This window comes from Streptomyces sp. NPDC058674, from assembly GCF_042716505.1.
Lineage (GTDB): Bacteria > Actinomycetota > Actinomycetes > Streptomycetales > Streptomycetaceae > Streptomyces.
Genome location: NZ_JBHXSC010000013.1, coordinates 1 through 57,047, shown reverse-complemented (window position 1 = coordinate 57,047; position 57,047 = coordinate 1). Strand labels below are relative to the sequence as shown.

Annotated in this window: 47 protein-coding genes and 1 pseudogene (1 of these 48 running past the window's edge); 25 read left to right on the top strand and 23 right to left on the bottom strand. The window is 73.2% G+C overall.

What is annotated here, in order from left to right; translation table 11 throughout:
* From ACFWU6_RS09855 to ACFWU6_RS09825, 7 genes are all read left to right on the top strand, one after another.
* Positions 1–282 carry the 3' end of a carbohydrate ABC transporter permease gene (locus ACFWU6_RS09855; protein WP_383980193.1) on the top strand. It extends 540 nt beyond the left edge of the window, so 282 of the gene's 822 nt are visible here — the last part of the coding sequence; the start codon falls outside the window, past its left edge; its stop codon occupies positions 280–282.
* A complete protein-coding gene (locus tag ACFWU6_RS09850; RefSeq protein ID WP_383980052.1) occupies positions 279–1,154 on the top strand; it encodes a carbohydrate ABC transporter permease in 876 nt (291 codons plus the stop codon). Before ACFWU6_RS09855 ends, ACFWU6_RS09850 begins: the two co-directional genes overlap by 4 nt.
* A 79-nt stretch (positions 1,155–1,233) precedes the next feature.
* Positions 1,234–4,257: an alpha-mannosidase gene (locus ACFWU6_RS09845; protein ID WP_383980049.1), complete on the top strand. Its 3,024-nt coding sequence runs from the start codon at positions 1,234–1,236 to the stop codon at positions 4,255–4,257.
* Between the two features lie 166 nt (positions 4,258–4,423).
* Positions 4,424–6,448, top strand: a complete 2,025-nt coding sequence (locus tag ACFWU6_RS09840; RefSeq protein WP_383804224.1) for an FAD-dependent oxidoreductase — start codon at positions 4,424–4,426, stop codon at positions 6,446–6,448.
* Between the two features lie 116 nt (positions 6,449–6,564).
* Positions 6,565–6,978 carry a PaaI family thioesterase gene (locus tag ACFWU6_RS09835; protein WP_383980044.1) on the top strand — a complete coding sequence of 138 codons (414 nt, stop codon included), beginning with the start codon at positions 6,565–6,567 and terminating at the stop codon, positions 6,976–6,978.
* Between the two features lie 174 nt (positions 6,979–7,152).
* On the top strand, positions 7,153–7,605 hold the full coding sequence (locus ACFWU6_RS09830; protein ID WP_383804221.1) for an SRPBCC family protein: 453 nt from the start codon (positions 7,153–7,155) through the stop codon (positions 7,603–7,605).
* An 83-nt stretch (positions 7,606–7,688) separates the two neighbouring features.
* Entirely contained in the window at positions 7,689–8,195 is a 507-nt protein-coding gene (locus ACFWU6_RS09825; RefSeq protein WP_383804219.1) for a hypothetical protein, read from the top strand.
* Positions 8,196–8,260: 65 nt separating this feature from the next.
* Here ACFWU6_RS09825 and ACFWU6_RS09820 read toward each other — a convergent pair whose 3' ends face one another.
* The 7 genes from ACFWU6_RS09820 to ACFWU6_RS09790 form a co-directional block, all read right to left on the bottom strand.
* A complete protein-coding gene (locus ACFWU6_RS09820; protein WP_383980040.1) occupies positions 8,261–8,725 on the bottom strand; it encodes a hypothetical protein in 465 nt (154 codons plus the stop codon).
* A 159-nt stretch (positions 8,726–8,884) separates the two neighbouring features.
* Positions 8,885–9,712: a helix-turn-helix domain-containing protein gene (locus ACFWU6_RS09815; protein WP_383980036.1), complete on the bottom strand. Its 828-nt coding sequence runs from the start codon at positions 9,710–9,712 to the stop codon at positions 8,885–8,887.
* Between the two features lie 126 nt (positions 9,713–9,838).
* Positions 9,839–11,449, bottom strand: coding sequence for an alpha/beta fold hydrolase (locus tag ACFWU6_RS09810; protein ID WP_383804213.1), 1,611 nt, complete (start codon positions 11,447–11,449; stop codon positions 9,839–9,841).
* A 258-nt stretch (positions 11,450–11,707) separates the two neighbouring features.
* Positions 11,708–11,953, bottom strand: coding sequence for a hypothetical protein (locus ACFWU6_RS09805; RefSeq protein WP_383804211.1), 246 nt, complete (start codon positions 11,951–11,953; stop codon positions 11,708–11,710).
* Positions 11,954–12,370: 417 nt separating this feature from the next.
* Positions 12,371–13,513, bottom strand: a complete 1,143-nt coding sequence (locus tag ACFWU6_RS09800) for an SCO0930 family lipoprotein (RefSeq protein ID WP_383980031.1) — start codon at positions 13,511–13,513, stop codon at positions 12,371–12,373.
* A 97-nt stretch (positions 13,514–13,610) separates the two neighbouring features.
* Positions 13,611–15,059 (bottom strand): NADH-ubiquinone oxidoreductase-F iron-sulfur binding region domain-containing protein, encoded by a 1,449-nt coding sequence (locus tag ACFWU6_RS09795; RefSeq protein WP_383804207.1) that lies wholly within the window; start codon positions 15,057–15,059, stop codon positions 13,611–13,613.
* Entirely contained in the window at positions 15,056–16,024 is a 969-nt protein-coding gene (locus ACFWU6_RS09790; protein ID WP_383804205.1) for a hypothetical protein, read from the bottom strand. Before ACFWU6_RS09790 ends, ACFWU6_RS09795 begins: the two co-directional genes overlap by 4 nt.
* 454 nt (positions 16,025–16,478) lie before the next feature.
* Between ACFWU6_RS09790 and ACFWU6_RS09785 the strand changes: the two genes are divergently transcribed.
* Positions 16,479–17,846, top strand: coding sequence for a helix-turn-helix domain-containing protein (locus ACFWU6_RS09785; RefSeq protein ID WP_383980028.1), 1,368 nt, complete (start codon positions 16,479–16,481; stop codon positions 17,844–17,846).
* Between the two features lie 210 nt (positions 17,847–18,056).
* Here the strand turns inward: ACFWU6_RS09785 and ACFWU6_RS09780 are convergent, their stop codons facing one another.
* The 3 genes from ACFWU6_RS09780 to ACFWU6_RS09770 all read right to left on the bottom strand — a co-directional run bounded on the left by ACFWU6_RS09780 (position 18,057) and on the right by ACFWU6_RS09770 (position 21,185).
* Complete coding sequence (locus ACFWU6_RS09780; protein WP_383980024.1) at positions 18,057–18,881, bottom strand: RNA polymerase sigma factor; 825 nt, start codon at positions 18,879–18,881, stop codon at positions 18,057–18,059.
* Positions 18,882–19,067: 186 nt separating this feature from the next.
* A complete protein-coding gene (locus tag ACFWU6_RS09775) occupies positions 19,068–20,426 on the bottom strand; it encodes a DUF1996 domain-containing protein (protein ID WP_383804199.1) in 1,359 nt (452 codons plus the stop codon).
* A gap of 9 nt (positions 20,427–20,435) precedes the next feature.
* Positions 20,436–21,185, bottom strand: coding sequence for a DUF4142 domain-containing protein (locus ACFWU6_RS09770; RefSeq protein WP_383980020.1), 750 nt, complete (start codon positions 21,183–21,185; stop codon positions 20,436–20,438).
* A 481-nt stretch (positions 21,186–21,666) separates the two neighbouring features.
* Here ACFWU6_RS09770 and ACFWU6_RS09765 point away from each other — a divergent pair, with 481 nt between their 5' ends.
* Positions 21,667–22,935, top strand: coding sequence for a hypothetical protein (locus ACFWU6_RS09765; protein WP_383980184.1), 1,269 nt, complete (start codon positions 21,667–21,669; stop codon positions 22,933–22,935).
* Between the two features lie 183 nt (positions 22,936–23,118).
* Here ACFWU6_RS09765 and ACFWU6_RS09760 read toward each other — a convergent pair whose 3' ends face one another.
* Positions 23,119–24,216: a MerR family transcriptional regulator gene (locus ACFWU6_RS09760; RefSeq protein ID WP_383980017.1), complete on the bottom strand. Its 1,098-nt coding sequence runs from the start codon at positions 24,214–24,216 to the stop codon at positions 23,119–23,121.
* A 231-nt stretch (positions 24,217–24,447) separates the two neighbouring features.
* Between ACFWU6_RS09760 and panD the strand changes: the two genes are divergently transcribed.
* Both panD and ACFWU6_RS09750 read left to right on the top strand, forming a co-directional pair.
* Entirely contained in the window at positions 24,448–24,867 is a 420-nt protein-coding gene (gene panD / locus ACFWU6_RS09755; RefSeq protein ID WP_383804193.1) for an aspartate 1-decarboxylase, read from the top strand.
* A 15-nt stretch (positions 24,868–24,882) separates the two neighbouring features.
* Positions 24,883–25,644 carry an aspartate/glutamate racemase family protein gene (locus ACFWU6_RS09750; protein WP_383980013.1) on the top strand — a complete coding sequence of 254 codons (762 nt, stop codon included), beginning with the start codon at positions 24,883–24,885 and terminating at the stop codon, positions 25,642–25,644.
* A 523-nt stretch (positions 25,645–26,167) separates the two neighbouring features.
* Here ACFWU6_RS09750 and gndA read toward each other — a convergent pair.
* Positions 26,168–27,613, bottom strand: coding sequence for an NADP-dependent phosphogluconate dehydrogenase (gndA, locus tag ACFWU6_RS09745; RefSeq protein WP_383980005.1), 1,446 nt, complete (start codon positions 27,611–27,613; stop codon positions 26,168–26,170).
* A 185-nt stretch (positions 27,614–27,798) separates the two neighbouring features.
* On the opposite strand from gndA, the gene ACFWU6_RS09740 reads away from it, so the two are divergent.
* On the top strand, positions 27,799–29,178 hold the full coding sequence (locus ACFWU6_RS09740; RefSeq protein WP_383980001.1) for a transglycosylase family protein: 1,380 nt from the start codon (positions 27,799–27,801) through the stop codon (positions 29,176–29,178).
* Between the two features lie 132 nt (positions 29,179–29,310).
* On the opposite strand, the pseudogene ACFWU6_RS09735 reads toward ACFWU6_RS09740, so the two are convergent.
* A pseudogene (locus ACFWU6_RS09735) lies at positions 29,311–30,018 on the bottom strand (DMT family transporter); the annotation flags it as partial.
* Positions 30,019–30,277: 259 nt separating this feature from the next.
* On the opposite strand from ACFWU6_RS09735, the gene ACFWU6_RS09730 reads away from it, so the two are divergent.
* From ACFWU6_RS09730 to ACFWU6_RS09720, 3 genes are all read left to right on the top strand, one after another.
* Entirely contained in the window at positions 30,278–31,741 is a 1,464-nt protein-coding gene (locus tag ACFWU6_RS09730) for an SDR family NAD(P)-dependent oxidoreductase (RefSeq protein WP_383979997.1), read from the top strand.
* Positions 31,742–32,368: 627 nt separating this feature from the next.
* Positions 32,369–32,542: a hypothetical protein gene (locus ACFWU6_RS09725; protein ID WP_383804251.1), complete on the top strand. Its 174-nt coding sequence runs from the start codon at positions 32,369–32,371 to the stop codon at positions 32,540–32,542.
* A gap of 240 nt (positions 32,543–32,782) precedes the next feature.
* Positions 32,783–33,766, top strand: coding sequence for an NAD-dependent epimerase/dehydratase family protein (locus tag ACFWU6_RS09720; protein WP_383979995.1), 984 nt, complete (start codon positions 32,783–32,785; stop codon positions 33,764–33,766).
* Here the strand turns inward: ACFWU6_RS09720 and ACFWU6_RS09715 are convergent.
* The 3 genes from ACFWU6_RS09715 to ACFWU6_RS09705 are packed head-to-tail and all read right to left on the bottom strand — an operon-like array spanning position 33,752 to position 36,095.
* Positions 33,752–35,191: a lipase maturation factor family protein gene (locus ACFWU6_RS09715; protein WP_383979993.1), complete on the bottom strand. Its 1,440-nt coding sequence runs from the start codon at positions 35,189–35,191 to the stop codon at positions 33,752–33,754. The two genes, ACFWU6_RS09720 and ACFWU6_RS09715, sit on opposite strands and share 15 nt — an antisense overlap.
* 20 nt (positions 35,192–35,211) lie before the next feature.
* Complete coding sequence (locus ACFWU6_RS09710) at positions 35,212–35,745, bottom strand: DUF1990 family protein (RefSeq protein WP_383979991.1); 534 nt, start codon at positions 35,743–35,745, stop codon at positions 35,212–35,214.
* A complete protein-coding gene (locus tag ACFWU6_RS09705) occupies positions 35,742–36,095 on the bottom strand; it encodes a YndJ family transporter (RefSeq protein ID WP_383804177.1) in 354 nt (117 codons plus the stop codon). The genes ACFWU6_RS09710 and ACFWU6_RS09705 overlap by 4 nt, the downstream gene beginning before the upstream one ends.
* A 218-nt stretch (positions 36,096–36,313) precedes the next feature.
* Here ACFWU6_RS09705 and ACFWU6_RS09700 point away from each other — a divergent pair, with 218 nt between their 5' ends.
* The 4 genes from ACFWU6_RS09700 (at position 36,314) to ACFWU6_RS09685 (ending at position 41,114) form a co-directional block, all read left to right on the top strand.
* The gene (locus ACFWU6_RS09700; protein ID WP_383979989.1) at positions 36,314–37,642 is read left to right on the top strand and encodes a DUF6777 domain-containing protein; all 1,329 of its coding nucleotides are present in this window, start codon (positions 36,314–36,316) and stop codon (positions 37,640–37,642) included.
* Between the two features lie 7 nt (positions 37,643–37,649).
* Positions 37,650–39,713 carry a SpoIIE family protein phosphatase gene (locus tag ACFWU6_RS09695; RefSeq protein ID WP_383804173.1) on the top strand — a complete coding sequence of 688 codons (2,064 nt, stop codon included), beginning with the start codon at positions 37,650–37,652 and terminating at the stop codon, positions 39,711–39,713.
* A gap of 105 nt (positions 39,714–39,818) precedes the next feature.
* Positions 39,819–40,679, top strand: coding sequence for an Fpg/Nei family DNA glycosylase (locus ACFWU6_RS09690; protein ID WP_383804171.1), 861 nt, complete (start codon positions 39,819–39,821; stop codon positions 40,677–40,679).
* A 33-nt stretch (positions 40,680–40,712) separates the two neighbouring features.
* Positions 40,713–41,114 carry a hypothetical protein gene (locus ACFWU6_RS09685; RefSeq protein WP_383804170.1) on the top strand — a complete coding sequence of 134 codons (402 nt, stop codon included), beginning with the start codon at positions 40,713–40,715 and terminating at the stop codon, positions 41,112–41,114.
* 51 nt (positions 41,115–41,165) lie between these two features.
* Here ACFWU6_RS09685 and ACFWU6_RS09680 read toward each other — a convergent pair whose 3' ends face one another.
* Positions 41,166–41,630, bottom strand: a complete 465-nt coding sequence (locus tag ACFWU6_RS09680; protein WP_383804245.1) for a hypothetical protein — start codon at positions 41,628–41,630, stop codon at positions 41,166–41,168.
* Between the two features lie 233 nt (positions 41,631–41,863).
* Positions 41,864–42,403: a sigma-70 family RNA polymerase sigma factor gene (locus tag ACFWU6_RS09675; protein WP_383804168.1), complete on the bottom strand. Its 540-nt coding sequence runs from the start codon at positions 42,401–42,403 to the stop codon at positions 41,864–41,866.
* Between the two features lie 414 nt (positions 42,404–42,817).
* On the opposite strand from ACFWU6_RS09675, the gene ACFWU6_RS09670 reads away from it, so the two are divergent.
* The 3 genes from ACFWU6_RS09670 to ACFWU6_RS09660 all read left to right on the top strand — a co-directional run bounded on the left by ACFWU6_RS09670 (position 42,818) and on the right by ACFWU6_RS09660 (position 48,499).
* Positions 42,818–44,026 carry a CapA family protein gene (locus tag ACFWU6_RS09670; protein WP_383804166.1) on the top strand — a complete coding sequence of 403 codons (1,209 nt, stop codon included), beginning with the start codon at positions 42,818–42,820 and terminating at the stop codon, positions 44,024–44,026.
* Between the two features lie 133 nt (positions 44,027–44,159).
* Positions 44,160–47,462, top strand: a complete 3,303-nt coding sequence (lysX, locus tag ACFWU6_RS09665) for a bifunctional lysylphosphatidylglycerol synthetase/lysine--tRNA ligase LysX (RefSeq protein WP_383979987.1) — start codon at positions 44,160–44,162, stop codon at positions 47,460–47,462.
* 134 nt (positions 47,463–47,596) lie between these two features.
* Complete coding sequence (locus ACFWU6_RS09660; protein ID WP_383979985.1) at positions 47,597–48,499, top strand: polysaccharide deacetylase family protein; 903 nt, start codon at positions 47,597–47,599, stop codon at positions 48,497–48,499.
* 39 nt (positions 48,500–48,538) lie between these two features.
* Here the strand turns inward: ACFWU6_RS09660 and ACFWU6_RS09655 are convergent, their stop codons facing one another.
* Positions 48,539–49,201 (bottom strand): class F sortase, encoded by a 663-nt coding sequence (locus ACFWU6_RS09655; protein ID WP_383979979.1) that lies wholly within the window; start codon positions 49,199–49,201, stop codon positions 48,539–48,541.
* Between the two features lie 365 nt (positions 49,202–49,566).
* Between ACFWU6_RS09655 and ACFWU6_RS09650 the strand changes: the two genes are divergently transcribed.
* On the top strand, positions 49,567–50,067 hold the full coding sequence (locus ACFWU6_RS09650; protein WP_383807401.1) for a hypothetical protein: 501 nt from the start codon (positions 49,567–49,569) through the stop codon (positions 50,065–50,067).
* A 42-nt stretch (positions 50,068–50,109) separates the two neighbouring features.
* Here ACFWU6_RS09650 and ACFWU6_RS09645 read toward each other — a convergent pair whose 3' ends face one another.
* The 3 genes from ACFWU6_RS09645 to ACFWU6_RS09635 all read right to left on the bottom strand — a co-directional run bounded on the left by ACFWU6_RS09645 (position 50,110) and on the right by ACFWU6_RS09635 (position 51,957).
* A complete protein-coding gene (locus ACFWU6_RS09645) occupies positions 50,110–50,751 on the bottom strand; it encodes a hypothetical protein (protein ID WP_383979974.1) in 642 nt (213 codons plus the stop codon).
* A gap of 243 nt (positions 50,752–50,994) precedes the next feature.
* Positions 50,995–51,765 carry a hypothetical protein gene (locus tag ACFWU6_RS09640; RefSeq protein ID WP_383807407.1) on the bottom strand — a complete coding sequence of 257 codons (771 nt, stop codon included), beginning with the start codon at positions 51,763–51,765 and terminating at the stop codon, positions 50,995–50,997.
* Between the two features lie 36 nt (positions 51,766–51,801).
* Entirely contained in the window at positions 51,802–51,957 is a 156-nt protein-coding gene (locus ACFWU6_RS09635; protein ID WP_383807410.1) for a hypothetical protein, read from the bottom strand.
* Between the two features lie 915 nt (positions 51,958–52,872).
* On the opposite strand from ACFWU6_RS09635, the gene ACFWU6_RS09630 reads away from it, so the two are divergent.
* A complete protein-coding gene (locus tag ACFWU6_RS09630) occupies positions 52,873–53,703 on the top strand; it encodes an SAM-dependent methyltransferase (RefSeq protein WP_383980180.1) in 831 nt (276 codons plus the stop codon).
* Positions 53,700–55,946, top strand: a complete 2,247-nt coding sequence (locus ACFWU6_RS09625) for a putative bifunctional diguanylate cyclase/phosphodiesterase (protein ID WP_383807413.1) — start codon at positions 53,700–53,702, stop codon at positions 55,944–55,946. Before ACFWU6_RS09630 ends, ACFWU6_RS09625 begins: the two co-directional genes overlap by 4 nt.
* A gap of 195 nt (positions 55,947–56,141) precedes the next feature.
* Here ACFWU6_RS09625 and ACFWU6_RS09620 read toward each other — a convergent pair whose 3' ends face one another.
* Entirely contained in the window at positions 56,142–57,020 is an 879-nt protein-coding gene (locus ACFWU6_RS09620) for a LysR family transcriptional regulator (protein ID WP_383979968.1), read from the bottom strand.
* Positions 57,021–57,047: the final 27 nt, after the last annotated feature.

Below are 57,047 nucleotides of genomic sequence, written 5' to 3'. Positions count from 1 at the left end.
TTCTTCAGCATCACCGTCCCCCAGGTGAAACCGATGATGCTGCTGGTCGGCACCCTCTCGGCCGTCTCCGCGCTCCGCGTCTTCACCGAGATCTACATCCTCGGCGGCGAGAGCGGCGGCCCCGGAGGCGGCTCCCGCACCCTGCCCTTCCTGATCCGGCAGGTCGGCCTCGGCTTCTCCGGAGAGACCGGCTACGCCTCCGCCCTCTCCATCCTGCTGTTCCTGCTGACCCTGGTCTTCAGCCTGCTGGGCCGCCGCCTGGCGAAGGGGGACGAGGGATGAGCACGCCGCCCGCCACCGGAAGCCGCGCCCCCCGGCGCACCGGCGCCGACCGCAGGCGCTGGTGGATCGCACGCGCCGGCCGCTACGCCACGCTGCTGCTGATGCTCGCGGTGATGCTGGGGCCCATCGTCTGGCAGTTCCTCACCTCGATCCGCGGCCGCGGAGAGAACGTGTACGACGGGGTGCTCCCCGCGCAGCCCACCCTCGACAACTACGTCCGCGTCGCCGAGTCGTTCCCGCTGCTGCGGTACGTGGGCAATACCCTCACCGTGGCGGTCCTCGCCATCACCTCGAACATGCTCTTCGCGGCGATGGGCGGCTACGCACTCTCCCGGGCCGCCTGGAAGGGCCGCACGGCCGTCTTCACCCTGCTGGTGGCGACCCTGATGTTCCCGTTCGAGTCGGTGATGATCTCGATGTTCCTCACCGTCCGCGAGATGGGCCTGATCGACACCCTCGTCGGCGTGTGGCTCCCCGGCGCGGTCTCCGTCCTCAACATCATGATCATGCGGGCGGCCTTCCTCGCCGTGCCCAGGGAGGTGGAGGAGGCCGCCGTCCTGGACGGCGCCAACGAGTGGGCCCGCTTCACCCGGGTCTTCCTGCCGTCCGCCAAGGGCGCCCTGGCGGTCGTCTGCATCACCAGCTTCATGGGGGCCTGGGACGACTTCCTCTGGCCCCTGCTCGTCCTCACCGACAGCGAGAACCACACCCTGCAGCTGGGCCTCAAGACCCTGGCCGGTGCCACGACGGTGAACGACCAGCGGCTCGTCGCCGCGGGCGCGATGGCCGCGCTGATCCCGATGGTGCTGCTCTTCTTCGCCCTCCAGCGCTTCTTCTTCAGAGGCGTGGGCGAGGGAGCGGTGAAGACCTGAACCCGGCCCGCCCGACGCGCCGGCCTCACCGTCTGCCCGTACCCACCGTACGAGAACTCCCCCTCCTGGAGCAGCCGTCATGCACGACGACCGCAGCATCACCGAACACCGCCTCCGCCGGGTCCTGGGCGAACGCATCAAGCCCGCCGTGCGCACGCATCCGGTCCCGCTGACCGTCGAGCGCTGGGAGGTCCCCGGCGAGCCCGTCCCCGTCGCCGAGGGCCTCGCCGCCGCGTACGAGCCCTGCGGGCCCGGTGCGACGTGGGGTCCGGCCTGGGGGACCACCTGGTTCAAGGTCACCGGGGCCGTTCCGGCCGACTGGGCCGGCCGCACCGTGGAGGCCGTCCTCGACCTCGGCTTCGACCGGATGATGCCCGGCTTCCAGTGCGAGGGCCTGGTCCACCGGGCCGACGGGAGCGAGGTCAAGGCGCTCAACCCCCACAACGACTGGGTGCGCGTGGCCGACCGGGCCGAGGGCGGCGAGCGGATCGAGTGGTACGTCGAGGCCGCCTCCAACCCCGTCCTCGTCGACCACGCCGTCACCTACGAAGGCGACCGGCAGACCGCGGCGGACGAGCCCCTCTACCGCCTCGCCCGAATGGAACTGACCGTCTTCAACACCGCGGTGTGGGAGCTGGTCCAGGACCTGGAGGTGCTCCACGACCTGATGATGCAACTCGGCACGGGCGACGCGCGCCGGTACGAGATCCTGCGCGCCGTCGACGCGGCACTGGACGCGGTGGACCTCGGGGACGTGCCCGGCACGGCGCCCGCCGCCCGCGCGTGCCTCGCCGGGGTGCTGGCCGCGCCCGCCCACGCCTCCGCGCACCGGATCAGCGCCATCGGCCACGCCCACATCGACTCCGCCTGGCTGTGGCCGCTGCGCGAGACGGTCCGCAAGGTCGCCCGGACCGCGTCCAACATGGTCAACCTGATGGACGGGCACCCCGGCTTCGTCTTCGCGATGTCGCAGGCGCAGCAGCTCGACTGGATCAAGACGTACCGGCCCGAACTCTTCGAGCGCATCAAGAAGAAGATCGCGGACGGGCAGTTCGTGCCGGTCGGAGGGATGTGGGTCGAGTCCGACACCAACATGGTGGGCGGCGAGGCCATGGCCCGGCAGTTCCTCTACGGCAAGAAGTTCTTCCTCGACGAGTTCGGGATCGAGACGCGCAACGTCTGGCTCCCCGACTCCTTCGGCTACACCGCCGCGATGCCGCAGATCGTCAAGCTCTCCGGCTCCACGTGGTTCCTGACCCAGAAGATCTCCTGGTCGCAGGTCAACGAGTTCCCCCACCACACCTTCTGGTGGGAGGGCATCGACGGCACCCGCATCTTCACGCACTTCCCGCCCGTCGACACCTACAACGGCGACCTCGGCGGCGCCCAACTGGCCCACGCGGCCCGCAACTACCGCGAGAAGGGGCGCGGTTCGCGCTCGCTGGCCCCCTTCGGCTGGGGTGACGGCGGTGGCGGGCCCACCCGGGAGCATCTGGCCCGCGCCGCGCGCCAGCGGGACCTGGAGGGCTCCCCGCGGGTCGAGATCGAGCCCCCCGACGCCTTCTTCGAGAAGGCCCGCGCCGAGTACCAGGACGCCCCCGTCTGGGCAGGTGAGCTCTACCTGGAGCTGCACCGGGGCACCTACACCTCCCAGGCCAAGACCAAACAGGGCAACCGCCGCAGCGAGTCCCTGCTGCGCGAGGCCGAGCTGTGGGCGGCCACCGCCGCGGTGCGGGTGCCGGAGTACGGATACCCCTACGAGCGGCTGGAGCGGATCTGGAAGACGGTGCTGCTGCACCAGTTCCACGACATCCTCCCGGGCTCCTCCATCGCCTGGGTGCACCGCGAGGCGCGCGAGACGTACGCGAGGCTGGGCGAGGAGCTGCGGGCGATCACGCTGGCCGCGCAGGGCGCGCTGGCGGGGGAGGGGGAGGAGGAACTCGTCTTCAACTGTGCCCCGCACACCCGCAGCGGGGTCCCGGCGGGCGGCGCGGCCCCGCCGGCCGCGCCGGAGGGGTCCGTCACCGTGGAGGAGCGGCGGGGCGGCGGGCACGTCCTGGCCAACGGCCGGCTGCTGGTCGGGATCGACGGACGGGGACTGATCGTCTCGGCCTACGACCTGGAGGCCGGCCGCGAGTCCGTGGCTCCGGGCGCAGCGGCCAACCTCCTCCAGGTCCACCCCGACTTCCCGAACATGTGGGACGCCTGGGACATCGACGCGTTCTACCGCCACCAGGTCACCGACCTCGTGGACCTGGACGCCCTGGAGATCGCCGAGAGCGGCCCCGCGTCGGCCACCGTCCGCGTCACCCGCACCTTCGGCTCCTCCTCGGTGGTCCAGTCGGCGACGCTGCGGGCCGGCGCCAAGACGGTGGACATCGTCACGGACGTGGAGTGGCACGAGACGGAGAAGCTGCTGAAGGCGGCCTTCCCGCTGGACGTGAAGGCGGAGCGGTCGGCCTCCGAGACGCAGTTCGGGCACGTCTACCGGGCCACGCACACCAACACCTCGTGGGAGGCGGCGAAGTTCGAGATCTGCGCGCACCGCTGGATCCACGTGGAGGAGCCCGGCTGGGGTGCGGCGCTGCTCAACGACTCCACCTACGGGCACGACGTGACCCGCGACGTACGGCCCGACGGCGGCCAGACCACCACCGTACGGCTGTCCCTGCTGAGGGCCCCGCGCTACCCGGACCCGGAGACCGACCACGGCTCCCACACCGTGCGCTACTCGCTCGCGCCGGGAGCGGACATCGCCGACGCGGTCCGCGAGGGCCGCGCGCTGAACCTGCCCGAACGCACCCTGAGGGGTGCGGGCCCGGTCGCCCCGCTGGTGGCGGTGGACGACGACGCGGTCGTCGTGGAGTCGGTCAAGCTCGCCGAGGACCGCGGCGGCGATGTCGTCGTACGCCTCTACGAATCCCGGGGCGGCCGCGCCAGGGCCACCCTCGCCGCGGGCTTCCCGCTCGCGGCGGCGGTCGAGAGCGACCTCCTGGAGCGGCCCCTGGAGGGGACGGCGGTCGGCGCGCCCGACCCGGCGGGCTCGGTCCCGCTGACGCTGCGCCCGTTCCAGATCGTCACGGTCCGCCTGCGCAGGGCGTGACGCCGGGGGACGGGGCCGTGAACTGCGCCACAGGGGCCGGGGCCCCTTGCCCGCCGTTGCGGGACCGGACGGCGCGGAACGTCCGCATTCGGTTATGCACCTAGTTGCAAAACCGCCCGGGCCTCGCTAGAACAGGTGCATCACCCCCGCGCGAGGAGGCGCCCCCATGAGTTCCCAGAGCCGGTACCCGCACCTGCTGAGCCCCCTGGACCTCGGTTTCACGACCCTGCCGAACCGCGTGATCATGGGCTCGATGCACACCGGCCTCGAAGAGCACGAGCGCGGCTTCGAGCGCCTCGCCGCCTTCTACGCCGAGCGCGCCCGCGGCGGCGCCGGCCTGATCGTCACCGGCGGCATCGCCCCCAACGACGCGGGTCGGCCCTTCGAGGGCGGCGCCCGCCTCACCACCGAGGACGAGGCGGCCGAGCACCGGGTGATCACCGAGGCGGTGCACGCCGAGGGTGGGAAGATCGCGATGCAGATCCTCCACTTCGGCCGCTACGCCTACCACAAGGACCTCGTCGCCCCCTCCGCGCTCCAGGCCCCCATCAGCCCCTTCGTACCGAACGAGCTCAGCGACATCGAGGTCGAGCGCACCGTCGAGGACTTCGTGCGCGCCGCCCGCCTCGCCAAGCTGGCCGGCTACGACGGCGTCGAGATCATGGGCTCCGAGGGCTATCTGGTCAACGAGTTCATCGCCGCGGCCACCAACCGCCGCACCGACCGCTGGGGCGGCGCGTACGAGAACCGCATGCGCTTCCCGCTGGAGATCGTCCGGCGCACCCGCGCCGCCGTCGGCGAGGACTTCATCCTGATCTACCGGCTCTCCATGCTGGACCTGATCCCCGGCGGATCCACCCTCGACGAGGTCGTGCGCCTCGCCAAGGAGGTCGAGGCGGCCGGCGCCACCATCATCAACACCGGCATCGGCTGGCACGAGGCCCGCATCCCCACCATCGCCACCTCCGTACCGCGCGGCGCCTACACCTGGGTCACCAAGCGTCTGATGGGCGCGGTGAGCGTCCCCCTCGTCACCAGCAACCGGATCAACACCCCGGAAATCGCCGAGGAGCTGCTCGCCGACGGGCGCGCCGACCTGGTGTCCCTGGCCCGCCCGTTCCTCGCCGACGCCGACTTCGTCGCCAAGGCCGCGGCCGGCCGCTCCGAGACCATCAACACCTGCATCGGCTGCAACCAGGCCTGCCTCGACCACACCTTCAGCGGCAAGATCACCAGCTGCCTGGTCAACCCGCGCGCCTGCCACGAGACCGAGCTCGTCCTCGCCCCCACCCGGCTGCGCAAGCGCGTCGCCGTCGTGGGCGCCGGCCCGGCCGGGCTGGCCTGCGCCGTCTCCGCCGCCGGCCGCGGCCACGCCGTCACCCTCTTCGAGGCCTCCGGCCACATCGGCGGCCAGCTCGACATCGCCCGCCGCATCCCCGGCAAGGAGGAGTTCGAGGAGACCATCCGCTACTACGGCACCCAGCTCGTGGAGAGCGGGGTGGAGGTCCGTCTGAACACCCGCGCCGACGTGCAGAGCCTCCAGGGGTACGACGAGGTGGTCGTCGCCACCGGAGTCACCCCGCGCACCCCCGACATCGAGGGCGTGGACCACCCCAGTGTGGTGAGCTACCTCGACGTGCTGCGCGACGGCGCCCCCGTCGGGGAGCGCGTCGCGGTCCTCGGCGCCGGAGGGATCGGCTTCGACGTCGCCGAGTTCCTCACCGACAGCGGCGAAGGCGCCTCCCAGGACCCCGCCGTCTACTTCCGCCACTGGGGCGTGGACACCTCGTACGCCGGACCCGGCGGCCTGACCGCCCCCGAGCGGCCCGCTCCGCCGCGCCGGGTCCACCTGCTCCAGCGCAAGACCACCAAGGTCGGCGCCGGCCTGGGCACCACCACCGGCTGGATCCACCGCGCCGAGCTGAAGCACCGCGGCGTCGTCTCCGTCGCCGGCGCGGCCTACGACCGCATCGACGACGAGGGCCTGCACATCACGGTGGGGGAGGAGCAGCGCCTCGTCCCCGCGGACACCGTGGTCCTGTGCACCGGACAGGAGCCGCGCCGCGACCTGTGGGAGGCGCTGCGCGCGGCGGGCGTCGAGGCGCACCTGATCGGCGGCGCCGACGTGGCAGCCGAGCTCGACGCCAAGCGGGCCATCCGGCAGGGGACGGAGCTGGCCGCCACCCTCTGACCGGGAGCCCGCTCCCGAAGACCCCCGGGGGATCCGCCGGAAGAGATCCTCCCGAAGGAGATCCTCTCTGCTCCGGGGTGTTGTGGCGGCCCGGCCCGGGCCGCCACAATCTCCGGGTGACGCTGACACCGGCAGACGCAGAGAAGATCCTGGCCGACAACTTCGCCCCCTGGGTGCTGGCCCTCGGCCTGACCGTGGAGGAGGCTGGCGACCGGCACGCCGTACTGCGGCTGCCCTGGTCCGACACCCTGGCCCGGGACGGCGGCGGCCTCTCGGGGCAGGCCCTGATGGCGGCCGCCGACACCGCCACCGTCATCGCGGTCTCCGCCGCGCGCGGGGAGTACGGGCCGATGACCACCGTCCAGCAGTCGACCAGTTTCCAGCGGCCGGTGGTCGGCGCGGACGTGCTGATCCGCGTACGGGTCACCAAGCTCGGCCGGCGCATGGCCTTCGCCGACGTCACCATGACCCCCGAAGGCGCCGAGGAGCCCGCGGCGACCGCGTCCACCGTCTACGCCCTGCTCGGCTGAGCCCGGCCCGGAAGCGGGCAGGGCACCCGGCCCGCGCCCGGAGGCGACGCAGGCCGGCCGGGCAGGTCCTCCGCCCGCGCGTGCTGCCGCGCGCCGGACCGGGGCTCTGGGATCGTGGACACGCCGCGGAGCGCACCGCGGATCGCAGGTCGCAGGTCGCACCGAGGAGCGGACATGTCAGGACAGTTCGAGGCGAGTGTCGAGATCGACCGGCCCGCCGAGGCGGTGTTCGCCTACCTCGCCGACGGTCGCCACGATCCCGAGTTCAGCCCGCGGGTCCAGGAGATCACCAAGACCCCCGAGGGCCCGACGGCCGTCGGAACGGTCTTCCGGAGCACCGTCAAGGACGCCGGGATGAAGACCGGCCGCGAGTTCCGCATCGTCGGGTACGAACCGCCGGGCCTGATCCGCTGGACGGAGCAGAGCCGGAACATGATCACGGCCGAGGGCGGCTACGACGTCGAGGCCCTGCCCGGCGGCCGCACCCGGGTCCGGATCTTCAACACCCTGCACGGGCACGGCCTCGGCAAGCTGCTGCTTCCCCTGGCCCTGAGCGCGGCCCGCAAGGACGCCCCCGACTTCGGCCGCCGCATCAAGGCGGCCGCGGAGGCCTCCCTCACCCCGTAGGCCTGTCGGGGACGCCGGGCTGCTCCCGTGCCCGGCGCGGGACCGGGTAGGGTCGGCTGATTCGATGATCACGGGGGAACCGCATGCTCAACTCGTCTCTGCGCCGTGCTGTGTTCACGGCCGTCACCCTGGCCGCGCTCGGTGTCTCGTGCACCGCGGCGCCGAAGGCCGCCGAGCCGGCCGGCGGACCGAACGCCGCCGCGAGCGGGCCCGGCGCGTCCGCGAGCGCGTCCGCGTCGCCTCCTCCGTCGTCCGCGTCGGCCCCCGACGGCACCGCGCCCCAGCCCGAGAAGGTCCGCGACGCCTTCGCCGGTCTCCAGGCGACCCTGGACGACTCGTGCACGCCGGGCAACTGCGCCTACTTCCTGGGCCGGGTCCACGACGAACTCCACCGCCTGGACCGGGCGATGAAGGCGGACCCGAAGGGCCCCGGCCACTTCCCGGAGCCCATCGCCCTGATCGGGAAGCTCGACGCGAAGCTCGGCGGCGACCGGTCCTTCGAGAACCTGAAGAAGCACCAGACCACGCTGATCGGGACCCGCGACAAGATCAACACGTGGATGCAGGGCCACCCGGACGACTACCGCTGACGCAGCCGGCGCACCCCGACGCGCCCGGACGGCGGACCCGGCAGGGGCCCGCCGCCCGGAGGGGCTCAGATGTCGATCACCCGGTAGGCGATCGTGTAGACACCGCCGGAGCCCTCCAGCGAGCGGTACTGCACCTCGCCGTTCGCCTCGCTGCCGGTGACCAGGGTCGCGCCCAGCTTGTCGTCCGAGCTGGTCGAGTCGTAGTCCCACAGCGTCAGGGTGCGCGCCTGCTGCTTGCCGAGGACGAGCGCGTCGTTGCCGTTCGCGTCGCCCAGCGGACGCAGGTAACCAGTGCCCATGGTCTGGTACTTGGCGCTTCCGGGCCAGACCTTGACCTGGTTGCCGTTGGCGTCGGTGATCTTGATGTACGCCTCGTCGTGGTCGCCCTCGCTCTGCCGGTGGCAGGTGAGCTCCAGCAGCTCGATGCGGACGTGGTCGACCGGCTCGGCCTGGGCTGCCCCGGCGAAGCCGGTCAGGCTGCCGAGCGCGAGCAGGCCGGCGGCGGCGAAGCGGATCCCGTTGCGGCTCATGGCGTGTTCCCCCTGTGTCGTGTCGCCTCCGGCGACCCCGGTGCGCCGGTCCCCCCGGCACGTCCACCACTGTGCTCCGCCCGGCCGCCCCGGTTCCACGCGCGTTCCGCTGAGTGGAACGCGCGTAGAACCCGGCGCGGGGCGGGAGCGGCGTCCCGCTCAGCGCACCAGGTCCGGCGGGAGTCCGGTCAGGCGTCGGGGGCCGCGGGCGAGGCCCCGGGTGATGGCCGCGGCGGCCTGCCCGACGCCCTGGGCCAGGCGCTCCAGGTGGTGCCCCGCCGGCGCCGGACGCCCCGCCGGGACCAGGGCGGCGAGCGCCGCCACCACCGCTCCGTCGGGAGCGCGTACGGGAAGGGCCGCGCAGCACACCCCCGCCAGTACGTCCTCGCGGTCGAGCACCGGGCCGGGCCGCGAGGGGCCGCGCAGGGCGCGGCCGGCCGCCGTGTCCAGGTGGAAGCCGCTGCCGTTGCGGACCGGCAGCACGGGCTCGAGCGCGCCCGGTACCGAACTCACCGTCAGGGCGAGGTCCTCGTGGAGCACGGTGAGCACCACGCTGGCCCCCGTCGCCGCCCGCAGCCGGTGCAGCGGCAGGCGGGCCGCCGCCCGGAGTCCCGGATGGGGCTGCCAGGCCTGCCCGATCCGGTAGAGCTGCGCCCCCAACCGGTAGCGCGCGCCGTGGCGTTCGACCGCGCCCAGCGCGACCAGCTGGTCGAGCAGCCGGTGCACGGTGGCCTTGGGCACCCCGCAGGCGAGGGCGAGCTCGGTCACCCCCGCCTCGTCGCCCTGCCGGCGCAGGGCCTCCAGCAGGGCGAAGGCCCCTTCGAGCACGCCCCGGCCCCGGGCCGGCGCCGAAGGGCCGGTGGCCGGAGCGGAGTCGGGGTGGGCGTCGGCGTCGGCGTCGGCGCGAGAGCGGACGGGCGTGGCGGTGGCGGCGGTGTCGGAACCTGCCGGCTGGTGTGGTGCGTGCGAGCGCGCGGACACGGACACGAGTCCCCCCGGACTTCTCACCCGGCCGTGGGCCCCCGATGGCACGACCCGGGCACCGCCCATGATGACGCGGACGGTGCCCGGATCGAAGCCCTTCGCGGTGTGCCGCCGGTCAGGCGTACCGGATCAGAAGCGCCCCGGGCCGGCCGGGAACGGCTTCGGCAGCTGCCTGGACGGGCTCGGGGCGAGCCTGCGCTCCGCGTCGGCCGGCGGGTTCTGGCAGGTCACGTCCTGGGCGGGCAGCCGGCCCGTGGACAGGTACGCGTTGACGGTGGGGTTGACGCAGGAAGCGGGATCGACCATGTACACGCCGTGGCCCTCGCCCCCGGCCGCCAGGACCATTCGCGAGCCCTTCAGCGCGCGGTGCAGGCCCTGGCCGCTGGCCAGCGGAGTCTGGGAGTCCCACTCGTTCTGCACGGTCAGGACGTCGGCCCGCTTGTTCATCGGCGTGGCCGCCTCCGCCGGCCGGTTCCAGAAGGCACAGGGCTTGATCGTGGAGGCCATGTCCCCGTACAGCGGGTACCGGGCCTTGTCCTTCGCCGCGTCCCGCGCGTACTGCTCGGTGTAGCGCGGCCACGCGGCCGTGTCCCCGCACACGACGGACCAGAAGACCGCGGTGCCGTTGTCCGCGGCCGGCTCCGGGGTCGACTCCGGAGCCGGTCCCGGAGCGGCGGTCCGGCCGCCGGCGAGCAGCTTCCCGAGGTCCGGGGCCGTCCCGCCCACCGGCGCGGGCCCGCCCTCCGCCGATGCCTTGAGCTGCTGGACGACGGCCGACGCCTGCTCCGGGTAGAAGAACATCGCCCGGGCGGCCCGGATGTCGTCACCCGTCAGCTTCTGCCCCAGGTAGTCGATCGGCTCCCGGTCGGCGCGCGCCACCAGGTCCCAGAACGTCCGGGACACCGCCTGCGGGGTGGCGCCCAGCCCGTACCGGTCGGAGCGCTCCGCCGCCCACCGCGACCACCGCGCGTAGGCGGGTTCGGCCTCCGAGGCCCACACCTGGAACATGCCGCGCCACACCCGCTGCGGGTCCACACCGCTGTCCAGCACGAAGCGGTCGGTGCGCTGCGGGAACATCTGCGAGTACACCGCCCCGAGGTAGGTCCCGTACGAGTAGCCGACGTACGAGATCTTGCGCTCGCCCAGCACCGCGCGGATCGTGTCCATGTCGCGCGCCGTGTTGCGGGTGGTGATGTGCGGGAGCACGTCGCCCGACTTCTCCCGGCACTTGTCGGCGACGCTGCGCGCCCAGGCCACGTCCGCACCGTAGGTCTCGGGGCGGTACGGCCGGTCCAGGACCTGCTCGCCGTCGGTCAGTCCGCAGGTGATCGGGCTGCTCCGGCCCACGCCGCGCGGGTCGAAGCCGATGAGGTCGTACCGGTCCCGCACGTCTTCGGGCATCAGGTCGCGCGCCAGCAGCGGGTCGTAGAGACCGCTGCCGCCCGGGCCGCCGGGGTTGAACAGCATGACGCCGTGCCGCACGGCCTGGTTCGCGGTCTTCACGCGGGATATCGCGAGGTCGATCGTGCGCCCCTCGGGGCGCCGGTAGTCGAGCGGGACCTTCAGGGTGGCGCACTCGAGCGAGGCCGGCTGCTCCGCGTCGCAGCGGTGCCAGACGGGCTGCTGCTGGAGGTACCGGGCCTCCGGCGCAGCGGAGGCCTGCGTCGCGGCCATCATCGGCAGGGTCGTCGCGATGAGGCCGGCGGTTGCGAGCAGCGGTGCGAGGCGTTTACGGCGCACGAGTCGGGTCCCTTGCGTTCGGTGAGATCGCTTACGCGTACACCTTGTTGCACGGACGTGCGCGGGCGAATCATCCGCAAGGGCCGGTCCGTGTGCACCTCACGAAGGAGCCGAAATCCGGACAACTGTCCGACACGCCGCTCGTGTTGTCCGCGGCGGCCGCCGGGACGGCCGCCGTCGCGGGTCGGCCGGTGGTACACGAGGGGCCTGTGGGCGCGCTGTGAGGCACCTGTGAGGCGCCTGTGAGGACTTGGGGTCTCAGTGGTCGCTGTGGGTGGCGCCGGACTCCAGGGAGCCGCCCAGGCGTCCGCGCAGCACGCCGAGGGCGTCCGCCGACTGCGCGGTGACCACCCAGCGATCACCGACCAGGTACAGGCCGCCGTACGTCTGGGCCTCGGTCAGCCAGGAGCGCAGGCCCTGATCGGCGGCGAACGTGGCCATCCGGTAGGGGCCCCGGTCGGTCTCGCAGCCGCCTTGGCGCAGCTCCTCGGCATCGACGCTCACTTGGGGCGAGCATCCGATGGCGGATGCGATCTCCTCCAGGGAGGCGGGGCGGGCTCCGGGGGAGGGGGAGCCGGAGCCGGGACGGGCATCGGAGCGGGGACGGGCATCGGATGCGGCGCCGTCCGCCGTGGCGCTGTGGCCCGCGCCGTGGGCGGAGGCCCGGGCCGAGCCGGCTCCCGCTTCGCGGTGTGCGGCCGAGGCCCCGGCGCACCCGCCGCTCAGGAGGGCGGCGCACACGACGGCGAGGGCGGGGAGCGCACGCCGGGCCCGGTGGACCCGGCGGAGTCGGAACTCTGCTCGGCATCGGCGTCGGCGGTCGGTCCGGGACATGGGCACCTCACTGGCTGATCGGGGAAACGGCCGTGGTGCCCGGGCCGGGGAGGTGCCCGGGCACCACGTGATCGGGGCGGGCGGGTGTCAGCCCGTGACCTTCGCCTTCTTGCCCTTGTCGGTCACGGCGAACCAGAGGCCCTTGTTGTTGTGGCCGGTGATGTCGCCGGGCTTCTTGTCGCCGGTGAACAAATAGACCGGCCAGCAGTCGATCGTCAATTGCTCGCTTCCGTCGGGCCTCTTCACCGAACCGACCAGTTCATTGGCAATTCCGGCAATCTTCGCCTTGTCCACGGGCTCGGCCGGCTTCCAGGTGTCGAGGCAGGCGCCGAGGCAGCCGAATTTCATCGGCCAGGCGCTGTCCTTGTCGAATCGGTAGAGCGTGCGCCCCTGACCGTCCACGAGGATGTTGCCGAGTTCGCGATTGGGCTGGGCCGAGAGTTCGGCGCCCTTGTCGACCGCCTTCTCCTCCTCCTTCGCCTCCTCCGCCGGGGGCGCTTGCCCGCCCGCTCCGGCTTCCGCTCCCGCCCCGGCCGGCTTCCCGCCTGCGACGGCGGGCTTCCCGTCGGCTCCCAGCACGTGCCAGGTGCCGCCGACGCCCTCACCGAGGGTGTCCCCCGTCTTCGTGTCCTTGGCATAGCGGTACACGGGCCATCCGGCCAGCGTCAGCTGCCTGGTGCCGTCGCTCCGGGCGACCGACCCGAGCAGGCCCGCCTCTATGCCCGCGCCGGCCTTCGCGTCGTCCGCCGCGACCGCGGGCCAGACCTTGGCGCAGTCCCCGTCGCAGTTGGACTTGGGCGGCTTGGTCGCGTCCTTGTCGAAGCGGTAGAGCGTCCAGCCCTCGCTGTCGGTGACCGCGGAGCCCAGGCCCGCGACCTCGCGGACCTTGAGCTCCCCGGCCGGACCCGTCTTGGCGGCGCCGCCCGCTCCCGCCGGCTCGTTGCCGTACCCGGCGCCCGCCCCGGCGTCGGCGCCCGCACCCGCGCCCGCCTCCAGCTCGGCCCCGTATCCACCGTTCGAGTCGTAAGCCGAGCCGAGCTGTTTACTGCCGCTCACCGGCTGTACGGCATCCGACTTTCCGGAGGATGTGTCGGCGGCTCCGCATCCCGCGGTCAGCAGCAGTGCTGCGACCGCCGACCCGGCGATAATCCCACGACGCCTTGTGTTCACGATCTCTCCTTCAGTTCCGTTCCGCGTTTTCGTGTTCCGCGTTTTCGTTCCTGCACTCATTGATACGGGTCACGAGTCGGCTGGACTTCACATCAACCGGAATTTGTCAGATCGCGCCAAGAATGAACTCGCAAGGGCGGCGCAGCCGTTCACGGCCTCATTCCTGGATGCGCAGGGCGAGCGCGGGACAGCGCCGTACCGCCCGCAGCGCCTTCTGCCGCAGCTGTCCGGGCACCGGCATCGACGCCTGCGCCGGATAGCCGTCCGCGTCGAGCCGTACGACGTCGGGCAGGATGTCCACGCACAGCCCGTGCCCCTTGCACAGCGTCCAGTCCACGACGAGCCGCTCCGGGCTCTCGTCCTGGGGCAGCGGCAGCGCCCCCAGCACCCGCCGGCCGCATCCGCTGCCGAGGGCGTGGTCGCGGAACTCGTCGGGGAACGCGGAGAGCGCCGAGGCCACGAAGCGCGAGGTGCCGTCCGGATGACTGCACGCGCCGCGGCGCATGACCCCGGCCATCCGGGCCTCCAGCGTTTCGAGCGCCGCCCTGCCGCCTCCCCTGACGGCCTGCTCGAGCACGTCGGCCAGCGCGGGCAGCCCGCGTACGCAGGGTCCGCACTGGCCGGCCGTCTCCTTCGCCATCCAGCGGGTCACCCGGGCCACCTCGCCCGCCGGACAGGTGTCCTCGGGCAGGGGGAGCACCGCGCCCGCCCCCAGCCGCGCCCCCAGGGATTCGAGGGAATCCCGGGAGATCGCCGCGGTGCGGGCCGAGGCGGGGTCCAGCCACTTGCCGTGGTAGCCGCCGACGAGCACGCCCTGGCCGGGATCGGTGCCGCACAGTTCCAGTACGTACGCGAGCGAGGTCCCCGCCGGGACTTCGACGACCGTGGCTCCCGCGACGGTCAGCATGATGGTGCCCGGTTCCGCGGGCAGCCCGACCGTACGGAAGTCCAGCGCGCCCAGCCGGGCGGCGAGGGCCAGTTGGGCGAAGGTCTCGGTGTTCGACAGCAGGGTCGGCACGCCGTTCAGTCCCCGCTCACTGGTCCGCACCTTCTGTCCGGACGGGAGCGTCGGACCGCCGTTCAAGCCGTTGATCATGGCGGTCCCCTCGCCCGTGACGAAGCGTTCGGGGAGTCGCGCCACGCGTACCCGGCGGCCGGAGGGGCCGCGTTCCGCCACGGCCTCCCGTACCGACTGCTCCACGTCGTCCCGGGTGACCGCCACCACGACGTCCTCGGCGTTGAGTGCGGAGGCCGCGAGCAGGGCCCCGTCGATCACCAGGTGCGGGGCGTGCAGCAGCAGGGCCTTGTCCTTGAGGCAACTGGGCTCGCCCTCGCTGCCGTTGACGACGACCGCGGTCCGGCCGTCGCGGGCGCGGGCCGAGCGCATCACGGCGCGCAGCTTGCGGTGGAAGGGGAAGGCGGCCCCGCCGCGCCCCCGGAGGTCGATGTTGTCGGCGAGCTCCACGAGCTCGTCGGGGCGGTAGAGGGGGAGCGAACCGTGCGTGGTCAGGTGCGCGACCCGGTCGAGGCGCGCCACCTGGTCGAGGCCGGCCAGCAGCCGGGGGGCGCCCACGCAGCCGAGGCCGGGACGGGCAGAGGTGCTCACATCCACCGCTCTCGGATGGCGAGCCGCTCGCCGGACCGGTTGTCCGCCTCGCCGGTGGCCTGGTTCGGGATGTACGCGACGAGGTACGGCGGGTGCTCGGGCCGGGGCGGCGGAGCGGGCGCCGCCGCGGGGGCGGCGGGGGCCGCGGACCCGCGCTCCGGGTCGTTCCGCCCGGAGGTGCGGGTCCGGAGCCGGGCGGGGACGACGCCCAGGGGGAACGTGGGCAGGGGGCCGGCCCCGCGCATGCGGGTCCGGACGCGCAGGGCGATGAGCGTGGCGACGCCGATGAGGCACAGCGCGTAGCCCGCCGTCACCCATCCGCTCGCGGGGCGTCCCGCCTTGAGCCCGTGCACGAGGGACGCGCCCCAGGCCGGGTACGCGCCGAAGTGCAGGGCGCGCCACCACAGGGAACGCGCCTTGGTGGCGAACACGCTGCGCAGGGCGCCGGACACCGCCACGGACACGAAGAGGTAGCCGGCCAGTGTGCCGAGGCCGACGAGGACGGGCTGCTCCACATCGGTGAAGGGCAGCACCGCCGCGGAGGCGGAGGTCTGCTGCTCCGCGATCTTGACCCAGATGTGCAGGGCCAGGAAGCCCAGGCCCGACACGGCGAGGCCGCGGTGCACCCCCTGGGCCAGCAGCCGGTGGCCCGAACCGAGCAGTACGCGGTCGGTGGCCACCAGTCCCCACAGGACGGTGGAGGTCAGTGAGACGAGCGAGAGCACGCCCGCCCCGAAGTCGAGGAAGTCCCACAGTTGGGTCAGGGCGCCCGCACGGGCCGCGACGAGGAGGGCCGCCAGGGCCGCGCCGACGGCGCAGACCGCTCCGGGGCTGAACCTCCCGGAGGCGGGCAGCAGGGAGGGCCGGCGGACGGCCCGCCTTCCGGCGGCCGGTGCCGCAGCCGCGTGGCGGCTCTTGCGGCGCGCTCTGTGCGAGCGGGGCATATGAGGCTGGGACAGGGGCATCCAGAATCTCCTGTGCGCCTGGGTGCCGAGCACTCCACCGGCGCTCGGCACCCGGGGGTCTTGGTCGGTAGTGCCCGGCAGCGCTGTGAACTCCCGCGCCGGCCGAGGGAGCTTGGGGCCGGAGTGCAGAAGCATCGTGGAGCGTTCCGGTGCGTCCACAGGATTTATCGAAACGTGATAATTTCTCGCACCGCGTCTCCGGCGCATCGAACAACACCGGAAGATTCCCCTCCAGCGGAGGTTCTGACAGGCCGCCGCACCGCCCGCCATCTACGCGCATCCAACGGTAAAAAGAAGGCAAACTCGCGGGACCGTGGATGGCCGGACCCCTCCAGGAGGGAGTACGAGGGCCTCAACTCCCTTGTTAAACACCACTGTTGACAAGGAGTCAACCTCGGAAGGCTTGTTGACCTCCCCATGGACAGGCCTCACCCCGGCACGAACGAGGAAAACGATGTGCGAACTTCTGAACCGCATCTGGTCCCGCCCGAGAGGCGAGTGGACCCGCGTCCTGCGGAGGGAACTCCCCGCGCTGGCCGCCGAGATAGTGGAGGAGCTTCTGCATGGAATTCCGGGATTTTCCACCCTTATCGATGCCAACGACGCCATCGACGATGAAATGCTCAGACAGTGCGTGGAAGAGGCGCTGCTGACGGCCCTGGGCTACCGCGACGTGCAGCCCAGGTCCCCGCACCAGCCGCATCCCCAAATCCCGACCCAGGCAACGGACCGGACCCGGGCCGAGCCCCGGCAGCTCTCCAAGGTGCCCGCGCAGGCCCGCGGCCGGATGGCCGACCGGAAGGACCAGGAGGAGGACCGGCACGACGGCCGCCAGGCCGTCCTGGAACACTCACGGGAACACTCACGTGAGGGCGGCCGTGAACACACCCGCGAGGGCGGCCGTGAACACAGCCGTGAAGACACCCGCGAGGGCGGCCGTGAACACACCCGCGAGGACCGCGAACCCCTCCGTGAGGACGCCTCCGGCGGCGGCCACGCAGCCCGTCCGGAACCGCTCACTGCACACGACCGTGCGCGCCAGGAACTCTTCAGGGCCCTCACCGACGACAGGGAGGCTTCGGAGGGCTCCCTCGTCGAGCTCGCCGAGGCCGCCGGCTGGCCCCTGCCGACCACCGTACGAGCCGTCGCGCTCGCCACTGCGGGCGATACCCAGCAGCTCGCGGGGGTGCTCGACGACGCGCTCGTCGGTACGTTCGCCGGCCGCCCCTGCATGCTCGTCCCCGGCGCCGACACGGAGACCCGGGCCCCGCTGGAAGGTCCGCTGCGCGGCCGGCTCGCGGCGGTCGGCCACGTCGTGCCCGTCCGCGACACCGCCTCCTCGCTGCGCTGGGCGGTGCGCCTGCTCGCCCTGACCCCCAACCGCGGCGGCCCGGAGGTCCGCCCCGTCTTCGTGGACGACCACCTCTCGACGCTGCTGCTGCTCCAGGACGAACCGCTGGCCCACGCCCTGGCCGCCCGGTGGCTGCGCCCGCTGGCCGACCTGACCCCGCGCCAGAGCGAGCGGCTGGAGGTGACGCTGCTCGCCTGGCTGGAGGGCGGTGGAGCACCCGAGGCGGCCAAGGCGCTCAGCGTGCACCCGCAGACCGTGCGCTACCGCATGCGGCAGCTGGAGAAGCTCTTCGGTCCGGGCCTGCGCGATCCCCGCACCCGCTTCGAGCTGGAGATGGCCCTGCGCAGCCGGCGGCTGATGGCCCAGGTGCGCCGTCAGCACTCGCGGCTGGGACGGCGCGCGGCCCGCGTGGTCACGGCCGACTTCCCGCCCCTGGCCGTCGGGCGGATGGCCCGCGTCAACGGCCTCTGATCCCCCGCTCCGCACGCCGGGTCCCCGTACGGTCCGGACGCAGGCGGCAGGAAAGGCACGGCAGGACGGACGCGGCAGGACGGAAACGCGCCAGGGAAGGGAAGCACGAGGAAGGGTACGAAGGAGGGAAACGAAGGAAGGGGCCCCGGCCCGGACCCGCGAAGGCGGTTCCGGGCCGGGGCCCTTGCGGTGGCGGGAGCGGCTCGGCGGCTACCGGGCGTCGCAGAATGCGCCCGAGGCCGCCGCGCGCATGGTCGCGTTCAGGTCCAGCAGCTCCGCGTACGACCGCGCGCAGGACCGGCAGTGCGCCAAGTGGCGGGTGAGGTCACGGGGCCGGTGCGTACCGCCCCTGCGGACCGCCGCGCCGAGCATGCCGCTGTAGTGGCGGCACGGACCGCCGGCCGCGGCGTCCACGTGGGCGCGCAGATAGGCCTCCCGCAGCCCCTCGCGGGCGCGGAAGGCCAGGGAGGTCACCGCGCTCGGGGTGATCCCCAGCAGCTCGGCGACCTGGTGCGGCGGCGCCCCCTCCACGAGCGTGTGCCACAGGACGGCCCGCCAGCGTTCGGGCAGGGCGGCGAAGGAACGTGCGACGAGCCGGCGGTCCTCGCCCGCCACCCACTGCTGCTGCGGATCGCCGCCGACCGGGCCGGGCTGCCACCAGGTGTCGAAGTCCGGGGTCAGCAGGGTGCGCACGGCGCCGTCCTGCCACTGCATGGCCGTGTGGCGGACGACCGACATCAGGTACCCGCGCCACGGGCCCCGCGGCCCGGCGCCCGCCCGGACCGCCTGGAACGTGCGCAGGAAGGCCTCCGAGACCAGGTCCTCCGCGTCCTGCGGGGTGCGGCAGCACGTACGGGCGTACGCGAGGACGGCCTGCCGGTGGCGCCGGTAGAGGAGGGCGCAGACCGCCTGGTCCGCCCCGCCCGCGCCGTAACCGCGCCGCAGCAGGCGGGTCAGTTCCGCGTCGGAGGGCGGGAGCGCCCCGGCCCCGCTCGGGGACCGGGGGCCGTCCGTGGAGTCACGGGAGGCTGACATGCCACTCCTCGGGGGTCGGGAACCGGCCGGGCGCGGCACGCGGGGTGACGCGGGGCCGCGGGGGTGACGAGGGGGACGCGGTGTCGGCCCGAAGTCGGCTTCGGGCCGACACCTTCCCGGACCGGGCGCGGGGGTGGGAGAGGAGGAGCGCCCGGCCTGGGAGCAGGGGATGCCTGCCGAGCGGCGTCAGCGGCAGGTGCGCCCGCTGTTGATGCAGCCCACCGCCTTGGACATCAGGTTGTCCGTCATCACGTTGATGAAGTCGTTGTGGTCGGTCACCGGCTTGTGCAGCTGTTCGGGGAAGCTGTCGACGGCGAACCGGGCGCCGGGTGCGATGCCGTAGGTGATGCGCTGCACCAGCTGCGGAATGGCGCTGAACCCCTGCGGGCAGCGTCCGGCCTTGTCCGGGAAGGCCACGTGGGTGCGGTGGTTGGCGCTGTCGATGTTCCGTCCGTCCCAGCAGCTCTGGAAGGTGAAGGTGCGGACCACGTCGGAGCCCTTGGGGCAGATCGGGTACTTGTCCTTCAGCTGGCGGTTCTCGAAACCGGTGCAGCTCCAGGATGCGTTGGCGTTGGCGGTGCCGTTGGTCAGGGCCTTGGCGTCACCGGTGATGATGCGCAGGAACCGGGGCATGGCCTTGACCTGGCCGACCGGGCTCCCCTTGAAGCTGATCGTCACCTGCTTCGGCTGGAGGATCGTGCCGACGTTGCCGTCCTGGCCGCCGCCGGGGGCCTTGGCGTCCCGCTCGGTCTTGCCGTCGCGCAGCCGCAGCACGGGCCAGAAGTAGCTGGACTGGTCACCGTTGCTGCAGGTGGTGCCGGACGCGGCGAGACTGTCGTTGGTGGAGAAGGCGTCGGTGGTCTTGTTGCCCACGTAGTCGTGCATGTGGTGGGCGCCGTTGGAGACACCGGGGGCGACGATCACGTTGTCCGGGTTGAAGTGCTTGTTCTCGTTGCGTCCGCAGCTGGAGGAGAAGGAGCCCTTGGAGGCGCCGCTCAGGGCCTGGGGGTTGCGCACGTTCGGCCGTACCTTGTCGATGTTGACGAAGTCGCTCTTCGCCGGGCCGCCCTTCTGTCCGACGTTGCGGGCGGCGCTCGCGTCGACCGCGGCGTTCGCGTCCGCGCTCTCCTGCTTCATCTCGCAGCCGCTCAGGGCCTTGAGGTCCTCGGGCTTCTGGCCGGCGTCCCCGATCGCCTGGTTCACCTTGTCGATCGTCTTGCCGCGCTTGTCGCGCAGCTCCCCGAGGAGGGCGTCGCCCTTCGCCTGGCCCGCGGCGAGCCGCTGGTACGCGTCGGCCACCTGGGCGTCGAGCTCGGCGAGGTTCTCGCCCACCTGGGCCTTGGCCTGGTCGGGCACCGCGGTGAGCTTGTCGCCCACGTCAGGACAGTCGATGGTGGCCGTCGTCCGTCCCTGACGGTTGCCCTCCTGCCCCGCGGAGGCGTTGCCGGCGACGACGGCGACTCCGCCGCCGCCCAGCACCAGGGCGGAGACCACGGCGAGCAGTTTGTTCGACACCCTGGGGCGTTTGTGGCCCTTTTGACTCATGGGATCACTTCACTTCGTCGGTCGGACATCGGAGGAAACGGCGTGTGCGCCCAGGCGGTGGGCGACGGGCCGGGGGGAGGAGGGGGTGGACGGGGAGCCCAGCAGGGCGGCGGGCCGCGGGGCAGGGGGAGGCGGAGCGTCGGACAGCGAGTCGAAGTCGACGAGCCCGCTCTCCTCCAGCACCGTGATGTGGTCCAGGACGGTGGCGTTCGCGGACGTCGCGAGAGCGCGGACCATCGAGTTGCGGGTCTGGGACCGGATGCCCGCCAGGAGCGCGAAGACCTTGCCGTGGGCCCGGCGCAGCAGCTGCACGAACAGCCGCTCGTATGGTTCGCCCGGCTGGGCGCGGGTCAACTGGCCGAGCCAGTCCTGCTGTTGGGCCGACGGCTGGTTGGGGAGGTCGACTCCGAGCGCCGCACCGACCTGGATGACCTGCCGGTCCAGCTCGGTGTGGCCGTCGACGAGGTGATCGCCGGCGGTGCGTATGGAGGGCCGCGTACCGCGCTGCTGCGCCTGCCGTCCCGCGGGCAGCTCCCACAGGCCCGCCAGGCGCACCTTGCGTACGAAGTCGCGGTCCGCGGGGGTGAGCGGGCCGTACGCCGTGCTCATGATCCCGGCGCCGTCGTCGTCGCCGACCGGGCCCGCCGCGGCGGCCGTGGCCCGGCCGCCGAACTTGTCCACCGGGATCAGCAGCGCGATCAGCGTGAGGACCAGGGCGCTGATGACGACGCCGCTCCCGATCGTGTATCTCGTGGCCACCGAAAGACCGCTGGCGGATCGCCGCCGGAATGACAGCACAGTGCCTCCTTGCTCCGTGGGCCGGGAGGGGTGCGGGGGTTGGAGGTTCCGCACGGACCGTGCGGTGCACACCCGCATTCCCGGGGTGCCACGGGACGCTAGTGCCGTTTGTGGTGCCGCCGCTGTCGGACCATCACCATTGGATAAACATCCGGGCAACCACCCGGAAGGGTGGTACCTTGCCGCGTTCCCCCGCGCAGATGCACGGCGCCCGTGCTGACCGTCGCCGGTGGGCGAAGGCTGTCCGTACGTCAGTCGACACCCGGCGGGCGGTGCTTGCGGAACGTACGCCGGTAGACGTCCGGGGGCGCGCCGAGGACGCGGTGGAAGTGCCGGCGCAAGGTGGCCGTCTGCCGTCATCGGAGGGCCTCGGCCGCTGCCCGGCGGACGCCGCGCGCACCCGACCACCCACCACTGCATGAAGCCACTTCAGGAGCGGGCGATGGACAACGAGATCCAGCTGATCAGTGACGGTGACGGACTGGCGGTCATCGGGAATCCGACGGAGGTCGACCGCTTCCTCGTCTCGGAGGGACTGACGTCGAAGGACCTCGGACTGCAACGCTTCACGTCCGCCCTCGGCGCCGGGGCCGCAGTCGCGCAGGCGGGTTCGGAGGTCGCCGCCGACTCCGGGCGCTGGGTGAAGCTGACTCCGGAGTCGGTACGGCTGGTGAAGAAGTACGGGCTGAGGGAAAGCTCGAAGACGGGTCTCAGCACGGGTGTGGTGAAGGGGCAGAAGGGCCAGATCAGGGGATTCGTGGAGATCGCGAAGGCTCCCCGATCGCTTCTGGCGAACCCGGCGGTTCTCGCCAGTGCCGCGAAGCTCATGTCGCAGGTTGCGATGCAGCAGACCATGGACGAGATCACCGACTATCTCGCCACGATCGACGCGAAGGTCGACGACGTGTTGCGCGCCCAGAAGGACACGGTGCTGGCCCGCATGGTGGGAGTCGGCTTCGTCATCGACGAGACCATGACCATCCGAGAGAAGAGGGGCAGGGTCGACGAGGTCACGTGGTCGAGGGTGCAGGCCGCGCCGACGGCGATCGCGGAGACCCAGGTGTACGCATTGCGTCAACTGGACGCCATCGCGGAGAAGATGGAGCGCCAGACCAAGATCGGCGATCTCGCCGCGACGGCCAAGGAGGCCGAGTCCGCGGTCCGGGAGTGGCTCGCCGTTCTGGCTCGCTGCTTCCAACTGCAGGACGCGATGGCCGTGCTCGAACTCGACCGGGTGCTGGACGCGTCCCCTGAGGAGTTGGACGGGCACCGCCTCGGCCTGAAGGCCGCCCGGCAGGACCGGCTGGAACTCATCTCGCGGAGCACCGAGCGCCTGGTGGCCCGGATGAATGCCGTCGCCGGCACGGCCAACGCGAAGGTGCTGCTCCACCCGGCCAAGTCCCCGGCGGTGGTCCAGTCGGGCAACCATGTCGCGACCGGTGTCCATGACTTCCACGAGCGGCTCGGGATCGAGTCCGGGCGCCGGTCATCGGAGGCGAGACGGTGGGTGGAGGCGGCCACGGAGGTGCGGGACAAGGCGCTCGAGACAGGCGCGAAGGGCGTCGATGCCGCCAGGAACCTCGGAAGCGAGACCCTCGACCGGGCCAGCTCGGTCAAGGGCAGGCTCTCCAGCGGCATCGCCGAGCGAGCGCGCCGTCGGCGCGGGAACGACCGCGGGAACGAAGAGGAAGCGACGAGCAGGGCCGAGTGAGCGGCCGCAGCGAGCGGTGCCGCATGGACCTGGCTGTCGTCGTCGCGTCACCCACGGCGCGGCCCCTCCCGGGGCTCAGGTGCGCGGCCTTGTGCGGGTCTCATCCTGCCTCGACCGGGACCTCCTTCGCGGCCCTGGCTCAGCGCACCCGATCAGCGCCACGCAGTCGTCGAGACGACCGCGTCAGTGGTCCAGCCGGACCGGCATCAGGAGTGAGAAGGCGTCCTCGTCGTCGGGGCGGCGGATCGCGAGCGGTGCCGTGGGCGCGCCCAGCTCCAGGATCAGCTCGTCCCGGGCTCCGGCGGCGAGCGCGTGCAGCAGGAACTCGCGGTTGACGGCCACGTTGTCCCGGTCGTCGTCGGTGTCGTCACACACGAGCACGGACCCGTTCTCCGTCACCCGGAGCACGCTGAGGTCGCAGGGCTCACCGTCCTGCTCGCGCGTCTCGCTCCTACGGACCGGACCGGTCTCCAGCGCCTGACAAAAAGCCACCGTGTCGACGCGGGCCCGGCGGCCGACAGGGAGGTTGACGAGGCGACGGTAGTCGGGGAACTCGTGGCCCAGGCTCTGACCGGATGTCTGCCGGTCGCCGGCCTCCAGCGTGACGCGGTCGCCGTCCAGGGCGAGTTGGACCGGCTCACCGCTGGTCAACAGCGCCCGCATCGCGTCGACGAGCGGGAGGGGCACGACGACCTGCGTCCGAGCCCCGCCGTGCCCGGTCGCCTGGGCTCGCGCGACGGCCAACCGGTATCGGTCGGTGGCCACCAGGTGGAGTCCCTCCCCCTCGATGTCGAACAGGATTCCGCCGAGCATCGGCAACTCCCCGTCAGTACGGGCAGCGAAACGGACCGCGTCCAACGCGGCGGCCAACGTCGGCGCGGGGACGGTCAACCGGGCGGTGGCGGTGTGGAGCGAGGTCATGGGGTCTGTCTCCCTGTGGTCGAGTAGAGCTCGGAGTGTGGAGAACTCGCCACGGGCATCGGACAGCCCCAGCTCGAGACGGCGCAGGTGCGCCTGAAGCAGACCGCGCACCAAGTCGGTGTCCGCACTGGCCCAGCCGGCCAGCACGAGCCGGATGTCTGCCAGCGGCATGCCCGCCCGGCGCAGCCGGGCCAGCAAGAGGGCCTCTTCCCTCTGTACGGGCTCGTACCAGCGGTAGCCGCTGACCGGGTCCACCCAGGCGGGGACCAGCACACCGGCACGGTCGTAGAACCGCAGCGCGCTCACGCTCAGTCCGCTGTCTCGGGCCATCTCCCCGATGCTGCGCATCTCGTTCTCCACACCCGGAACTCTGAGCCCTCGACAAGGTCGAGGGTCAACCTCTGCCACGGCCCGCATCCGTCCCGTGGCCGCCCCGGTCCCGTCCGGCCCACGAAGTACCGGTCGGCCGGTCCGTGTGAGCCCTGAAACATCCGGGGAGAGCTGACCGGACAGGTGAATCGCTGTACGCTCCCAAGACCGCCCTTGACCTGCAGGAAGCAGGCAGGGAGCAGACATTCCGGGAGTATCTCCATGCTTCGTACCATGTTCAAGTCCAAGATCCACCGGGCCACGGTCACCCAGGCCGACCTGCACTACGTCGGATCGGTGACCGTCGACGCCGACCTGCTGGACGCCGCGGACCTGCTGCCGGGGGAGCTCGTCCACATCGTCGACATCACCAACGGCGCCCGGCTGGAGACCTACACCATCGCCGGGGAGCGCGGGTCCGGCGTCATCGGCATCAACGGCGCCGCCGCGCACCTCGTGCACCCCGGGGACCTCGTCATCCTCATCAGCTACGCGCAGGTCGAGGACGCGGAGGCGCGGGTGCTGGAGCCCCGCGTCGTGCACGTCGACGGTGACAACCGGATCATCGAACTGGGAGCGGACCCGTCCGCCCCGGTGCCGGGTACGGATCAGCAGCGCAGCCCGCACGCAGTGGCTGTCTGAGGGGAGACGGAGACCATGGCGGGCACGACGTCGATCGGCCCCGACCGGGCGACCGTGGCACCCGCCGAGGTCGTGGCGGCGGCCGGGGCCCAGCCGGCCGCCGCCCCCCGACCCGTGGTGACCGGACCCGGACCCGGTCCCGGCCTGGTCCTGCTGCACACGTCACCGGCGCACGTCCCGGTGTTCGACGCGCTGCGGGACCGGAACCACCCGCGGGCCGCGCTCCGGCACCTGGTGGTACCCGAGCTGCTGGACCGGGCCCGGGCGCAGGGGCCCGAGTCGGTGGCCGAGGACCTGCTGGCGCTGCTCGCCGAGGCCGCGCCGGGGGCCGCCCTCGTCACCTGCTCGACGATCGGCGCGACGGCGGAGGCGTTGGCCCCGGCGCTCGGGTTCCCCGTGCTGCGCGTGGACCGGCCGATGGCGGCCGCGGCCGTGCGCGCCGGAGCCCGGATCGCGGTACTGGCCACCGTGGAGTCGACGTTCGAGCCGACCGGGGCCCTGTTGGCCGAGGAGGCCGGCGCCCGCGCGGTCTCGGTCCGTACCCACCTGGTCGCCGGAGCCTGGGAGCGCTTCGAGGCGGGGGACACCGCCGGCTACCTCGCACGGGTGGCGGCGGCGGCCGACGCCGTGACCGGTGCCGACGTCATCGTCCTGGCCCAGGCCTCGATGGCCGGCGCGGAGGCCCTCACCCGGACCGGGACGCCCGTGCTGTCCAGCCCTGCCCCGGGTCTCGCCGCCGCGCTGCGGATCGGCGTGCCCGGCCCTCACCTCGGGTGACCGCGGCATTCGATGATCTTTCGATTGTCGTACGCGTGCTCCGGGGCTGGGCCGACCGGGCTGTCGCAAGGGGCGGCGCGCGGGGCGCTGCCGTCGCCGCAGCGCGTACCCGAGCGGTTCGGGGGAAGGTGGGACACATGGTGCGAGAAACAGTGGAGATGCAGCAGACACAGCCCCCCGGCCCGGGTCCCGACCCGCAGCCCCCCGCCCCGGGGCCGGGCCCCGGGCCCGACCCGCAGCCGCCCGTTCCGGGTCCCGGGCCGACGCCGGGGCCGAACCCGTTCCCGGACCCCGAGCCCGTCCCGCGTCCGGCCCCGCCGGTCCCCGGCCCGGTGCCCGAGCCGGACCCGATCCCGGCGCCGCCCGGCCCCGCGCCGATTCCGCAGCCCGGCCCGCTGAGCTGAGCTGAGCCCGTCCGAGCCGAAGCCGCAGGGCTGGGCCCGCCCGAGCCGAAGCCGCCGAGACGAGGCCGGCGCCCGAGCCCCGGGCTCGGGCGCCGGGCGCCGGCCTCGGCGCCGCCGGATCAGTCCGTGCGGACCTCCGAGCGGTCGCCGCTCCAGAGGGTGTGGAACGAGCCCTCGCGGTCCGTACGCCGGTAGGTGTGCGCCCCGAAGAAGTCCCGCTGCCCCTGGGTGAGCGCCGCGGGCAGCCGCTCCGCGCGCAGCGCGTCGTAGTACGCCAGTGACGCGGAGAAGGCGGGCACCGGGATGCCCTGGCGCACCGCCGCCACGACGACCGAGCGCCACCCCTCCTGGGCCGCCCCGATCTCCGCGGCGAAGTCCGCGTCCGCCAGCAGGCTGGGCGGGGCGGGCTGCGCCCCGTACGCGGCCAGGATGCGGTCCAGGAACGAGGCCCGGATGATGCAGCCGCCGCGCCACAGCGAGGCCACCGCGCCGAGGTCCACGTCCCACCCGTACTCCTGGCTGCCGGCCTGGATCTGGTGGAAGCCCTGGGTGTACGAGACGATCTTCGAGGCGTAGAGCGCCTCCTCCACCTGCGCGGCGAAGGCGTCCGCCTCCTCCGCGCGGAGCGCGGCGGCCGTCGGGCCTCCCAGGCCGCGCGCGGCCTCGCGCAGGTCGGCGTGGCCCGAGACGGCGCGGGCGAAGACCGCCTCGGCGATCCCCGAGACGGGCACGCCGAGGTCGAGCGCGATCTGCACGGTCCAGCGGCCGGTCCCCTTCTGCTCGGCGGCGTCGGCCACGACGTCGACGAACGGGCCGCCGGTCGCGGCGTCCGTGTGGGCGAGCACCTCTGCCGTGATCTCGATCAGGTAGGAGTCCAGCCGTCCCCGGTTCCAGTCCCGGAAGGTCTCCGCGATCTTCGCGGGGGAGTAGCCGGCCACCTCGCGCAGCAGGTGGTAGGCCTCGGCGATCAGCTGCATGTCGGCGTACTCGATGCCGTTGTGCACCATCTTGACGAAGTGTCCGGCGCCGTCGGGCCCCATGTGGGAGGTGCACGGCGTACCGTCGGCGGCCTTCGCGGCGATCTTCTCCAGGAGCGGGCCGAGGGACTCGTACGACTCCTTCGAGCCGCCCGGCATGATGCTCGGGCCGAGCAGCGCGCCCTCCTCGCCGCCGGAGATGCCCACGCCCACGAAATGGATCCCCCGCTCGCGCAGTTCCCTCTCGCGGCGGCGGGTGTCCTCGAAGTGCGCGTTGCCGCCGTCGATGATGACGTCCCCCTCCTCCAGGAGCGGGGCGAACTCGCGGATGACGGCGTCCGTCGGCTCGCCGGCCTTCACCATCACGATGAGGCGCCGGGGGCGCTCCAGGGCGTCGACGAACTCCTTCGCCGACCCGGCCGCCACGAAGTCGCCCTCGTGTCCGAATTCCTCCACCAGGGCCGTGGTCTTCGCGGTGGTGCGGTTGTGGACGGCGACGGTGAATCCGTTGCGGGCGAAGTTGCGGGCCAGGTTGCTCCCCATGACCGCGAGTCCGGTGACGCCGATCTGGGCTGTGCTGGTGCTCATGAATGCGCTCCTGCGTGCTTCGATGTGCGGGGAGCACCGACGCTACATCGACACCCGTCCTCAGAGATCGCTCATCGGTCGACACCCGGTCAATTGCCTTGCCCGTACGCCTGGTTGCGCCCCTTGTCATGACCCGATCGCGGCGTTAGGTTGTGCCGTTCCTGATGTCTTCAATGGGGGCTCCCATGCGCGTACGGGGCCGGCACCGCCGGTATCAGCCGAGCAGCATCAACCGGGCTTCGCTCGCCGTCACCGCCGGCGGCGCCGGGATAGCGCTCCCTCTCATCGGTGCCGGAGCCGCCCACGCGGCCTCCGTGGACACCTGGAGCAAGGTCGCCGCCTGCGAGTCGACCGGCAACTGGCACATCAACACGGGCAACGGCTACTACGGCGGCCTCCAGTTCAGCCAGAGCACCTGGCGGGCCTTCGGGGGCACCGCCTACGCCGCCCGCGCCGACCTGGCGACCAGGGCTCAGCAGATCGCGGTCGCCGAGAAGGTGCTCAAGGGCCAGGGCCCGCAGGCCTGGCCGCAGTGCGGCAAGTCGGCCGGGTTGAGCCGCAGCGGGCCCGCGCCGGCCGCCGCGCCGCAGAAGCAGAGCCAGGCCCAGAGCCAGACCCAGACCCAGCAGGCGCAGCCCCGGAAGCAGGCGCAGCCACAGGGGGGCCAGGGGGAGGGCGTGAAGGCCCCGGCCCAGCAGGCCCAGGCGTCCCAGGCCCCGGCGCAGGGGAGTTCGGTGGCCGGTCCGGCAGGGACGCCGGTCGCGGCGAACCCGTACGTCGTGGCCCCGGGCGACTCCCTCTCGGCGATCGCCGTCCGGCAGCAGGTCGAGGGCGGCTGGCAGGCCCTGTACGCGACCAACCGGGCCACCGTCGGCGCCGACCCGGACGTGATCTTCCCGGGGCAGCGGCTCACCCTGCGGATGACGGCCGCGCCGCCGCCCGCTCAGAACCCCGAGAAGCCCCCGCGGACGGCCGAGCCGGTCAAGCCCGTGGAGCCCGCGGCGCAGAAGCCCGCCGCCAAGCCGGCCGCGAAGCCGGTCGAGAAGCCGGCCGCGAAGCCCGTCCAGCGGCAGGCCGAGAAGCCCGCCGCCAAGCCCGCCGCCAAGCCCGTCGAGAAGCCCGCGGCGAAGCCCGCCTCAGCGCCCGAGCAGCCGGCCGCGGGGGGCTACTCCGCGCCCGTCGACGCCGGCCTCGGCACCGCCTACCGCGCGGCCGGCTCCTCCTGGTCCAGCGGCTACCACACCGGGGTCGACTTCCCGGTGTCCACCGGTACCGCCGTCAAGTCGGTCGGCCCGGGCCAGGTCGTCTCCGCCGGATGGGCCGGGGCGTACGGCTACCAGATCGTGATCCGGCACTCGGACGGCCGCTACTCCCAGTACGCCCACCTGTCGGCGCTCGGCGTCAAGGCGGGCCAGCAGGTGTCCGGCGGCCAGCGGATCGGGCGTTCCGGCTCCACCGGCAACAGCAGCGGCCCCCACCTCCACTTCGAGATGCGCTCGGGTCCGGGCTACGGCTCCGACATCGACCCGCTGAGGTACCTCCGGAGCCACGGGGTCCGCATCTGACCCCCGTACGTGCGGCGGTACGGCCGTGAGCATGAGCAGGCCGGCCGCGGCCAGCAGGGAGCTGCCGGCCGCGGCGGCCGTGCCGGCGGCCCCGTACCGGAAGCCCTCGCCGAAGAGGGTCAGCCCGACCGTCGCCGCGACCACCGGGTTGACGACGGTCAGCGTGGCCAGGGGGGCGGCCAGTCCGGCGCCCCGGTAGGCGGCCTGCGACAGCAGCAGCCCGCCGCCCGCGAGGACGGCGATCGCGGTGAGGTCGGGCCACCGCGCACCGAGGGCGTCGGGGGTGAAGGCCTCGGCCACCGCCTTCGTGAACACCGAGGCCATGCCGAAGGCCGTACCGGCCGCCGCGGCCAGCAGCACACCGCGCGCCACCGCCCGGTGCGTCCGGTGCGCGGCCAGGAAGAGCACCGCCACCGCGCCCCCGGTCACCACGAGGAGCAGCTCGCCCTCGCCGCCCGCCGGCCGGGAGCCGGACACCGGCCCGTCCCCGCCGGTCAGGGCCAGCAACCCGGCCAGGCCCGCGGTGGCCAGCACCGCCCCGCGCCAGGCCGCGGCACCCGCCCGGCGCCGGACGAAGACGGCCGCCAGCGGCAGGGCGAAGACGAGGGTGAGCGCGCCCAGCGGCTGGACCAGGCTGAGCGGGCCGTACGCGAGCGCCAGCACGTGCAGCAGCGCGCCGAAGCCGTTGAGCCCCACCGCCACCCACCAGCCGCCGCGGCGCAGCGGCGCGTAGAGGCGCTCCGGCGTGGTCGCCGCGACCCGTTCCTGGACGACCGCGCCGCCCGCGTAGGCGAGCGCCGACACGAGGCAGAGCACGACCGACAGCGCCAGTGCACCCATGCAGTCCACAATGCCCGACCCGGCCGTGCTATTCCTCACGCCACAGGGGGTCACGGACCGTACTCCCGGCGTAGTACGGGAGTACGGGAGCAGGGGCCCGCGCGGGTCGGGAAGCGGCCCGAACCGTAGCGGGGCGCTCGCGGTGCGTGAGGCGTGCGGAGCGGGTTTGGTCCCGGGCGCGTGGCATCCGTACAGTCTCCCTTTTGGGGACTTCCGCAGCAGGCGGATGCGGACGAGTGGGCAAGGAACTGCAGCGGCCATGACGGTGACCGAAGACAACCACGCATACGGGCCGGGCATCGACCCCGATCGCCTGGCTCTCTGCCTCAGCGTGCTCGACGAGCTGGACAAGCTCGACGTCGACCACCCCGACGCGGTCACCGTACGCCGCGCCACCGCGGGCCTGTACCGCACGGTCAAGCAGCGCCGCCGCCAGGACCGCCGGGCCGCGAAGACCGCCAACGACAAGGCCGTCACCGAGGCGACCGCGACCGGTTCCGCCGAGCGCATCGACGACGAGACCCAGGGCAACGCCCTGACCGCCGCCGCCAAGGGCCCGATCGCCGGGATACTCCAGCGCCCGCGCTCCTGCTACGTCTGCAAGACCCGCTACGTCGAGGTCGACGCCTTCTACCACCAGCTCTGCCAGGACTGCGCCGCCTTCAACCACGCGCGCCGCGACGCCCGGACCGACCTGACCGGGCGCCGCGCCCTGCTCACCGGCGGCCGCGCCAAGATCGGCATGTACATCGCGCTGCGGCTGCTGCGCGACGGCGCGCACACCACCATCACCACCCGTTTCCCGTCCGACGCGATCCGCCGTTTCAAGGCGATGCCGGACAGCTCCGAGTGGCTGCACCGCCTGAAGATCGTCGGTATCGACCTGCGCGACCCGGCCCAGGTCGTGGCGCTGGCCGACTCCGTCGCCGCCGAGGGCCCGCTCGACATCCTGATCAACAACGCGGCGCAGACCGTACGCCGCTCCCCGGGTGCCTACAGCGAGCTCGTCGCCGCCGAGAACGCACCGCTCCCGGCCGGCGAGCTGCCCGCGTCCGAGGTCATCGGCACCTTCGGCAGCGGTACCGTCGACCGGGTCGCCGCCCTGCCCACCGGCAAGGGGGAGAAGCTGAGCGCCCAGGACATCACCGAGCTGGCCCTGGTCTCCGGCTCCGCCTCGCTGGAGCGGATCGCGGCCGGTACCGCCATCGACGCCGGCGGCCTGGTCCCGGACCTGCACGACACCAACAGCTGGATCCAGACGGTGTCCGAGGTGGACCCGATCGAGCTCCTCGAAGTACAGCTCTGCAACTCCACCGCGCCGTTCATCCTGATCAGCAAGCTCCGCCCGGCGATGGCCGCCGCCGAGGCCGGCCGCCGGTACGTGGTCAACGTCTCCGCGATGGAGGGCGTCTTCAGCCGCGGCTACAAGGGCGCGGGACACCCGCACACCAACATGGCCAAGGCCGCGCTGAACATGCTGACGCGCACCAGCGCGCAGGAGATGTTCCAGAAGGACCGGATCCTGATGACGGCCGTCGACACCGGCTGGATCACGGACGAGCGTCCGCACCCGGACAAGATGCGCCTGGCCGAGGAGGGCTTCCACGCCCCGCTCGACCTGGTCGACGGCGCCGCCCGGGTCTACGACCCGATCGTCCGCGGCGAGGCAGGCGAGGACCTGTTCGGCGTCTTCCTCAAGGACTACGCCCCCGCGAACTGGTAGGACCCGGTCCCGCCCCGCGCGTCCGATCGCCCCCCTCGGCCTGCCGAGGGGGGCGATCGCGTTCCCGCTCCTCCTGCACCCCGGTCGTGGGGCTCGCCGCTGCCCACGCCTCCCGCGCCGGGCCCGTGCTCACCCGGACGGAGCAAGAGGTCCAGACCATGGATCACGCCTTTGACCTGCCGTTCTTCGGGGAGAGGCCGCGATCCGCGCAGCGGCGCCGCCGCGCGGAGCGCATGCTCGACCTGACGAGCCGGGTCCCCGCCGCGGCAGGCGTGCAGGAGGTCCACCAGCTCCTGCACGGTTGTGACGCAAGGCCTTTGGGACTCCGGAACCCCGGACCGGGCCATCGCCGCTCCCCCCGTCGCTCCGCAGGAACCCGGCGTAGAGCAGGCCACCCGCCACGGGCTGTCGGCCCGCGGCGTGCCGGACTCGGAGCGGCGACACGAGGAAGGAGCGGATTTTGCCTTTCCATCGAGCGGGGGTCCGCTCATATGTGTACTCTGAGGGGCATCAAGTCGGCCCCCACCCGGGCCGCGCTCCACCAAGGCGCCACCGCGTCCGGAAACCCTTTATCCCTTGCCCGGCGTGCGGTCAGCCTGCCGGGTCACGCGACACAAGGAGTGCGCGGTGACTGAAACGACGCAGCCCGAACCGATGGTCCTGGAGCGAACGGGGTGGCGGTCCACCACCCGGAGCGATGAGCTCGGCAGCCTGGAGGTCTGGGCACTGTCCGCCCCGATCCGGCTCGCCGGGTACGAGGACGACCCGGCGGAGTCGCACATCCTGCGCGGCATCGACTAGTCCGGAGCGAAAAGCAGTCCGGATCGCAAACACGAGCGAACGCCCCCCGCGCGAAACGGTGTCGGGGGGCGCCGCCCTGTCCCGGCCCGTCCGGGAGCCCGCCGGCTGGCCCCGTCGGCCGGCCGCGCTGCGGACAGGCCGGGCACGGGGGCGAGTTCCCGCATCGCGTACGCCGTGAGCGTCATCGCTGTCGGCGATCACCGCTTCCGCCGCGTCCGTCCCCCCGGGCAGGCTGGGGGCATGAAACTGCTGATGCTGGGCGGGACCGAATTCGTCGGACGGGCCGTCACCGAGGACGCCCTCGACCGGGGCTGGGAGGTGACCGTCTTCCACCGCGGACACCACGCGCCCCCGCCGGGCGCCACCGCCCTACACGGGGACCGCACCGCCCCCGGCGGCCTGGACGCGCTGGCCGAGGGGGAGTGGGACCTCGTCGTCGACACCTGGGGCGGCGCCCCCACCGCCGTCCGCGACAGCGCCCGGCTGCTGCGCGAGCGCGCGGGCCGCTACTCCTACGTCTCCAGCCGCTCCGTCTACGCCTACCCCGCCCCGGCCGGGCTCGATGAGAATGGCCCGCTGGTGGAGGGTTCGCCCGACGCGGAGGCCACCGCATACGCCGAGGACAAGCGCGGCGCCGAACTCGCCGCCGTCGACGCCTTCGGCGACCGCGCGCTCCTGGTGCGCGCGGGGCTGATCCTCGGCCCGTATGAGAACGTCGGCCGGCTGCCGTGGTGGCTCAACCGCACCGCCCGGGGCGGCCCCGTGCTCGCTCCGGGGCCCCACGCGCTCCCGATCCGCTACATCGACGTGCGCGACCTCGCGCGCTGGACCCTCGACGCCTCGGCCGCCGGCCTCGGCGGTGCGTACAACCTGCTCTGCCCGGCCGGGCACGCCACGATGGGCCGCCTGCTCGACGCGTGCGCCGCCACCACCGGCGGCCGCGCCGAACTGCGCTGGACCGACCCGCAGCTCATCGAGGAGGCCGGGGTCCAGCCCTGGACCGAGCTCCCGGTCTGGGTGCCGCAGGGCGAGGCGCACGCCTTCATGCACGGCGGGGACGTGTCGAAGGCCGTGGCCGCAGGACTCGCGTGCCGTCCGGTCGAGGAGACCGTGGCCGACACCTGGGCCTGGCTCCGGACGCTCGACGGAGCTCCCCCGCAGCGCCCCGACCGCCCCGCGCCGGGCCTCGCGGCCGACCGGGAGGCCGCGCTACTCGGCCTCTGACGCCGGGGCGTCCGCGAGGCGGGTGGGCGGGAGGTACTCGCGCACCGGCGTGCGGTGCCACCAGGCACCCGTCTCGCGCCGCTCCCGCCGGGTGGTGAAGCGGTAGCGGTAGAGCAGGGCCCGTACGTACACCGGCGGCGCGTCCGGGAACGGGTTGTGGCCCAGCAGCCGCAGCGTGTCCCGGTCGCCCGCCAGCAGCCGCTCCACGAACGGCCCGAACCAGTCCCGCGCGTAGCCGGGGGAGAGGGCCGCGAACCACATCATCCAGTCGAGGCGAAGGTGCCGGGGGGCGAACTGGCGCGGCAGCCGGCCCACGTCCCCCGGCTTGCCCTTGAAGCCGTACTCCCGCCAGTCGCCGTCGGGGCGCGGCACCCGGTCCGCGGTGCCCTCCACCACCACCTCCTCCCGGGTCCGGCCCACCGAGCCGAACGCCCCGTAGCTGTTCACCAGGTGCAGCGGGTCGAAGGAGCGGTTCATCACCTGGCGGCGGGAGAGCATGTTCCGCACCGGGTGCCGGCTGAGCACCAGCACCAGCACGGTCACCGCGCACACCAGGACCACGTACCAGAGCGGCCCCCCGCGCGCGGCGGCGGCCGGGGGAGCGCCCGCGAGTCCGGTGAAGTCCACGGCCGACAGCGCGAGCACGATGGTGAGCCAGTTCAGCCAGGCGAAGTTCCCCGACAGGACGAGCCACAGCTGCGTCGCGACGATCACCCCGGCGGCGTACGAGGCCACCGGCTGCGGAGTGAACAGCAGCACCGGCACCACGAGTTGGGTGACGTGGTTGGCCGCGCACTCCATCCGGTGCACCCGCTTCGGCAGGTGGTGGAAGAACCAGCTGAGCGGCCCCGGCATCGGTTGCGTCTCGTGGTGGAAGTACAGACAGGTGAGCCTGCGCCAGCAGGGGTCTCCGCGCATCTTGATCAGCCCGGCTCCGAACTCCACCCGGAACAGCACCCAGCGCAGCAGCCACAGCACCAGTACCGGAGGCCCGGCCCGCGCGTTGCCGAGGAAGACCGCGAGGAAGCCGGCCTCCAGCAGCAGGGACTCCCAGCCGAAGGAGTACCAGGTCTGCCCCACGTTCACGATCGACAGGTACAGCAGCCACAGCAGGGCCCACAGCCCCATCGCCGCACCCAGCGGCACCGCGTCCCCCGCGCCCGCGGTCAGCGCCGCGGCGAGCGCCGCCCCGGTCCAGGCGCAGACCGCGAAGAACCGGTCGGAGTAGTGGAGTTGGAACAGGCTCGGCGCGCGCCGGAAGGGCACGTACCGGACGTGGCGCGGGACGGGCAGCATGCCCCGCGCCCCGATCAGGGCCCTGAACTGCAGGGCGGCCCCCACGAAGGCGACGAGGTAGACGCCGGCGAGGGCCCGCTGGAAGACCAGCCGGCCCAGCCAGTATCCGGGCGCGGTGAACCAGTCCATCACCTCCAGTATCGGCCCGGTCAGGCGGAGGCGGCCAGCCCGCGCACGTGACGGCCCAGCCGGCGGGCGTAGCGCAGCTGGAGGAAGGGGACCACCGGCCCGGCGAGGCGGGTGTACCAGCGGTTCGGGCGGCTGAAGGCCGTCACCGTGAACCACACGCGGTCCTCGGCGTCGCGCTCGACGAGGAAGGACTCCTCCCCGCACTCGGGGTGGCCGTCCAGGGTCCCGTAGGCGAAACCGATCCGGGCGGGCTCGTACGCCGTCCAGATCACCTGGCACGGAGCGGTGATCCGCAGCGGACCGAGGCCGATCCCGACCTCGACGCGGGCGCCGGGGCGGGCGGCGCCGACGTCGGTCCGCACCCCCATCCCCGAGGTCCGGTGCACGAGGAAGGTGGTGACGGCGGTCCCGGCGGCCTCGAAGGCGGCGCGTCCGTCGCCGACGCGGGTGCGGTGGTGCAGGTGGTGGTAGCCGGCGGGGAGGGGCCGCCGGGCGGTGGCGCCGCGGTCGGGATAGTTGACGGTGTCCCGGCCGGTGCTGATGAGGCGGGTCATGGGGTCATCTCCAGTCGGTCTGCGGTCAGTCGGCGCCAGGCCAGCACCGAGCACAGGGGCGAGGCGAGCGCGGTGGCGACGGCGACCTCGGCCGGCCCCGGCCGACGGTCCCGCGGCAGCGGCCGGGCCGGAGCCCGGGCCGCCAGGGCGAGCGAGGCTGCCGCGTAGAGCGCGGCCAGACAGGCGGCGGGCGCTCCGCGCGGCAGCCACCGGCACAGCGCCCCGGGGGCGGGGAGCAGCGGCCAGAGGCGGGCCGTCCGGCGCAGTCCCGCCGGGTCGATCAGCCGCAGGCCGACCGGGACGACGTAGATCATGCCCAGGGTGACGATCATGTTCACCAGTACCGTCACCCTGGGCTCCCCCGATAGGCGGCCGAACGCCTTGAACGCGTTCAACTCACTACCCTGAGCCTACGGCGTTGCTTGAACATGTTCAAGAAGAAAGGTCGTCCGCGGTGGGCGCGCGCGGCTCCGACGTGCCCCCGCGGGCGTCCGGGCCGCGGCGCTCCGGTTGCGGCACCGGCGTGGATGCGGCAGACAGGAGGCAGCAACCGGGGCGAAAGGGAGACATGCACGTGCACGCACCGACACCTCCGACACCTCGTCAGGCGCCGCGTCGTCACGGGCCCGCCGGCGCGGCCCTCTTCACGGTCCTCGGGTTGTTCGCGGCCGGATGCGGCGGCTCCGACCAGCCCGTCGGCGCGGCTGGTGCCGAGAGCCGGGAGGTCCACCTCCAGCCGGTGGCAACGGCGGGCCCCGACCCCTTCACCGCCTCCACCGCCACCGGGGAGTCCGCCCCGGTGCAGCCGCCCCTGCCCAACCCGACCGGGCAGGGCATCCGCACCGTCAACGCGGCCACCCCCGGCCTGTACGGCGGAACCCAGCGCCTCGGCAGCTGCGACGTGGAGCAGCAGGTCGGCCACCTCACCACGGACGACGCCAAGGCCCGCGCCTTCGCCGAGGCGTCCGGCATCGAACAGGCGAGGATCCCCGACTTCCTGCGGGGCCTGACCCCCGTCGTGCTCCGGGCCGACACCCGGGTCACCAACCACGGCTTCAGCGGCGGCCGCGCCGACAGCTTCCAGTCCGTCCTGCAGGCCGGCACCGCCGTACTGGTCGACGACCACGGCATGCCCCGGGTCCGCTGCGCCTGCGGGAACCCGCTGCTCGCCCCGCGCGCGGCGAAGGGCTCCCCGGTGGACAAGGGCGACCCGTGGAACGGCTACCAGCCCAACCAGGTCGTCGTCATCGAGCCCACCATCCAGGCGATCGTCAACCTGGTGATCGTCAACGTCGCCGACAACACCTGGATCGAGCGCAAGGCCGGCGACGACGGCGCCCAGGACCGCACCCCCCAGGTGCCGCCCCCGTACGACCCGGCCGACGGCATCCCCGACGGGCCCGCCACCCCGCCCGGAACCCGACCGGAGGACCCCTGCCCGAGCCCGGTCAGCAACAGCCTCGCCCGTACCGCGCCCCCCACCCCGCCCGGAGGCACGCCCGCCGCTCCCGACGCGACCCCGGCGCCCGTCCCGCCCGGCGCCCCGAAGCCCGGAGCGACGGACTGCCCGCCCGGCGGGAACGCGGAGGCAGACCCGAGCCTGCCGTCCGATCCGGCCGCCCCGCCGCAGCAGCGGCCGCCCTCCGGGGTTCCCTCGCCGCCGCAGCAGCGCACCGACCCGTCCGACCCGTCGCCGCGGCTTCCGGACGAGCAGGGGCTGCCTCCGGAGCCCGAGGACCCGGCGCCACCGCCGTCCGACCCGTACGCCGACCCGTACGCCGACCCGTTCACGGACCCGTACGCGGAGCCGGACGGCGACCCGGACGCGGACCCGTACGCCGTCCCGGACGAGCAGCAGCAACCCCCGGACCCGGGCTTCTCGCTGGAGAGCGCCTGACCGGCCCGTGTGTCATGGTGGACCGGTGCCGACCGCCGTATCGCTGCCGGACGACTGGCCCGCACACCCGGACCGGTCGCTCCAGCTGAACCGCATGGGCAGCTTCGACTGGGACCTGGTCACAGGCCTCATGCACCTCGACGAAGCGGCCCTGGACGTCTTCGACACGGCCCCCGGCGACTACGACGGCCGACCCGCGTCGCTCTCCGCGCGCGTCCCGCCCGCGGAGGCGACCCGGCTCGACGCCCTCGTCTCCAGTGCGCTCAAGAGCGGCGTCGAGAGCTACGGCGCCTACTTCCGCATCCGCTGCCACGACGGGAACCTGCGGTGGACGCACACCCAGGGGCGGGTGATGCGCGGCGCGGACGGGCGCCCGTTCCGCATCATCGGCATCGTCCGCGACGCCACCGAGGAGCTCAGCCACTCGGCGGAGCGCCTGGGCCTGGACGAGGAGCGGCGCCGCCAGACCTCGGTGGTCGAGAGCACCACCGCCGCCCTCGCCCACGCCCGGACCGTCAAGGACGTCATCGACGCGCTCGGCGACGCCCACGGCCTGGAGCGCCTCGGGTCGATGGGCATGGTGATGGGCCTCGTCGAGGCGGGCCGGATCCACCTCGTCGCCGAGGGGCCGGAGGGCAGCTTCGTGCCCGGCACCCGCTACACCCGCATCGACGAGCAGTACCCGATGAGTGAGGTCGTCCGCTCGCTCCAGCCCCGCTTCCTGAACTCCGCGCAGGAGTTCGCGCAGGACTACCCCGAGCTCTGGGCGAAGGTCTCCTCCATGCGGATCTCCGCTGCCGCCTACCTCCCCCTGATCGCGCAGGCCCGCCCGATCGGGGCCATCGGGCTGCTCTACCAGGACAAGGACGGCTTCAACCAGGACGAGCGGAACCTGCTCGTCGCCCTGGGCAGCAGCATCGCGCAGAGCCTCCAGCGGGCCATGCTCCTGGAGCAGGAGCACGACCTGGCGGAGGGCCTCCAGCAGGCCATGCTGCCCCGGCGCATCCCGTCCGTCCCCGGCGCCGAGATCGAGGTCCGCTACCGCTCCGCCCGGATGGGCCAGGACATCGGCGGGGACTGGTACGACGTCATCCCGCTGCCCGGCGGCCGCGTCGGCGCGGTCATCGGGGACGTCCAGGGCCACGACACCCACGCGGCCGCGGTGATGGGCCAGCTCCGGATCGTGCTGCGCGCCTACGCGGCCGAGGGGCACGCGCCGGCCACCGTGATGGCCCGCGCCTCCGTCTTCCTGCACGAACTGGACACCGACCGCTTCGCCACCTGCACCTACGTCGAGGCCGACCTCTCGACGGGCGTGCTCCAGACGGTGCGGGCCGGCCACATCGACCCGCTCGTGCGGAACCGGGACGGGAGCTGCCGCAGGGTCGTGGTGGGCGGCGGGATGCCGCTCGGCCTGTCGGCGGAGTTCGGCCGGTTGGAGTACCCGGTGACCACGGTCGAGCTGGAACCGGGAGAAACGCTCCTGCTGTGCACGGACGGCCTGGTGGAGCAGCCCGGCGCGGACCTCGACGACGGCATCCGGCTGCTCACCGAGCTGATCCGCACCGGCCCCGAGGACCTGCGGCTGCTCGCGGACCGCCTCTGCGGCGTCGTCGACGAGCGCGGCGGTGACGACGACATGGCGCTCCTGCTGCTGCGCCGCCGGATCGACGACGCCCCGCGGGCGGGCGGCCGCTTCCGGCAGCACGTGGCTCCCGGCGATCCCGAGGCGCTGGTGGCGGCCCGGCACATGATCGGTGCGGCGGTGCGGGCGTGGGGTGCGCGGGAGCGGACCGACGAGATCGAGCTGGTCGCGGACGAGCTGATCGTGAACGCGCTGATGCACACGGACGGCCCGGCGATCGTGACCCTGCGGGTCCTGCACGGATCGCAGCGGCGGCTGCGGGTGGAAGTGGAGGACCGCTCCAGCGCGCTGCCGCGACGGCGCGACGCGGGGGAGGCGGGGGTGTCGGGACGGGGACTGATGCTGGTGGACCGGCTGGCGGACGTGTGGGGGGTGGAGCCGAGGGGAAGCGGGAAGTGCGTGTGGTGCGAGTTCGTGGTGACGTGAGGGTCCCGGCGCCCGGAATGGGCCTCCTCGGCAGGGACGTGGTCCGGGCGGAGCCCAGGAGGCGCCCAGGTCGCGGTACGGGTGGGCCGGCGGCAGGCTTGAGGCATGCCCGAACTGCCCGAGGTCGAGGCCCTGAGGGAGTACCTCGACGCGCACCTCACCGGGCGGGTCGTCGAGCGCGTCCTCCCGCTGGCCGTGAGCGTGCTCAAGACCTACGACCCGCCTCCCACCGCCCTCGAAGGCCGGTCGGCCGGGACCACCGCCCGCTACGGCAAGTTCCTCGCCCTGCCGATCGGCGAGCTCCACCTCGTCACCCACCTGGCGCGGGCCGGCTGGCTGCGCTGGCGGGACTCGCTGCCCGAGCAGCCGCCGCGCCCCGGCAAGGGGCCGCTCGCCCTGCGGGTCGGGCTGGAGGGCGGCGGCGGCTTCGACCTGATCGAGGCGGGGACCCAGAAACGGCTCGCGGTGTACATCGTGCGCGACCCCCTGGAGGTACCCGGCATCGCGCGCCTGGGCGCCGACCCGCTGGCCGAGGCGTTCGACCGGGAGGCCTTCACGGCGCTGCTCGCCGGGGAGCGGCGCCAGATCAAGGGCGTCCTGCGCGACCAGGGCGTCATCGCCGGCATCGGGAACGCCTACAGCGACGAGATCCTGCACCGGGCCCGGGTCTCGCCCTTCAAACTGGCCGCCTCCTTCGACGAGGAGCAGGCCGGCCGGCTCCACGAGGCGGTGCGGGACACCCTGCGCGAGGCGGTGGCGCGGGCGCACGGGGTGGCGGCGGGGGATCTCAAGGCCGAGAAGAAGACCGCCATGCGGGTGCACGGGCGGGCGGGCGAGCCGTGTCCGGTGTGCGGGGACACCGTACGCTCGGTGTCCTTCGCCGACTCCTCCCTCCAGTACTGCCCCACCTGCCAGACCGGCGGGAAGCCCCTGGCGGACCGGCGGCTCTCACGGCTCCTCAAATGACCGTTGACCGTGCGCTGCGTAGAATCCCCGTTCATGGCCGAGGAGCAGCAGTCGCCGCCCCGGCGCGAGACCGTCACCGGGGTGCCCCGGGGGGCCCGGCGCCGGCCGGCCGCGTACACTCCGGCGCGCTCGGAGATCTCCGAGCAGACCACCCTCGGCGCCACCTACGTCCGGGCCCTCATGCGGAGCCAGCTGCGTGCGGCGCTCTGGGCGCTGGCCGCGCTGGTGTTGCCGGTGGGGACGCTGCCGCTGGTGTTCGCGCTGCCGCGCGATCCGTCCGGGCCGCTGGTGTGGTGGGCGCTCGGCCTGGCGGTGTACCCGGTGATGTGGCTGATCGCCCGGTGGTACGTCACCCGTGCCGAGCGCAACGAGGCAGACTTCACCGGCCTGGTGACGGACCCGGCGCAGGCACCGCACCCGCGTCGCCCCGCGTAGTCCCGCGTGGTCCCGCGCAGTCTTGGCCCGGTGCGGGTGCGGGCGGCGGTTTCAGAACAGGTGCATCGCCAAGTGGCCCAGTGGCAGACCCAGTTGCCATGCGGGGGTCCACACCCGTGCGTTCTCGTCCAGTCCCGGCGGGGTGTCCGCGTAGCCGCGGCGACCGGGGTCGAGGTTGGTGGCGAACAGCTCGGTGCCGTCCAGCCACCGCCACGCGGCCCGGGCCAGCTCCAGATCCGGGTCCTCGTCGAGGCCGCGCTCGCGCGCGGCCTCGCCCAGCGCGAGGAACCGGGTGTGCACCCAGTCGCGCCAGGGGTGGCCCCATGCCGTCAGGGACATCCACTCGTCGAGCTGTGACACCACCCGGATTCCGGAGAGCTCGCCCCCCGCGTCCGCGAGGTAGATCGTCAGCGCGAGGGTGTCGCGCCCGGCCCGGAACTCCAGCGTGCTGACCGGGATCAACCGGCCCGTGCGCAGGAGTTCGTCCGCGATGTATTCGGCGTAGAGCCAGGCCATGGGCACCGCCAGCCCACCGCCACTGGTGCCGTTCGTACCCTCGGGCTGCACCGTTTCGTCCTCTCCCGCGCGTCGAGCGTCCCGTCGTATGCCCCCGAGCCTTCCCCGAGCGGCTCGAGGAGCGGGGCATGTTTACTCAACTTGAACGCTCTGATGACGAATTCGGCGTGTTTCCTGTCCGGTCCGGATGGGTTTCGTGCCGTTCCGGGCGGGCGGGCCGCCGCTCGGCCTCCTCAGGCGCCGAGGTCGTACCCGTATCCCTCAAGGCCCTTCCGCAGGGCTCGGAGGGCGTAGTGCGTGCGGGACTTGACGGTCCCGGCCGGGATGCCCAGCTCCGCGGCGGCCTCGGCGACCGAGCGGTCGCGGAAGTAGACCTGCACCAGCACCTCGCGGTGCTCCGGCCCGAGGGAGCCCACCGCCCGGCGGACGTCGATCGCCGTGACCGAGCCGGTGACGGCGTCCTCGGGCGCGGGAGCCTGCTCCAGCCCCTCGGCGTCCACCTCCTGCGGCCGTGACAGCCGGGCCCGGCGGGCGTCGATCGCGAGCCGCCGGGCCACCGTGAACAGCCACGGACGCATCGACTCGTGGCCGCTCGCGAGCGCCTCCGGGTGCTGCCAGACCCGTACCAGGGTCTCCTGTACGAGGTCCTCGGCCCGCTGGGCGTCCCCGGCGGTGAGCCCGAGGAGGAATCCGAACAGGGCCCGGCCGTGATCGAGCTGGAGCCCGGCCAGCGCTCGGGGGTCCGTGCGCCGGAGGGCGGGGGAGAGCGGCATGTGGGGCTCCTTCCGGGACGGGCGGGGCGTGGGACGGGCGGGGGCGGCGGCCGCGGGGAGCCGACGCGTCCACCCTGACCTGCACCGGGTCGCCCCGGAACCGTCCGGTCCCGGTGGTGCGCCCAAGCACCCGCGTGATCCGGTGGGCGGCCGCGCCGGGCGGTGAACGGTCGAACGGCGCGGCGAACGGCACCGGGTGGTCCGCGGCTGCCGCGGGGGTGGGAGCGGCCCGCGGGGTGGGAGGGGTGCGTTGGGGTGGGAGGGGTCCGTCGGGGTGGGGGCGGCCCGCCGGAGGGGGAGGGGCTGCCATCGGAGTGAGCGGGGGCGGGCGGCCGGTTCTGCTCCCTTGACGTGCGGCATCTCTTTCTATGGATTGCAGATCTTCGGATAGTCGTACGTAAGAAGGTCGGTCAGATGAACACACCCACCCGGAAGGCCGTCACCCTTCTGTCGGCCCTCGCCGTTTCGGCCCTCGTCCTGTCGGCGGCCGCCGGCTGCTCCGCCGCCGGGAGGTCCTCGCCGGCCCGCCTCGCGGAGTCCTCCGGACCGTCGTCCTCCCGTGCGGCCGGGCCGCCGGCCGCACGGGGGTTCACCCTCGTCGCGACCGGCGACGTCCTGCCGCACACCTCGGTCATCCGGCAGGCCGCGAACGACGCGGACGGCGGGGGTCACGACTTCAGACCGATGTTCTCCCAGGTCAAGCCGCTGGTGTCGGCAGCCGATCTGGCCCTGTGCCATATGGAGACCATCTACGGCGAGGACGACGGGCCGTTCAGCGGCTACCCGGCCTTCGTCTCCCCGCCGACGGTCGCCGACGCGCTCAAGGACGCGGGCTACGACGGCTGCTCCACGGCCTCGAACCACACCCTGGACGACGGGGCCGACGGCCTGCGCCGCACCCTGGACCGGTTCGACAAGGTCGGGCTGAAGCACGCGGGCTCCGCCCGCACGGCGGCCGAGGCGGCCACGGCGACGACGTACACGGCGGGCACCGCCGAGGTCGCGCACCTCGCGTACACCTACGACACCAACGGCTACCCGATGCCCGAGGGCCGGCCGTGGGCGGTCAACCTGATGGAACAGGACAAGATCGTCGCGGACGCGCGGGCCGCCCGCAGGGCCGGCGCGGACGTGGTCCTGGTCAGCCTGCACTGGGGCACCGAGTGGCAGACCGAGCCGGACGGGCGGCAGCTCGCGCTCGGCCGGGCGCTGACGGCCTCGCAGACCGGCGGCCGCCCGGACATCGACATGATCCTGGGCACGCACGCGCACATCCCGCAGGCCTACGAGAAGGTCAACGGGACCTGGATCGTCTACGGCATGGGCGACCAGGTCGCCGGAGAGATGTTCAACCACTCCGGCGCCCGCGACATGCGCGGCAACTACGGCTCGCTCGGCCGCTTCACCTTCGCCCCGCCGGCCGCGGCCGGACAGCGCTGGCGGGTGACGGGGGCGGAGTTCGTGCCGTACATGATGGACCTCGCCTCGGGCAAGGTCGTCAACCTCCCCAGGAGCCTGGCCCAGGAACCCGGCCGCGGCGACTACGAGAGCGCGCAGGACGCCGTCACGGAGGCCGTGCTCAGCCGCGGCGCTGCCAAGGACGGCCTGAAGGCGGCCAGGTAGCCGCCGCCCGCACCGGCCGCTACGGGACGACGGTCACGGCGGGCGTCCCGCCGTGACCAGGGGCCGTTACGGCGGGCCGGGGACCACCGCGCTCACCGCGCGGACCGGCGCCGCCCTCCCTACAGTGCGAACCATGAGTGCCACCCTGGAGGAGACGCACGGGACCCGGAACCGCTTCCTGAACCGGGTGCCCGACGCATTCGGCGCGTTCTTCGGCACGCTGGGCCTGCTGTGCGCCCTGCTCGCGCTCTCCCCGACGCTCAGGCGGCTGCTGCGGCCCGTCGTGCACTTCCTCGACCTGATCGTCGTACCGGTCAGCGCCAACCTGGCGTACGCGGTCTTCCTCTTCCTGCTGGCCGCGGCCCTGGGCACCCGCAAGAAGGTCGCCTGGTGGATCGTCGTCACCTACCTGGCCCTGCTCATCCTCGTCGACGTACTGACCATGGCCGACGGGGAGTACGGGGTCGGGGTCCCCTCCATGGCCGTCGCCGTCGCCGCCCTCGCGGTCCTGATCGCCGCCCGCAACGAGTTCTACGCGGCCTCGCGGCCCGGCGCCCTGTGGCGGGCCATGATCGTGCTCGGAATCGGCCTGCTCGCCGCGGTGCTCGCCGGATGGGGCCTCGTGGCCCTCTTCCCCGGCACCCTGCCCCGGGGCCAGTGGCTGGACTGGGCCGCCAAGCAGGTCTTCGGCGGCCTCTTCTCCGCCCGCCAGTTCGACGGGCGGCCGCCCCGCCCGCTGTACTTCCTGCTCGGCCTCTTCGGCGCCGTCGCCCTGCTGAACGCCGCCGCCGCCCTCTTCCGCTCCCAGCGCCTCACGGCCGCCCTGCACGGGGACGAGGAGCCCCGCATCCGCGCCCTCCTCGGCGCCTACGGCCGCAACGACTCCCTCGGCTACTTCGCGACCCGGCGCGACAAGGCCGTCGTCTTCGCCCCGAGCGGCAAGGCCGCCGTCACCTACCGCGTCGAGGCCGGGGTCTGCCTCGCCAGCGGCGACCCGGTGGGCGACCCCGCGGCCTGGACCCCCGCCATCGACGCCTGGCTCACCGTGGCACGCCGCCACGGCTGGCAGCCGGCCGTCATGGGCGCCTCCGAGGACGGCGCGACCGCGTACGCCCGCTCCGGGCTCGGCGCCCTCCAGCTCGGCGACGAGGCCATCCTGCACGTCGCCCGGTTCGACCTCGACGGCCGCGACATGCGCGTCACCCGCCAGGCCGTCAACCGGGTCCGGCGCACCGGCGCCACCACCGTCATCCGCCGGCACTCGGCCCTCTCCGAGGACGAGATGCAGATGATCGTGGACCGCGCCGACACCTGGCGCGACACCGAGACCGAGCGCGGCTTCTCCATGGCCCTGGACCGGCTCGGCGACGCCGCCGACGGGGACTGCCTGCTGGTGGAGGCCTTCGACGGCACGGGGGAGCTGATCGCCCTGCTGTCCTTCGTCCCCTGGGGCAGGGACGGCATCTCCCTGGACCTGATGCGCCGCGACCGCAGCGCCCCCAACGGGGTCATGGAGTTCATGGTCGCCCAGCTGTGCGCCGCCGCCCCGGCCCTGGGCGTCCGCCGGATCTCCCTCAACTTCGCCGTCTTCCGCTCCGCCTTCGAGGAGGGCGGCCGGATCGGCGCCGGCCCCGTCCTCAGGCTGTGGCGCAGACTGCTGCTGTTCTTCTCCCGCTGGTGGCAGCTGGAGGCGCTGTACCGTTCGAACGTCAAGTACGGCCCCGAGTGGTACCCGCGCTTCCTCTGCTACCAGGACGCCGGCTCCCTCGCCCGGGTCAGCCTCGCCTCCGGCATCGCCGAGGGCTTCGTCTCCGTACCGAGCCTGCGCACCCTGTGGGGCAACGGGCACCCCCGGGGCCTCACCAACCCCGCCAACACCGAGGGCCTCCCCTCCATCGCCTCCATGGACCTGGACGCCGCGGGCGGGGGCGGTGCGGCCGCGCCCGCCGAGCGGCTGCCCGAGCAGGTACGCGTGCGCCACGAGAAACTGGAGCGCATCCGGGCCGCCGGGACCGACCCCTACCCGGTCGGCATCCGGCAGCGCACCCACACCGCCGCCGAGCTCAAGGCCCTCCACCCCGGCCGTCCGCCCGGCACCCGCACCGGGGAACAGGCCACCCTCGCCGGCCGCGTGATGCTCGTACGGGACCTCGGAGGCGTGGTCTTCGCCGTCCTGCGCGACTGGTCCGGCGACGTCCAGCTGATGTTCACCCGCGACGAGGCCGGCCCGGAGGTGCTGGACTCCTTCACCTCCCAGGTCGACTTCGGCGACCACGTCGTCGCCACCGGCGGGGTGGGCACCAGTGAGAGCGGCGAGCTGTCCCTCGTCGTCGGCTCCTGGCAGCTCACCGGCAAGTGCCTGCGGCCCCTCCCCGACAAGCGCAAGGGCCTCGCCGATCCCGAGGCCCGGGTCCGGCGCCGCTACCTCGACCTCGTCGCCAGCCCCGAGGCGCGCGACGTCGTACGGGCCCGCTCCACCGCGGTGCAGGCCCTGCGGCAGGGGCTGCTGGAGCGCGGCTACCTGGAGGTCGAGACCCCGATGCTCCAGCAGATCCACGGCGGGGCCAACGCCCGGCCCTTCCGCACCCACATCAACGCCTACGACCTCGACCTGTACCTGCGCATCGCCCCCGAGCTGTACCTCAAGCGGCTCTGCGTCGGCGGCATGGAGAAGGTCTTCGAGATGGGCCGCACCTTCCGCAACGAAGGGGTCTCCTACAAGCACAACCCGGAGTTCACGATGCTGGAGGCCTACCAGGCCTTCGCCGACTACGACGTCATGCTCGACCTCACCCGTGAGCTGATCCAGGGCGCGGCCACGGCGGCCTTCGGCTCGCCCGTCGCCCACAAGGCGGGCCCCGACGGGAAACTCGTCGTCCACGACATCTCGGGGACCTGGCCGGTGAAGACGATGTACGGGGCCATCAGCGAGGCCCTCGGCGAGGAGGTCGACGCCGACACCGGGGAGCACGTCCTGCGCCGGCTGTGCGACCGCGCCAAGGTGCCGCACGCCCCCGAGGACACCCGCGGCGACGTGGTGCTGGAGATGTACGAGCGGCTGGTGGAGGAGCGGACGAAGCTGCCGACCTTCTACAAGGACTTCCCGACCGACGTCTCCCCGCTCACCCGCCAGCACCGCAGGGACCCGCGGCTCGCCGAGCGCTGGGACCTGGTCGCCTTCGGCACCGAACTGGGCACCGCCTATTCGGAGCTGACCGACCCGGTCGAACAGCGGGGCCGGCTGACCGCCCAGTCACTGCTGGCGGCGGGCGGCGACCCGGAGGCGATGGAGCTCGACAACGACTTCCTCGACGCCCTGGAGTACGCGATGCCGCCGACGGGTGGCCTCGGCATCGGAGTGGACCGCCTCGTCATGTTCCTCACGGGACTGACGATCCGCGAGACGCTGCCGTTCCCGCTGGTGCGGCGCGGCTGAGGGGTGGGGCGGGCCGGCCGCCCCCGGCCGGCCCGCCGCCCCCGGCGCGCGCCCGCTGGTCCGTGCGGGTGAGGGGACGGGGGGGCGTCCGCGCCTCTCGACATCTGCGCCGGTGTCGTTGATACGTAGTAATAATGAAAAATGACGAGCCGACAGTAGGGCGACGCGTGCTCCTGCGCACCGCCGTCTTCCTCGGAGTCGCGGCCGCCGCCGGACTGGTCACGACCGGCGGCGAGGGGCTGCCGGGGCCCCCGCCGGGCACCGGCGAGGGCCCCGGCCCCGAGGCCGGACCGGGGCCCCGGGCAGCCGCCGGAGCGCCCGGCACGCTCCCCCGCGCGGCGGCCGATACGTCGTACCGGCTGAGCCCGATGACCGCCGAGGCCCCCGCCCGGCCGCCCGCCGTGAAACCCGCCGTACGGACCCGCCCCATCGAAGGACTCCCGGCCGACCCCAGCACCGCCGGCGCCATGGCCCTCACCTTCGACGACGGCCCCGACCCCCGCTACACCCCGGGCATCCTGGACTGCCTCGCCCGCCACGGCGTCCGCGCCGTGTTCTTCGTCTGCGGGGAGATGGCCGCCGAGAACCGGGACCTGCTGCGCCGGATGGTCGCGGAGGGGCACGTCATCGGCAACCACACGTGGACCCACCCCCTCATCCCGAAGCTCAGCCGACCCGCCCTGCTGTCCGAGATCGGCCGCACGAGCGAGGTCGTACGGCAGGCCGTGGGGGAGGCTCCGCTGTGGTTCCGGGCACCGTACGGGGCGTGGAACCGGGCCGCCTTCGAGATCGGAGCCGAGCTGGGCATGGAGCCGCTCGCCTGGACGGTGGACAGCCTGGACTGGACCGAGCCGGGCACCACCGCCATCGTCTCGCGCGTCCTGAAGGGCGCCGCGCCCGGCGTGATCGTCCTCTCGCACGACGCCGGCGGCGACCGCTCGCAGAGCGTCCGCGCCGTCAACGCGTACCTGCCCCAACTGCTCGCGCGGGGCTACCGGATGACCCTCCCGACCCTGCCCGCACCGCAGCCCCGCTGACGAGCGGCCTCCCCGGCGGGGCTGCGGCGCGGGGCCCCCTCAGCGGGCCTCGACCATCCGCGCGAAGACCACCACGTTGCCGTCGTAGCCGCCCGACTTCGAGTAGCCGCCGCCGCACGTGATCACCCGGAGTTCCGGGTGCCCGGTGTCTCCGTACACCCGGGCTCCGGGGAAGGCGTCCTTGGAGAACACCTCCACGCCGTAGACCTCGAACACCGCGGTGCGCCCGTCGTAGCGCTCCACCTCGATCTGGTTGCCCGGCTTGACCGAGCCCAGGCCGTAGAAGACGGCCGGGCCCTGTGCGTTGTCCACGTGGCCCACGATCACCGCGGATCCGCGCTGGCCCGGCGAGATGCCGTTGAGGTACCAGCCGGCGAGATTGCGTTCCTGCGGCGGCGGAGCGTCGATCCAGCCCTCCGCGTCCAGCCCGACCGTCATCACCGGGGCGTCCACGTTGATCGTGGGGATGCGTACGCGCTGCACCGAGGAGTGCTCCAGCACCTCCATGTCCGCCGGCGGCGCCGGCGGGTTCGCCGGCAGCTGGTCGGCCCGCACCGCGACGGCCGAGGCCGCGGTGGGCTGGGGCGGCCCGTCCTCGACGTCCACACCGTTACGCACCATGGCGAGGCCGCTGAGCATGACCAGGGCGAGCACGCCCCACGGTGAGCGTTTGCGTGACTGCCCGGTCTCGTCCTCGCCCATCGTTCTCCCTTCCCGACGCGGGGGTCCCGACCCGCGTTCGCCGTTCCCACCCCCGTACGCCCTGCTTCACGCACGCTAAGGCTGTGTCGGCGGGACGGCGAGGGGGGAGGGGCGAACGGGTGGCGCACGGCGCAAGGGGCCGGAAGGGGTGCGCCCATCCAGGTAATCGTCACATAAACGCCTGACGGGTCGTGACCTGCGGGTCCGTCAGTTCCGGCGCTCGTTCTTCGGCGTGTCGCTCAACCGGGCGGCCCAAAGGCGGAAATGCGGCGGTTGCGGACCGCACCGAGGGTTCGTCGTGGGAGGCGTTCTCGTCGATCATCCGGGGCCGACGCTCCGGGGCGCTTCCCGCTGGAGGTTCCACCATGCGTGCTTTCCGCGCTCTCACCGTGACGGCGGCGGCCTGCGCCGTCGTCGCCCTCAGTGCCCCGTTCGCCTCCGCCAACCCCCCTCAGGGCGGGGGCGGAGGTCCGAGCAACATCTCCGTCAACCCGTACTCCGTGCACCAGGGATCCACGATGCAGGTGAGCGCGTCGGGCTGCGGGCACGGCGGTACCGTCACCTCGCACGGCAACTTTCCGCCGGCCAACCTGTCCGCGGGCTCGATCGGCTTCGCCACCGTGCGGATCTTCAACCACGCTTCTCCGGGCCACCACACGCTGTCGGTCAAGTGCAATGACAGCAGCCTGGTGGCGACGCACCGCTTCACCATCCTCCGGGGCAATCCCTCCCAGGGCGGAATCGGCGGTTCCTTCGGCCCGTCCACCGCCGAGACCGCCATCGGTGCGGGCCTGGTCGGCGCGGCGGCCCTGGGCGCGGGCGTTCACGTGATGCGCCGTCGGCGCCCCATCGGCGGACGGGCCTGACGGGCCGACCTCCCCGGTCGGACCCGGGGGCGCGGGCGGGGCTCAGTGGCTCCGGCCGCCGTACCTGCGGCGGAGCGCGTACACGCTGCCGCCCGCGGCGGCGAGGAAGAGCCCGGCGCCCGCGCCGAGCTCCAGCGGATCCAGCCCGGCGACGCTGCCACCGAGCCCGCCGCGCACCCCGAGGGCGGAGTCGGGGGCGGTGGTGCCGGGGCGGGGGCCGGTGGTGGCCACGGGCGGGGGAACAGGCGGGGGAACAGGCGGGGGAACGGGCGCGGCGGTCCTCGTGGCACCGGTCGTGGAACTGGTGGTGGGCCGGGTCGTACCGCCCGTGATGGTCAGGTCGGCCGAGCCGTTCTCCCCGTTGCAGGTGAAGGAGACGGAGTACTGGGCTCCGCGCCGGGCGTCCCTGTCCACCGTGACCAGCGCGGTCCTGCCGCGCGCGATGCTCACGGTGTCGAAGACCCCGGAGGAGGCGGTGGCGAAGGCGGCGTTGCAGCCGGTGACCGCGAGCACGACCTGGCCGCCGGGGGCGACCGTGGAGGGGGTGAGGGTGAAACCGAACGACGTGATGGGGGCCGCCTCTGCCGCGTTCGCAGTGGGCGCGCCGAGGATGCCGAGCGCGAGTACGGCGCCCGTGGCGCCGGCGGTCAGCAGGGCTGTGGCGGAGGTACGTATCGCACCCATGGTTGATTCTCCGGATCCCCGAGGAGCAGCCGCGGAACGGATTTCCGCACGTGGGGGGTCGTGCGCCTCGATGCCCGCCACGCTAGGCGCGGGCGGGGTGACCCGCGATCAGGAACGGGCGAATGGGGCATGCCGATAGGCCGAACCGGGGACGGGAGGCCCGTACCCGGTTTGCGGACGCCGGCGTCGGCCGCGACCCCCGGCCCGACGTCGGCGTCGGGCCGCGGGCCGGCCGTTCAGGGGTCAGCCCTTCAGGTCCAGGTGCGGGAACTGGGCGAGGAACGGTTCCGCGGTGGCCGCGATGCCCCGGCCGAACGGGGCGTCGAAGTCCCAGATCAGGAACAGCAGGAACGCGATCAGCGCACTGAACAGCCCGGCGAGCAGTAGCTCCCGAAAGGAGCGCCGGATCTGCAGGGTGAAGATCAGACCCACCGTCACCAGGGCGCCGGCGATCAGCCCGAACCACACCACGCCGGGCATCGTGGCCCCGGCGCTCTGGCCGCGGGCGTTGCGCGCGTCGTCGGCGACCGCGACCTGGTCCACCAGCGGCTGGTACGCCTGACCCTCATGGTCGGTCTGCGGCTCGTAGTCGGTGACGTCCCGGCGGATGCGGTCCAGCAGTTCCCGTCCGCGGTCCGTGAGCGCGCCGGTGTCGGCCATCTCCCTCCACTCCGTGTCCACCACGTACGTCACGTACGCGTCGACGTCGGACCGGATCCTCTTGCGCACCTCGGCCGGGTAGACCTCGGAGCGGACGCTGATCTCGTGCAGGGCCTGCGCCTCCTGGCGCACATACTCCTGGGCGGCCCCCCGGCCCTCCCAGACACCTGCGATCGCCAGGCCCAGCACGATCGCGTAGATCACCCCGATCATCATCGTCATGTACTCGATGACATCGGGGGTCTCGTTCGGATCGTCGTCCTCGCCGATCCTGCGGTGGTTGAAGAAGGCGATGGACAGCACCACGGCACACGCGGCGGCCATCGCGAGGGACAGGACGAGCCATTCCGACAAGATGACTCCCAATCGGTTACAGGTGGGGCTCCTGGGCTACCTGGGGCGCAGCGCGACGATCGCGAGCACCGCGGGAGCCGCGGTCAGCAGGGTGAAGGTCACCGGCGAGATGTGGTGCTCGACCGGTTTGCGGGAGGGGGTGCGGTACGTCGGACGGGCCACCGCCACCGCCCGCTCCGGCGGCGGGGTCACCGCGGGAGCCGGTGGCGCAGGGGCGGGAGCCGGTGGCGGAGGGGCGGGAGCCCTGGTCGCCCGGGGCGGAGCGGGGGCCGGTTGCGGCACCACCGGCTTCGGAACCGGCTTCGGCACCGGTTCGGGGGCGGGCCGGGGCGGGGGAGCCGGCGGCGGGGTGGGCCTCGGGGGCGGCGTGGGTTCGGGCGGAGGGGTCGGTGAGGGGGGTGGCGTGGGCTCGGGGGTGGGCGTCGGCGTCGGTGTCGGCTTCGGCGGGCAGGGCGGAGGCGGCGGAGGCGGGGGCGGGGGCGGACAGTGGTGGCCCCCGTGGTGACCTCCGCCGTGGTGACCGCCGTGGTGACCACCGTGGTGGTCTCCGCCGTGACCGCCGCCGTGACCGCCGCCGTGGTGGCCTCCGTGATGTCCGCCACCCGGACCGCCGCCGCGGACGCCGCCGAGGGCCGCCGCGACCACGGCGGCGGCGTGCGTGCCGTCGCCGGAATCGGTCGTCGCGTAGGCGCTGCTATCAGCCACGGCCGGTGTGACGGCCAGGGCCGCCCACAGCAGGACCGGGACCGCCAGCAGGCGCCTGGCACAGGCTCTGTTCACCCGGGGAGCATGGGCCCGCGTGCGCCCGCGCACGCGAGGATTCAACCCGGTTCGCCTGAACGGGTGGAGTGTCGAGCATAGAGGTTTGAGCCAGTTCTCGATCGGCTGCACGGCTGGTCCGATCGATCACCGATCAATTCCCAAAAGGTATTTGTCGGTATCGGTCATTGCCGCCTGGGGGGCGGGCCTGCGCCTTTGGTGTGTGACGAAGAACGGATCGCCAATTTCCGCTTTTGCTCGCCCTGTTGGGCAATGATCAGTACATTCGGCTTCGGACAGGAGTCCGACTCGGACGGACCGCCGCAGGAACAAGGCTTGGAGACCCCGATGGAGCGCCCCGCCTGGGCCCCGCCAGGCATCGACATTTCGGTGCCGAGCGTGTCCCGCATCTACGATTACTACCTGGGCGGCTCCCACAATTTCGAGGTCGACCGAGAGACGGCCCGCCGGGCCATGGAATTCATGCCGGGCCTGCCCAAGATCATGCAGGCCAACCGGGCATTCATGCGCCGGGCCGTCCGCCACGCGGTCGACCAGGGGATCACCCAGTTCCTCGACATCGGCTCCGGCATCCCCACCTTCGGCAATGTCCACGAGATCGCCCAGGCCGCCAGTCCCGGGGCCCGCGTCGTCTACGTGGACCACGATCCGGTGGCCGTGGCGCACAGCCAGGCCGTCCTCGCCGGGGACGAGCACAGCGGGATCGTCGCCGCCGACCTGCGCAAGCCGCAGGACATCCTGGATGCTCCCGAGGTGACCCGGCTGCTGGACCTCGACCGGCCGGTCGCCCTCCTGCTCGTCGCCGTCCTGCACTTCCTGGAGGAGGACGACGAGCCGTACGCCGCTGTCGCCGCGCTGCGCGACGCACTGGCCCCGGGCAGTCTGCTGATCCTCACCCACGCCTCCTACGAGGGCATCCCGCTCACGGAGGAGGTCGCGGGCGGAACCGTGGGCGTCTACCGCGACATCCGCAACCCCCTCGTGATGCGCAGCGGAGAGCAGATCCGAGGCTTCTTCGACGGCTTCGAGCTGCTGGAGCCCGGTCTGGTCTCGATGCCCGACTGGCGTCCCGAGGCCCCTGCGGGCCCGCAGGACGCGGAGGCGGAGGAGGACCCGTACGCCTTCTCGGGCTTCGGCGGCGTGGGACGCAAGGCGTGAGACTCCCGGCACAGACGGCCGGCACGCCGACCGCCGACGCGGCACCGTCGGGAGACCGGGCCCCAGCGGCCGCGGCCTCCCCGCAGGGCGGGCTGGAGGACCGGATCGCCCGCTTCGCCACCATCTGGGGCCGGGCGATCTTCCCGGTCACGGCGACCTCGCTGACCCGGCCCGAGTTCGAACGGCACCTCGTGCCGCTCACCCGGACGCTGACCGAAGCCCTGCACGCGCGCCCCTTCGACGCCGCCGTCGCCCAGCGCGTGGGGGCGGAACTCGTCGCGGTGCACTGCACGGACCCCGAGGCCCTGGCGGGGACCCTCGGCGTGGTCGAGTCGTACCTGGTCCTCTACTGCGGCTCGCAGGGCACCGAGCGCCTCGACGGCTCCGGCGTGGACGCCACCGAGGAGTACCGGTCGCGCTGCGCCCGGCTCCAGCACGGGATCGCGGCGGGCTTCGCCCGAGCCCTGCGCGAGCGCACCCTCAAGGAGCAGGAGGCCATCGCCCGCTCCGCGCTGACCGCCCGCATCGACGCCCAGCAGGCCCTGCACGCGAGCGAGGCGCGCTTCCGCGCGGTCTTCGAGGGAGCGGCCGTCGGCATCGGCATCGCCGACCTCGAGGGCAACGTCCTGGAGGCCAACGACGCGCTGCTGCAGATGTTCGGCGGCCTGGAGGGCCACGTCCGGGGCCGCAAGGTCAGCGAGTGGGGCCACCCGGACGACACCCCGCACGTCTGGCGGATGTACGGCGAACTGGTGCGCGGCGAGCGCGAGAGCTACCGCGTGGAGAAGCCGTACTACCGCCACGACGGCACCGTGCTCTGGACCAACCTCACGGTGTCGCTGCTGCGCGACGCCGACGGGGTGCCGCAGTACCAGCTGGCGCTGATGGAGGACACCACCGAGCGGCGGCTGCTCAATCTGCGCCTGCGCTACGAGGCCACCCACGACGCACTCACGGGCCTGCCCAACCGGACGCTGTTCTTCGAACGGCTGGAGAAGGCCCTCAGCGGGGCCGGCGGCAGCCGCTTCGGACTGTGCTACCTGGACCTCGACGGGTTCAAGGCGGTCAACGACAGCCTCGGCCACTCGGCGGGGGACCGGCTGCTGGTGGAGGTCGCCGACCGGCTGCAGAGCTGCGCGACCGGCCCCGGCGAGGTGGTCGCCCGGCTGGGCGGCGACGAGTTCGTCGCGCTGACCACCGGCTCCGACACGGAGGAGGAGGTCACCGACCTCGCGGTCCGCATCCTGTCCGCACTGTCCACGCCGATCCGCCTGGAGGGCCGGGAGCTCACGGTCCGGGGCAGCATCGGCATCGTCGAGGGACGCGCCAAGGAGCGCACCCCGGCGGAGGTGCTGCGCAGCGCGGACATCACCATGTACCGGGCCAAGGCCGCGGGCGGCAACCGCTTCGAATTCGCCGACGCGGAAGCCGATGCCCGGGCGATCACCCGGCACGGGCTGACCAACGCCCTGCCGGCGGCGCTGGAACGCGGCGAGTTCTTCATCGAGTACCAGCCCCTGGTCCACATGCACGACGGCAGCGTGCACGGGGCCGAGGCGCTGGTGCGCTGGTCGCACCCGCAGTACGGGGTGCTCGGCCCGGACCGCTTCATCCCGCTCGCCGAACGGACCGGGCTGATCGTCCCACTCGGCCGCTGGGTGCTGGAGGAGTCCGTCCGGCAGGCCCGCAACTGGCAGCGCCGGCGCGGCGGCGCCTCCCTGCGCATCAACGTCAACCTCTCCCCGACCCAGCTGCACCATCCGGGACTGGTCGCCGACACCATCGCGGTGCTGGAGAAGTCGGGCCTGGCACCGGGAGCCCTGTGCCTGGAGGTCACCGAGTCGGCCCTGATAGGTGCCGACGACCGGCTCCTCGAACCGTTGCGCCGGCTCGCCGCGCTGGGTGTGGACATCGCCCTCGACGACTTCGGCACGGGCTATTCGAACCTGGCCAATCTGCGACGGCTCCCCGTCAGCGTCCTGAAGCTCGACCGGTCCTTCACCCAGGGCATGCAGCACCATCCGGCCAACCCGGTCGACGTCAAGATCGTGGAGGGGATCGTCGCCCTGGCCCACAGCCTCGAACTGGCCGTCACCGTGGAGGGCGTGGAGACGGGCGCGCAGGCCGCCCAGCTCCGCGCCCTGGGCTGCGACACCGCGCAGGGCTGGTACTACGCCCGCCCGGGCTCCCCGGACCGCATCCATACCCTCTCCCTCTCGGACGCCGTGCCCACCCCTTCCTGACGAGGCCCCCGGCCCTTCCTGACGAAACCCCCGGCCCCGCGCTCCGCACCGGCCGGCCCCGCCCGCGGGGGCCGGCCGGTGCGGGGTGGCCGTCGGACGTACGGGTCAGTCCAGTCCCGCCTCCGTCCCGCGCCCGGGCTCGACCGGGTGCTGCCCATACGCACCGCCTGAGCCGCGCGGGTGGCCTGTCGCCGATCAGCCGATCAGCATCCGCTGGAGCTCGCGGGCCGCGCGCGGGGGAGCCACGTCCGTGCGGTGCGCGAGGGCGATCGTGCGGCGCAGGGGGGAGCCGACGAGCGGTGTCGTCCTCAGGCCCGGAGCCGCGCGGTGCGCCACCATCGCCGGGACCACCGCGACGCCGAGCCCGGCCCGGACGAAACCGAGCACCGCGTCCATCTCGCCGCCCTCCACGGTGAACACCGGCTCGAAGCCCTCCGCTCGACAGGCCGTCACTGTCAGCTCCCGCAGTTCGTAGCCGTGGCGGAACATCACCATCGGCTCGTCCCGCAGCCCCGCGATGGTCAGCTCGCCACCCCCGCCGGGCGCCGGCAGGTCCGTCGAGGAGACCACCACCAGATCCTCCGTCAGCAGCTCCACCGTCGTCAGTGCCGGGGCCGAGGGCGGCAGGGGCAGCGCGATCAGCGCCAGGTCCAGCGCTCCACGCGCCAGCTCCCGCACGAGGTCCAGAGAGCCGCTCTCCTCGATCAGCAGCTCGATCCCCGGATGCGCGGTGTGGAAGGCCAGGAGCACATCCGGCAGGAGGCCGGTGCACACGCTCGGGGTGGCGCCCAGCCGGACCCGGCCGCGCCGCAGCTGCGCCAGCTCCTGCACCTCCAGCCGGGCCGTGTCCGCGTCCGCGAGGATGCGCCGGGCCAACGGCAGCAGGGCCTCGCCGGCGTCGGTGAGCGCGATGTTGCCCCGCGCGCGACTGAAGAGCTCCGCACCGAGCTCCCTCTCGAGCGCCTTGATCTGCTGCGAGAGGGAGGGCTGGGCGACGTGCACGCGCTCCGCTGCCCGGGTGAAGTGCCGGGTCTCGGCGACGGCCACGAAGTACAGGAGCTGTTGGAACTGCATCACTCCATCTTACGCCGAGCAATAGGG

Bases quoted from the DNA above. Each gene is read 5' to 3' on its own strand.
- ACFWU6_RS09850 (WP_383980052.1), top strand. From the start codon at position 279: ATGAGCACGCCGCCCGCCACCGGAAGCCGCGCCCCCCGGCGCACCGGC.
- ACFWU6_RS09845 (WP_383980049.1), top strand. From the start codon at position 1,234: ATGCACGACGACCGCAGCATCACCGAACACCGCCTCCGCCGGGTCCTG.
- ACFWU6_RS09840 (WP_383804224.1), top strand. From the start codon at position 4,424: ATGAGTTCCCAGAGCCGGTACCCGCACCTGCTGAGCCCCCTGGACCTC.
- ACFWU6_RS09830 (WP_383804221.1), top strand. From the start codon at position 7,153: ATGTCAGGACAGTTCGAGGCGAGTGTCGAGATCGACCGGCCCGCCGAG.
- ACFWU6_RS09825 (WP_383804219.1), top strand. From the start codon at position 7,689: ATGCTCAACTCGTCTCTGCGCCGTGCTGTGTTCACGGCCGTCACCCTG.
- ACFWU6_RS09820 (WP_383980040.1), bottom strand. From the start codon at position 8,725: ATGAGCCGCAACGGGATCCGCTTCGCCGCCGCCGGCCTGCTCGCGCTC.
- ACFWU6_RS09800 (WP_383980031.1), bottom strand. From the start codon at position 13,513: ATGAGTGCAGGAACGAAAACGCGGAACACGAAAACGCGGAACGGAACT.
- ACFWU6_RS09790 (WP_383804205.1), bottom strand. From the start codon at position 16,024: ATGCCCCTGTCCCAGCCTCATATGCCCCGCTCGCACAGAGCGCGCCGC.
- ACFWU6_RS09785 (WP_383980028.1), top strand. From the start codon at position 16,479: ATGTGCGAACTTCTGAACCGCATCTGGTCCCGCCCGAGAGGCGAGTGG.
- ACFWU6_RS09780 (WP_383980024.1), bottom strand. From the start codon at position 18,881: ATGTCAGCCTCCCGTGACTCCACGGACGGCCCCCGGTCCCCGAGCGGG.
- ACFWU6_RS09775 (WP_383804199.1), bottom strand. From the start codon at position 20,426: ATGAGTCAAAAGGGCCACAAACGCCCCAGGGTGTCGAACAAACTGCTC.
- ACFWU6_RS09765 (WP_383980184.1), top strand. From the start codon at position 21,667: ATGGACAACGAGATCCAGCTGATCAGTGACGGTGACGGACTGGCGGTC.
- panD (WP_383804193.1), top strand. From the start codon at position 24,448: ATGCTTCGTACCATGTTCAAGTCCAAGATCCACCGGGCCACGGTCACC.
- ACFWU6_RS09750 (WP_383980013.1), top strand. From the start codon at position 24,883: ATGGCGGGCACGACGTCGATCGGCCCCGACCGGGCGACCGTGGCACCC.
- gndA (WP_383980005.1), bottom strand. From the start codon at position 27,613: ATGAGCACCAGCACAGCCCAGATCGGCGTCACCGGACTCGCGGTCATG.
- ACFWU6_RS09740 (WP_383980001.1), top strand. From the start codon at position 27,799: ATGCGCGTACGGGGCCGGCACCGCCGGTATCAGCCGAGCAGCATCAAC.
- ACFWU6_RS09730 (WP_383979997.1), top strand. From the start codon at position 30,278: ATGACGGTGACCGAAGACAACCACGCATACGGGCCGGGCATCGACCCC.
- ACFWU6_RS09720 (WP_383979995.1), top strand. From the start codon at position 32,783: ATGAAACTGCTGATGCTGGGCGGGACCGAATTCGTCGGACGGGCCGTC.
- ACFWU6_RS09715 (WP_383979993.1), bottom strand. From the start codon at position 35,191: ATGGACTGGTTCACCGCGCCCGGATACTGGCTGGGCCGGCTGGTCTTC.
- ACFWU6_RS09710 (WP_383979991.1), bottom strand. From the start codon at position 35,745: ATGACCCGCCTCATCAGCACCGGCCGGGACACCGTCAACTATCCCGAC.
- ACFWU6_RS09700 (WP_383979989.1), top strand. From the start codon at position 36,314: ATGCACGTGCACGCACCGACACCTCCGACACCTCGTCAGGCGCCGCGT.
- ACFWU6_RS09690 (WP_383804171.1), top strand. From the start codon at position 39,819: ATGCCCGAACTGCCCGAGGTCGAGGCCCTGAGGGAGTACCTCGACGCG.
- ACFWU6_RS09685 (WP_383804170.1), top strand. From the start codon at position 40,713: ATGGCCGAGGAGCAGCAGTCGCCGCCCCGGCGCGAGACCGTCACCGGG.
- ACFWU6_RS09680 (WP_383804245.1), bottom strand. From the start codon at position 41,630: ATGGCCTGGCTCTACGCCGAATACATCGCGGACGAACTCCTGCGCACG.
- ACFWU6_RS09675 (WP_383804168.1), bottom strand. From the start codon at position 42,403: ATGCCGCTCTCCCCCGCCCTCCGGCGCACGGACCCCCGAGCGCTGGCC.
- ACFWU6_RS09670 (WP_383804166.1), top strand. From the start codon at position 42,818: ATGAACACACCCACCCGGAAGGCCGTCACCCTTCTGTCGGCCCTCGCC.
- lysX (WP_383979987.1), top strand. From the start codon at position 44,160: ATGAGTGCCACCCTGGAGGAGACGCACGGGACCCGGAACCGCTTCCTG.
- ACFWU6_RS09660 (WP_383979985.1), top strand. From the start codon at position 47,597: ATGAAAAATGACGAGCCGACAGTAGGGCGACGCGTGCTCCTGCGCACC.
- ACFWU6_RS09655 (WP_383979979.1), bottom strand. From the start codon at position 49,201: ATGGGCGAGGACGAGACCGGGCAGTCACGCAAACGCTCACCGTGGGGC.
- ACFWU6_RS09650 (WP_383807401.1), top strand. From the start codon at position 49,567: ATGCGTGCTTTCCGCGCTCTCACCGTGACGGCGGCGGCCTGCGCCGTC.
- ACFWU6_RS09645 (WP_383979974.1), bottom strand. From the start codon at position 50,751: ATGGGTGCGATACGTACCTCCGCCACAGCCCTGCTGACCGCCGGCGCC.
- ACFWU6_RS09630 (WP_383980180.1), top strand. From the start codon at position 52,873: ATGGAGCGCCCCGCCTGGGCCCCGCCAGGCATCGACATTTCGGTGCCG.
- ACFWU6_RS09620 (WP_383979968.1), bottom strand. From the start codon at position 57,020: ATGCAGTTCCAACAGCTCCTGTACTTCGTGGCCGTCGCCGAGACCCGG.